The 55980-nt window shown below is 71.7% G+C and carries 52 protein-coding genes, 1 tRNA gene and 1 riboswitch (2 of these 54 cut by a window edge); of the genes, 27 read left to right on the forward strand and 26 right to left on the reverse strand.

All coding sequences use genetic code 11. From position 1 onward, the window contains the following. From ACIPSC_RS10885 to ACIPSC_RS10900, 4 genes are all read right to left on the reverse strand, one after another. On the reverse strand, window positions 1-1479 hold the 5' portion of the coding sequence (locus tag ACIPSC_RS10885; protein WP_400824723.1) for a glycoside hydrolase family 3 protein. 75 nt of this gene lie to the left of the window's left edge; 1479 of the gene's 1554 nt are visible here — the first part of the coding sequence; the start codon lies at window positions 1477-1479; the stop codon falls past the left edge of the window. Between the two features lie 6 nt (window positions 1480-1485). Further along, the gene (locus ACIPSC_RS10890; protein ID WP_400824724.1) at window positions 1486-2316 is read right to left on the reverse strand and encodes a carbohydrate ABC transporter permease; all 831 of its coding nucleotides are present in this window, start codon (window positions 2314-2316) and stop codon (window positions 1486-1488) included. Continuing rightward, the gene (locus ACIPSC_RS10895; RefSeq protein WP_400824725.1) at window positions 2313-3335 is read right to left on the reverse strand and encodes a carbohydrate ABC transporter permease; all 1023 of its coding nucleotides are present in this window, start codon (window positions 3333-3335) and stop codon (window positions 2313-2315) included. Before ACIPSC_RS10895 ends, ACIPSC_RS10890 begins: the two co-directional genes overlap by 4 nt. An 89-nt stretch (window positions 3336-3424) precedes the next feature. Next, window positions 3425-4717 carry an extracellular solute-binding protein gene (locus ACIPSC_RS10900; RefSeq protein ID WP_400824726.1) on the reverse strand — a complete coding sequence of 431 codons (1293 nt, stop codon included), beginning with the start codon at window positions 4715-4717 and terminating at the stop codon, window positions 3425-3427. 336 nt (window positions 4718-5053) lie between these two features. Here ACIPSC_RS10900 and ACIPSC_RS10905 point away from each other — a divergent pair, with 336 nt between their 5' ends. The 4 genes from ACIPSC_RS10905 to ACIPSC_RS10920 all read left to right on the forward strand — a co-directional run bounded on the left by ACIPSC_RS10905 (window position 5054) and on the right by ACIPSC_RS10920 (window position 9007). Beyond that, complete coding sequence (locus ACIPSC_RS10905; RefSeq protein WP_400824727.1) at window positions 5054-5845, forward strand: GntR family transcriptional regulator; 792 nt, start codon at window positions 5054-5056, stop codon at window positions 5843-5845. A 318-nt stretch (window positions 5846-6163) separates the two neighbouring features. Next, on the forward strand, window positions 6164-6433 hold the full coding sequence (locus ACIPSC_RS10910) for a DUF3311 domain-containing protein (RefSeq protein WP_400824728.1): 270 nt from the start codon (window positions 6164-6166) through the stop codon (window positions 6431-6433). Next, window positions 6430-8043 (forward strand): monocarboxylate uptake permease MctP, encoded by a 1614-nt coding sequence (gene mctP / locus ACIPSC_RS10915; protein WP_400824729.1) that lies wholly within the window; start codon window positions 6430-6432, stop codon window positions 8041-8043. Before ACIPSC_RS10910 ends, mctP begins: the two co-directional genes overlap by 4 nt. Window positions 8044-8197: 154 nt before the next feature. After that, window positions 8198-9007 (forward strand): histidine phosphatase family protein, encoded by an 810-nt coding sequence (locus ACIPSC_RS10920; protein WP_400824730.1) that lies wholly within the window; start codon window positions 8198-8200, stop codon window positions 9005-9007. A gap of 50 nt (window positions 9008-9057) precedes the next feature. On the opposite strand, the gene ACIPSC_RS10925 is transcribed toward ACIPSC_RS10920, so the two are convergent. Beyond that, window positions 9058-10014: a helix-turn-helix domain-containing protein gene (locus ACIPSC_RS10925; protein WP_400824731.1), complete on the reverse strand. Its 957-nt coding sequence runs from the start codon at window positions 10012-10014 to the stop codon at window positions 9058-9060. A gap of 418 nt (window positions 10015-10432) precedes the next feature. On the opposite strand from ACIPSC_RS10925, the gene ACIPSC_RS10930 reads away from it, so the two are divergent. Then, window positions 10433-10927: a GNAT family N-acetyltransferase gene (locus ACIPSC_RS10930; protein ID WP_400824732.1), complete on the forward strand. Its 495-nt coding sequence runs from the start codon at window positions 10433-10435 to the stop codon at window positions 10925-10927. A gap of 55 nt (window positions 10928-10982) precedes the next feature. Here the strand turns inward: ACIPSC_RS10930 and ACIPSC_RS10935 are convergent, their stop codons facing one another. The 3 genes from ACIPSC_RS10935 to ACIPSC_RS10945 form a co-directional block, all read right to left on the reverse strand. Continuing rightward, the gene (locus ACIPSC_RS10935) at window positions 10983-12683 is read right to left on the reverse strand and encodes a hypothetical protein (RefSeq protein ID WP_400824733.1); all 1701 of its coding nucleotides are present in this window, start codon (window positions 12681-12683) and stop codon (window positions 10983-10985) included. Between the two features lie 138 nt (window positions 12684-12821). Next, a complete protein-coding gene (locus ACIPSC_RS10940; RefSeq protein WP_400824735.1) occupies window positions 12822-14300 on the reverse strand; it encodes a LamG domain-containing protein in 1479 nt (492 codons plus the stop codon). 66 nt (window positions 14301-14366) lie between these two features. Then, window positions 14367-15593, reverse strand: a complete 1227-nt coding sequence (locus tag ACIPSC_RS10945; RefSeq protein WP_400824736.1) for a ricin-type beta-trefoil lectin domain protein — start codon at window positions 15591-15593, stop codon at window positions 14367-14369. 439 nt (window positions 15594-16032) lie between these two features. Here ACIPSC_RS10945 and ACIPSC_RS10950 point away from each other — a divergent pair, with 439 nt between their 5' ends. From ACIPSC_RS10950 to ACIPSC_RS10970, 5 genes are all read left to right on the forward strand, one after another. Next, window positions 16033-17451, forward strand: coding sequence for a glycosyltransferase family 2 protein (locus ACIPSC_RS10950; RefSeq protein ID WP_400824973.1), 1419 nt, complete (start codon window positions 16033-16035; stop codon window positions 17449-17451). After that, complete coding sequence (locus ACIPSC_RS10955) at window positions 17448-18512, forward strand: glycoside hydrolase family 26 protein (RefSeq protein ID WP_400824737.1); 1065 nt, start codon at window positions 17448-17450, stop codon at window positions 18510-18512. Before ACIPSC_RS10950 ends, ACIPSC_RS10955 begins: the two co-directional genes overlap by 4 nt. Next, window positions 18509-20494 carry a glycosyltransferase family 39 protein gene (locus ACIPSC_RS10960; protein ID WP_400824738.1) on the forward strand — a complete coding sequence of 662 codons (1986 nt, stop codon included), beginning with the start codon at window positions 18509-18511 and terminating at the stop codon, window positions 20492-20494. Before ACIPSC_RS10955 ends, ACIPSC_RS10960 begins: the two co-directional genes overlap by 4 nt. 63 nt (window positions 20495-20557) lie before the next feature. After that, window positions 20558-20698: riboswitch (cobalamin riboswitch) on the forward strand. A 200-nt stretch (window positions 20699-20898) separates the two neighbouring features. Then, window positions 20899-23307 carry a ribonucleoside-diphosphate reductase subunit alpha gene (locus tag ACIPSC_RS10965; RefSeq protein WP_400824975.1) on the forward strand — a complete coding sequence of 803 codons (2409 nt, stop codon included), beginning with the start codon at window positions 20899-20901 and terminating at the stop codon, window positions 23305-23307. A gap of 20 nt (window positions 23308-23327) precedes the next feature. After that, window positions 23328-24323, forward strand: a complete 996-nt coding sequence (locus tag ACIPSC_RS10970) for a ribonucleotide-diphosphate reductase subunit beta (RefSeq protein ID WP_400824976.1) — start codon at window positions 23328-23330, stop codon at window positions 24321-24323. A gap of 60 nt (window positions 24324-24383) precedes the next feature. Here the strand turns inward: ACIPSC_RS10970 and ACIPSC_RS10975 are convergent, their stop codons facing one another. Together ACIPSC_RS10975 and ACIPSC_RS10980 are read right to left on the reverse strand one after the other, a co-directional pair. Then, entirely contained in the window at window positions 24384-24593 is a 210-nt protein-coding gene (locus tag ACIPSC_RS10975) for a DUF397 domain-containing protein (RefSeq protein WP_400824739.1), read from the reverse strand. Between the two features lie 17 nt (window positions 24594-24610). After that, window positions 24611-25468 (reverse strand): helix-turn-helix domain-containing protein, encoded by an 858-nt coding sequence (locus tag ACIPSC_RS10980; RefSeq protein WP_400824740.1) that lies wholly within the window; start codon window positions 25466-25468, stop codon window positions 24611-24613. A gap of 217 nt (window positions 25469-25685) precedes the next feature. Between ACIPSC_RS10980 and ACIPSC_RS10985 the strand changes: the two genes are divergently transcribed. From ACIPSC_RS10985 to ACIPSC_RS11025, 9 genes are all read left to right on the forward strand, one after another. Continuing rightward, window positions 25686-26129, forward strand: coding sequence for an ATP-binding protein (locus ACIPSC_RS10985; protein ID WP_400824741.1), 444 nt, complete (start codon window positions 25686-25688; stop codon window positions 26127-26129). Next, window positions 26126-26392, forward strand: coding sequence for a hypothetical protein (locus ACIPSC_RS10990; protein ID WP_400824743.1), 267 nt, complete (start codon window positions 26126-26128; stop codon window positions 26390-26392). The genes ACIPSC_RS10985 and ACIPSC_RS10990 overlap by 4 nt, the downstream gene beginning before the upstream one ends. 157 nt (window positions 26393-26549) lie before the next feature. Beyond that, window positions 26550-27071, forward strand: coding sequence for a DUF6879 family protein (locus tag ACIPSC_RS10995; RefSeq protein WP_400824744.1), 522 nt, complete (start codon window positions 26550-26552; stop codon window positions 27069-27071). Window positions 27072-27231: 160 nt separating this feature from the next. Further along, the gene (locus tag ACIPSC_RS11000) at window positions 27232-27441 is read left to right on the forward strand and encodes a hypothetical protein (RefSeq protein ID WP_400824745.1); all 210 of its coding nucleotides are present in this window, start codon (window positions 27232-27234) and stop codon (window positions 27439-27441) included. Beyond that, complete coding sequence (locus tag ACIPSC_RS11005; protein WP_400824746.1) at window positions 27425-27937, forward strand: DUF6879 family protein; 513 nt, start codon at window positions 27425-27427, stop codon at window positions 27935-27937. Before ACIPSC_RS11000 ends, ACIPSC_RS11005 begins: the two co-directional genes overlap by 17 nt. Beyond that, window positions 27934-28773 (forward strand): helix-turn-helix domain-containing protein, encoded by an 840-nt coding sequence (locus ACIPSC_RS11010; protein ID WP_400824747.1) that lies wholly within the window; start codon window positions 27934-27936, stop codon window positions 28771-28773. The genes ACIPSC_RS11005 and ACIPSC_RS11010 overlap by 4 nt, the downstream gene beginning before the upstream one ends. A 97-nt stretch (window positions 28774-28870) precedes the next feature. Further along, complete coding sequence (locus tag ACIPSC_RS11015) at window positions 28871-29107, forward strand: hypothetical protein (protein ID WP_400824748.1); 237 nt, start codon at window positions 28871-28873, stop codon at window positions 29105-29107. 94 nt (window positions 29108-29201) lie between these two features. Next, window positions 29202-29444, forward strand: a complete 243-nt coding sequence (locus ACIPSC_RS11020; protein ID WP_400824749.1) for a DUF397 domain-containing protein — start codon at window positions 29202-29204, stop codon at window positions 29442-29444. A 593-nt stretch (window positions 29445-30037) separates the two neighbouring features. Then, complete coding sequence (locus ACIPSC_RS11025; protein ID WP_400824750.1) at window positions 30038-31093, forward strand: ferritin-like protein; 1056 nt, start codon at window positions 30038-30040, stop codon at window positions 31091-31093. A gap of 77 nt (window positions 31094-31170) precedes the next feature. Here the strand turns inward: ACIPSC_RS11025 and def are convergent, their stop codons facing one another. The 8 genes from def to ACIPSC_RS11065 form a co-directional block, all read right to left on the reverse strand. Continuing rightward, window positions 31171-31812 carry a peptide deformylase gene (gene def, locus ACIPSC_RS11030; protein WP_400824751.1) on the reverse strand — a complete coding sequence of 214 codons (642 nt, stop codon included), beginning with the start codon at window positions 31810-31812 and terminating at the stop codon, window positions 31171-31173. A gap of 62 nt (window positions 31813-31874) precedes the next feature. Continuing rightward, entirely contained in the window at window positions 31875-32867 is a 993-nt protein-coding gene (locus tag ACIPSC_RS11035; RefSeq protein WP_400824752.1) for a tetratricopeptide repeat protein, read from the reverse strand. A 243-nt stretch (window positions 32868-33110) separates the two neighbouring features. After that, window positions 33111-34346, reverse strand: coding sequence for an HD-GYP domain-containing protein (locus ACIPSC_RS11040; RefSeq protein ID WP_400824977.1), 1236 nt, complete (start codon window positions 34344-34346; stop codon window positions 33111-33113). A gap of 116 nt (window positions 34347-34462) precedes the next feature. Then, on the reverse strand, window positions 34463-35893 hold the full coding sequence (locus ACIPSC_RS11045; protein WP_400824753.1) for an HD-GYP domain-containing protein: 1431 nt from the start codon (window positions 35891-35893) through the stop codon (window positions 34463-34465). 305 nt (window positions 35894-36198) lie between these two features. Further along, window positions 36199-36630 (reverse strand): mycothiol system anti-sigma-R factor, encoded by a 432-nt coding sequence (gene rsrA / locus ACIPSC_RS11050; RefSeq protein ID WP_400824755.1) that lies wholly within the window; start codon window positions 36628-36630, stop codon window positions 36199-36201. Then, window positions 36627-37370 carry a sigma-70 family RNA polymerase sigma factor gene (locus ACIPSC_RS11055; protein WP_400824979.1) on the reverse strand — a complete coding sequence of 248 codons (744 nt, stop codon included), beginning with the start codon at window positions 37368-37370 and terminating at the stop codon, window positions 36627-36629. The genes rsrA and ACIPSC_RS11055 overlap by 4 nt, the downstream gene beginning before the upstream one ends. Before the next feature lie 390 nt (window positions 37371-37760). Continuing rightward, window positions 37761-38396, reverse strand: coding sequence for an alpha/beta family hydrolase (locus ACIPSC_RS11060; RefSeq protein WP_400824756.1), 636 nt, complete (start codon window positions 38394-38396; stop codon window positions 37761-37763). Window positions 38397-38437: 41 nt separating this feature from the next. Then, window positions 38438-39190 carry an SOS response-associated peptidase gene (locus tag ACIPSC_RS11065; RefSeq protein WP_400824758.1) on the reverse strand — a complete coding sequence of 251 codons (753 nt, stop codon included), beginning with the start codon at window positions 39188-39190 and terminating at the stop codon, window positions 38438-38440. 145 nt (window positions 39191-39335) lie between these two features. Between ACIPSC_RS11065 and ACIPSC_RS11070 the strand changes: the two genes are divergently transcribed. From ACIPSC_RS11070 to hisN, 5 genes are all read left to right on the forward strand, one after another. After that, window positions 39336-40064 (forward strand): M50 family metallopeptidase, encoded by a 729-nt coding sequence (locus tag ACIPSC_RS11070; protein WP_400824760.1) that lies wholly within the window; start codon window positions 39336-39338, stop codon window positions 40062-40064. A 70-nt stretch (window positions 40065-40134) separates the two neighbouring features. Continuing rightward, window positions 40135-41466 carry a 3-phosphoshikimate 1-carboxyvinyltransferase gene (gene aroA / locus ACIPSC_RS11075; protein ID WP_400824761.1) on the forward strand — a complete coding sequence of 444 codons (1332 nt, stop codon included), beginning with the start codon at window positions 40135-40137 and terminating at the stop codon, window positions 41464-41466. 16 nt (window positions 41467-41482) lie between these two features. Then, window positions 41483-42538: a ribosome small subunit-dependent GTPase A gene (gene rsgA / locus ACIPSC_RS11080; protein WP_400824762.1), complete on the forward strand. Its 1056-nt coding sequence runs from the start codon at window positions 41483-41485 to the stop codon at window positions 42536-42538. A 118-nt stretch (window positions 42539-42656) separates the two neighbouring features. Beyond that, window positions 42657-42977, forward strand: coding sequence for a DMT family transporter (locus tag ACIPSC_RS11085; protein WP_400824763.1), 321 nt, complete (start codon window positions 42657-42659; stop codon window positions 42975-42977). An 82-nt stretch (window positions 42978-43059) separates the two neighbouring features. After that, the gene (hisN, locus tag ACIPSC_RS11090) at window positions 43060-43857 is read left to right on the forward strand and encodes a histidinol-phosphatase (RefSeq protein WP_400824764.1); all 798 of its coding nucleotides are present in this window, start codon (window positions 43060-43062) and stop codon (window positions 43855-43857) included. Between the two features lie 232 nt (window positions 43858-44089). On the opposite strand, the gene ACIPSC_RS11095 is transcribed toward hisN, so the two are convergent. Further along, window positions 44090-45568 (reverse strand): catalase, encoded by a 1479-nt coding sequence (locus ACIPSC_RS11095; RefSeq protein WP_400824765.1) that lies wholly within the window; start codon window positions 45566-45568, stop codon window positions 44090-44092. A 114-nt stretch (window positions 45569-45682) separates the two neighbouring features. On the opposite strand from ACIPSC_RS11095, the gene ACIPSC_RS11100 reads away from it, so the two are divergent. After that, window positions 45683-46102: a Fur family transcriptional regulator gene (locus tag ACIPSC_RS11100; RefSeq protein WP_313765449.1), complete on the forward strand. Its 420-nt coding sequence runs from the start codon at window positions 45683-45685 to the stop codon at window positions 46100-46102. A 45-nt stretch (window positions 46103-46147) separates the two neighbouring features. Here ACIPSC_RS11100 and ACIPSC_RS11105 read toward each other — a convergent pair whose 3' ends face one another. From ACIPSC_RS11105 to ACIPSC_RS11115, 3 genes are all read right to left on the reverse strand, one after another. Continuing rightward, window positions 46148-47896, reverse strand: a complete 1749-nt coding sequence (locus ACIPSC_RS11105) for a tetratricopeptide repeat protein (RefSeq protein ID WP_400824981.1) — start codon at window positions 47894-47896, stop codon at window positions 46148-46150. 584 nt (window positions 47897-48480) lie between these two features. Then, a tRNA-Met gene (locus ACIPSC_RS11110) sits at window positions 48481-48554 on the reverse strand. Between the two features lie 56 nt (window positions 48555-48610). Then, on the reverse strand, window positions 48611-51628 hold the full coding sequence (locus ACIPSC_RS11115; protein ID WP_400824983.1) for a UPF0182 family protein: 3018 nt from the start codon (window positions 51626-51628) through the stop codon (window positions 48611-48613). Window positions 51629-51791: 163 nt separating this feature from the next. Here ACIPSC_RS11115 and ACIPSC_RS11120 point away from each other — a divergent pair, with 163 nt between their 5' ends. Next, window positions 51792-52355 carry a PPA1309 family protein gene (locus ACIPSC_RS11120; RefSeq protein ID WP_400824766.1) on the forward strand — a complete coding sequence of 188 codons (564 nt, stop codon included), beginning with the start codon at window positions 51792-51794 and terminating at the stop codon, window positions 52353-52355. 45 nt (window positions 52356-52400) lie between these two features. Here the strand turns inward: ACIPSC_RS11120 and ACIPSC_RS11125 are convergent, their stop codons facing one another. The 4 genes from ACIPSC_RS11125 to ACIPSC_RS11140 all read right to left on the reverse strand — a co-directional run bounded on the left by ACIPSC_RS11125 (window position 52401) and on the right by ACIPSC_RS11140 (window position 55734). Then, a complete protein-coding gene (locus ACIPSC_RS11125) occupies window positions 52401-53483 on the reverse strand; it encodes a PDZ domain-containing protein (RefSeq protein ID WP_400824768.1) in 1083 nt (360 codons plus the stop codon). Window positions 53484-53525: 42 nt separating this feature from the next. Next, window positions 53526-53714 (reverse strand): hypothetical protein, encoded by a 189-nt coding sequence (locus ACIPSC_RS11130; protein ID WP_400824769.1) that lies wholly within the window; start codon window positions 53712-53714, stop codon window positions 53526-53528. Window positions 53715-53896: 182 nt separating this feature from the next. After that, window positions 53897-54346: a molybdenum cofactor biosynthesis protein MoaE gene (locus tag ACIPSC_RS11135; protein WP_400824770.1), complete on the reverse strand. Its 450-nt coding sequence runs from the start codon at window positions 54344-54346 to the stop codon at window positions 53897-53899. A 239-nt stretch (window positions 54347-54585) separates the two neighbouring features. Further along, on the reverse strand, window positions 54586-55734 hold the full coding sequence (locus ACIPSC_RS11140; protein WP_400824771.1) for an NAD-dependent epimerase/dehydratase family protein: 1149 nt from the start codon (window positions 55732-55734) through the stop codon (window positions 54586-54588). A gap of 209 nt (window positions 55735-55943) precedes the next feature. Between ACIPSC_RS11140 and ACIPSC_RS11145 the strand changes: the two genes are divergently transcribed. Further along, window positions 55944-55980: the 5' portion of a zinc-dependent metalloprotease gene (locus tag ACIPSC_RS11145; RefSeq protein WP_400824772.1), read on the forward strand. The gene runs 1520 nt beyond the window's last position; 37 of the gene's 1557 nt are visible here — the first part of the coding sequence; it begins with the start codon at window positions 55944-55946; its stop codon lies beyond the right edge, outside the window.

The following is a 55980-nucleotide window of genomic DNA, read 5'->3' on the forward strand; positions in this document are numbered from 1 at the left end:
GGCGATGTGGAGGGCGCCGACCGGCTCGGACTGCGGCAGCCCCATCTCGACCACCGCGGCGTCCGGCCGGGCCGCCACCAGGCGGGCCAGCGCGGCGGCCATCCACTCGTGCCGGTGGGCGTCCCGGACCACCAGCACCAGGCTGCGGTCCTCGGCACCGGCCAGCACCTCGGCCATCAGCGCGTCCAGCTGCTCCGGTGCGGCGTCCTGCGGCCGGACCGAGCGGGTGCGGGTGCCGGGGAAGCGGTCGGCCAGCATGTCGGCCACGCCCCAGGGGGTGACGTCGCCGACGGCGATGTTCGGCTCGTCGGCGAACGAGGCCACGTACGGGCGCTCGGTCACCGGCCGGACCACCCGGCCCGGCGCCCGGACCACCCGCAGCGCGCGGCGGGCGGCCCGCAGGCCGACCGCCAGGTCCGGCTCCGGCCGCTCGGCCTGGGCCGCGATCCGGCCCCAGCTGCCGAGCGAGCGCACCCGGGCGGCGGCGTCGGCGAGGCGCTCCTCGGCGAGCCGGCCGGACTGCACGCCCGCCACGATGGCGTCGCGCAGCATCAGCACGGTCTCCTCGTCGGCCAGGCCGCCGCCGACGCAGATCGCGTCCGCACCGGCCGCCAGGGCCAGCACGGTGCCCTCGCCCATGCCGAACGTGTCGGCGATGGCGCCCATCTCGATCGCGTCGCTGACGATCAGCCCCTGGTAGCCGAGGCCGCCGTCCTCCGGGGCCGCCCGCAGCAGGTCGCGCAGCACCAGCGGGCTGAGCGTGGCCGGCAGCTTCGGGTCGAGCGCCGGGATCATGATGTGGGCCGTCATCACGGCCTTGGTCCCGGCGGCGATCGCGGCCTGGAACGGGATCAGGTCACGGGCGCGCAGCACGTCCAGGTCGACGTCGATCACCGGCAGGCCGTGGTGCGAGTCGACGGCGGTGTCGCCGTGGCCCGGGAAGTGCTTGGAGCAGGCCGCCACGCCGGCCGACTGCAGGCCCTCCACCCAGGCGGCGGTGTGCCGGGCGCACAGCTCCGGGTCGGCGCCGAAGGAGCGGACGCCGATCACCGGGTTGCGCGGGTTGGAGTTGACGTCCGCGGTGGGCGCCCAGTTGTAGTTCACGCCGGCGGCGGCCAGCGCCCGGCCCAGCTCGCGGGCGACGTCCCGGGTCAGCGCCGGGTCGTCGATCGCACCGAGGGCGAAGTTGCCCGGCCAGGACGAGCCCGAGCCGGCCTCCAGGCGGGTGACGTCGCCGCTCTCCTCGTCGATCGCGATCAGGAGGTCGGGGTTCTCCTCGCGCAGCGCCCTGGTGAGCGCGGAGAGCTGCTCCAGGTCGGTCACGTTGCGGTCGAACAGGGCGACCGAGCCGAGGCCGGCGGCGAGGTGGCGGCGGACCCACTCCGGGGGCTCGGTGCCGACGAAGCCGGGCTGCAGCACGGTCAGCGCGTCCCGGTGCAGCTGGTCGCTGGCCGGCAGGGTGGGGATGAGGATGCTCACGTGGGATCAGCCCTTCACGGCGCCGTCGGTCAGTCCGCCCACGGCCTTGCGCTGCAGGAAGATGAAGAGGATCAGGATCGGGATCGCGAACATGGTGGACGCGGCCATGGTGGCGCCCCAGTCGGTGCCGAAGTTGGTCTGGAACGAGGAGAGCCAGAGCGGGAGGGTCTGGAACTCCTCCTTCTTGTTCAGGATGTTGACCAGCGGGAACTCGTTCCACGCGGTGATGAAGCCGAACAGCGAGGTCGACATCAGACCGGGGGCCAGCAGCGGGAAGATCACCTTCAGGAAGGCCTGGGTGCGGGTGCAGCCGTCCACCATGGCCGACTCCTCCAGCTCCTTGGGCACGGCGGCGATGAAGCCGCGCAGCGTCCAGATCGTGAAGGGCAGCACCATCATCAGGTAGAACGCGGTCAGCGGCACGAGGCTGTTGAGCATGTCGTTGTCGCGGACCAGCAGCCAGGCCGCGATGATCATGACCTCCCAGGGCGCCATCTGGGCCGCCATGACGACCAGGACGAAGCTCTTGCGGCCGCGGAAGCGCATCCGGGCGATGGCGAAGGAGGCCAGGGTCGCGATCACCAGCGAGCCGAGCACGGCGCCGACCGTGACGACGAGGCTGTTGGTGACGTACGTCCAGAACTTGGGGGCGTGGACGGCCTTGTCGAAGTGCTCGAAGGTCACGTCCAGCGGGACGAAGACCGGCGTCCGGCTGATGATGTCGTTGTCCTGCTTGAAGGCCGTCGAGATCATCCAGTAGACGGGGAAGATGAAGAAGACGAAGAGGACGACCGCGATCGCGTTCGGCCAGGTGCGTCCGATGAGCGAGCGCCTCACAGCTCGTCCTCCTGCTTCAGAATGATCCGGAAGTAGTACGCCATCAGCGCGCCCAGCATCAGGATGGTGAGTACCGCGATCGCCGAGCCGACGCCGAAGCGCTGCGATCCGAAGCCCTCCAGGAAGGCGTGGACCGGGAGGGTCCGGGTGAGCCCGTCCGGGCCGCCCTTGTTGATCAGGTAGACCTGCGTGAAGGCCTTGAAGACCCAGATGACTTCGAGGAAGGTCGTCGCCAGGAAGAACGGCTTCATGATCGGGTAGATCACCGCGCCGAAGATCTTGAAGGAGCCGGCGCCGTCCATCCGAGCCGCCTCGTAGAGCTCCTTCGGGATGGTGGTCAGGCCCGCGTACATGTTGAACGCCACGAACGGGATCGAGCCCCAGACGATCAGCAGGACGATCACGAAGAACGTCGAGTACTGGCCGCTGGTCCAGTTGAAGTGGGCCATCCCGTGCCAGCCCAGCTTGTCCAGGAGCCAGTTGACCACGCCGAACTGCGAGTCGAAGAGCCACTGGTAGACGGTGGTCGCGGCGACCACGGGCATCGCCCAGGCCAGGATCAGCGCGAGCGAGAGCGCCAGCCGCATCCGCTTGCCGAGCCGGTCCAGCAGCAGGCCGACCAGGGTGCCGAACACCATGATCAGGACGACGTTCACCACCGTGAAAGCCACCGTCCGGCCGGTGACCGACCAGAACTCCGAGCTGGTCAGCTGGTCCGTGTAGTTCTCGAAGCCGTTCCACTCGGTCAGGTGCTGGATCACCTGCCGCTTGTTGAGGTTCTGGAACGACACCACCACGGTCTTGAGCAGCGGCCACCCCAGCAGGAGCAGCGTCACCGCGATGGCCGGCAGCAGCAGCAGGTACGGGGTGACGGCCTGCCCGACCCGCCGGTCGACCGGTCTGCCGCTCTTCTTCGGGGTACCACCGCCGACGATGACGTCGGTCTGGTCAGTACTGGCCACAGCAGCCTTCCCTGATTCCGGGGACTGCGTCTGCACCCGCTCCGAATGCACAGCCATCGTTCTCTCTTCCTAGCTACCGACCACGACGGACAGGCGCCGCCCACCGGCCCCCCGCCGGGAGCCGGTGAGCGACGCCGCTCACCTGCTTACTGCTTCTGGTTGAGACGCTTCGCGATCTCGTCGTCGGCCTTCTTGGCAGCGGCCGCGTAGTCGCCGGTCAGGGCGCCGGTCAGGAACTCCTTGATCGGGTTCGGCTCGTTCTCCACGTTCGCCCAGGTGGGGGTGTTCGGGGTGATCGCACCGTTGGCGGACGCCGGGAGGGCGGCCTTGGCGAACTCGCCGGCGACCTGGCTGTTCAGCGAGGTCTTGTTCGGGATGGAGCCGGCGGCGGCGACCAGGCCCTCGTTCTTGTCGTTGAGGGCGACCTTCAGGAAGTCCTTGGCCATGTCGGAGTTCTTGCTGGCCTGGGCGATGGCCAGGTTCGAGCCGCCGAGGAAGACGCCCGAGGACTTGTCGGCGGTCTTGCCCGGGAGCGGGAAGAAGCCGATCTTGTCCTTCGGCATGACCTTCTCCTCCGGCAGCTCCCAGCCGAGGCTGATCATCGTGCCGATGTCACCCTTGCCGAAGACCTCCTTCTGCTGCGGAGTGGCCTCGTCCTTGTCCTTCGGACCGGTGGCCGAGTAGCTCTGCAGCTTCTTGTAGGTCTCGAAGGCCTTCTGCGCCTCGGGGGTGGACAGGCCGCCGACCCACTTGTCGCCGTCCTTCTTGGCCAGCTTGCCGCCCTCGCTGGAGAGGAGGCCGAAGTAGACGTACCACTCCTGGCCCGGCATGTAGATCGGGTCGGTGACGCCCGCGGTGGCCTTCAGCTTGTCGAGGTCGGCGTAGAACTCGTCCAGGGTCTTCGGGGCGGCGCTCAGGCCGGCCTTGGCCCAGAGGTCCTTGTTGTAGGTGACCACGCGGTTGGAGACCCACCACGGGGCGGCGTACTGCTTGCCCTCCAGGGTCGCGGCCTCGTTCTGGTTGGCGGCCCAGTCGGCGCCGCCCAGGGCGGCCTTGTCCTTGGTGATGTCGAGCAGGCCGCCGCTGGCCGCGTAGCCCGCGGTCTGGGTGTTGCCGAGCTCCAGGACGTCGACGGAGCCCTCGGAGAGCGCGGTGGTGATCTTCGCGCCGATGCCGTTCCACTTCTGGATCTGGAAGTCGACCTTGGCGCCCGGGTAGGTGGACTCGAACTCGGACTTGACCGACTCCGTCCAGCCCTTCGGGGCGGAGCCGTCCATCAGCCACACGGTCAGGGTCTTGCCGCTGTAGCTCTTGCCGCCCGCAGAGGCCGAGGACGAGCCGCCCTTGCCCTCGTCGCTGGACTTGGCGTCCGAACCACAAGCCGCCACGCCGACGACCATTGCTGCGACGCCGACCGCCGCGATGAGCTGACGCTTCACGCCATCCTCCTGAGGGATGCCTGGATTGCCCCCGTCGGGTGGCTGCGGCAGACCCACGCAAGGCGGGAGAAATGGTGCCGCGGACCCCAGCGAACGGGTGGGGGGATTCATAGTGACCGGCCTAGTGGTGTAGACCAGATGCCTGGAGCTTGGCCTAGACCAATGGGCCTGTCAACGGCTGTTCATGCGATCAGGACCACCCGTTATCAAGCCGACACCGCACATCGTTCATCGCGTGATGAGGTATTCGTTCCGTTGCCATACATGCAACGATGTGAGCTGTTAACGATGTGGCGCGGCCACCAAGAGCCGCGCGAGAAGCGGGAGACAGGTCCGATGAGCAGCGACGGGGGCAGCACGGCCCAGGTGAACGACCCCCAGGCGAAGAGCCTCCCGACGCAGACCGGCGCGGACCAGACCGCCCGGGTCCCGAAGTACTACGGGCTCAAGCGCCACCTGCTCCAGCTCACCGAGACCCAGCCCGCCGGCACCCCGGTACCGCCCGAGCGGGCGCTGGCCGCACAGTTCGACACCTCGCGCACCACCGTCCGGCAGGCCCTCCAGGAGCTGGTGGTCGAGGGCCGGCTGGAGCGCATCCAGGGCAAGGGCACCTTCGTCGCCAAGCCCAAGGTCGCCCAGGCCCTCCAGCTGACCTCCTACACCGAGGACATGCGCGCCCAGGGCCTGGAGCCCACCTCCCGCCTGATCGAGATCGGCTACATCACCGCCGACGACCGGCTGGCGCCGCTGCTGGACATCAAGCCCGGCGGCCGGGTGCTGCGGATCGAGCGCCTGCGGCTGGCCAACGGCGACCCGATGGCCATCGAGGTCGCCCACCTCTCGGCCAAGCGCTTCCCCGCACTGCGCCGCAACCTGGCCAAGCACAACTCGCTGTACGCCGCCCTGCGCGAGGTGTACGGGGTCACCGTGGCCGAGGCCGAGGAGACCATCGAGACCACGCTGGCCACCCCGCGCGAGGCCGGGCTGCTCGGCTCCGACCTCGGCCTGCCGATGCTCCAGCTCGCCCGGCACTCCTTCGACGCGGAGGGCGCCCCGGTCGAGTGGGTGCGCTCGATCTACCGCGGCGACCGCTACAAGTTCATCACCCGGCTCAAGCGCCCCGAGTAGCCGCCGCTCCCCCCTCCGCTCCCGGGCACCGGCCTGCGCGCCCGCGCACGCCGGTGCCTTCGCGCATCCGGGCGGCGCCCGGGGCCGCGCCGCGGCGCGCGGTGCGTCCGGATGGCGGGAAGTTCCGTCGAATCCGGTGACAGAGATCACGCCATGCTCTAGATTTCGCAGCCGTATTGACTGCCGATCACCAGTGGTGCTGCTCGGCGGGTTCCGGGGGGTTGTGCGGCCTCTCGGGGCTGCGGCGCCGACCGGGTGAGCCCTCCTCCGGAGCGGAGCCGAACCATGCCGACAGACCGCGCTGCCACCGAACCTGTCATGCCCGAGCCACCCGGCCCCGACTCCGTGCCGGCGGTGACGCCGGAGCGGGTGCTGGCCGCGCTCGCCCTGCTCGTGCCGATCGTCGCCATGCTCTGGGTGACCTCGTACGACAAGACCGACCCCGAGGTGGGCGGGGTGCCGTTCTTCTACTGGTACCAGCTGCTCTGGGTGCCGGTCTCGGCCGTCTTCACGGTCGCCGCCTACCTGCTGATCAACCGGGACGAGAAGGCCCGCAAGGCCGTCCGGAAGGCGGGTGGCGCGCGATGAAGGACGTCAACGTGCCGGCACTGACGGTGTTCGTGCTCTTCTTCCTGCTGGTCACCGTGATGGGCTTCCTCGCCTCGCGCTGGCGCAAGGCCGACGACGCCCTGCACCTGGACGAGTGGGGCCTCGGCGGCCGCAGCTTCGGGACCTGGGTCACCTGGTTCCTGCTCGGCGGCGACCTCTACACCGCGTACACCTTCGTGGCCGTCCCGGCGGCCGTCTACGCGACCGGCGCGGCGGGCTTCTTCGCCGTCCCGTACACGATCATCGCGTACCCGCTGGTCTTCCTCTTCCTGCCGCGGCTCTGGTCGGTCTCCCGGGTGCACGGGTACGTCACCCCGGCCGACTTCGTGCGCGGGCGGTACGGCTCCAAGCCGCTCTCGCTGGTGGTCGCGCTGACCGGCATCCTGGCCACCATGCCGTACATCGCGCTGCAGCTGGTCGGCATCCAGGCGGTGCTGGACGTGCTGGGCGTCGGCGGCGGCGAGAACGCCAACTGGTTCGTCAAGGACCTGCCGCTGTTCATCGCCTTCGGCGTACTGGCCGCGTACACCTACTCCTCGGGGCTGCGGGCGCCGGCGCTGATCGCCTTCGTCAAGGACACCCTGATCTACATCGTGATCATCGTCGCGGTGATCTACATCCCGATGCGGCTCGGCGGCTACGGCCACATCTTCGACGCGGTCGGCGAGAAGTTCAGCGCCCCCAAGGCGGCCGGCTCGCTCACCGTGCCGGAGAACAAGCAGTGGACGTACGCCACGCTGGCGCTGGGCTCGGCGATGGCGCTGTTCATGTACCCGCACTCGGTGACCGGCGTCCTGGCCTCGAAGTCCCGCAACACCGTGCGCCGCAACATGGCGATCATGCCGGCGTACTCGCTGATGCTCGGCCTGCTGGCGCTGCTCGGCTTCATGGCGGTCGCGGCCGGGATCGGCAAGGGCGACAAGAAGTTCAACGCCCAGCTCTCCGTGCCGCAGCTGTTCGAGAACATGTTCCCGGACTGGTTCACCGGCGTGGCGTTCGCGGCGATCGGGATCGGCGCGCTGGTGCCGGCGGCCATCATGTCGATCGCGGCGGCCAACCTGTTCACCCGCAACGTCTACAAGGAGTTCCTGAAGCCGGCCGCCACCCCGGCCGACGAGACCAGGGTCGCCAAGATCGCCTCGCTGCTGGTCAAGGTCGGCGCGCTGGTCTTCGTGCTCACCATGGACAAGCAGGCGGCGATCAACCTGCAGCTGCTCGGCGGCCTGTGGATCCTGCAGACCTTCGTCTCGATCGTCGGCGGTCTCTTCACCCGCTGGTTCCACCACTGGGCGCTGTTCGCCGGCTGGGCCGTCGGCATGATCTACGGCACCTGGGAGGCGTACGACATCGCCAGCCCCGCCACCAAGCACTTCGGCGGCAACTCGGCCGAGATCCCCGGCATCGGCGAGCTCGGCTACATCGGGCTGACCGCGTTCGTGATCAACCTGCTGGTCGCCGTGGTGCTCACGCTGGTGCTGAAGGCGGTCAAGGCGCCCGAGGGCCCGGACGAGACCCGCCCCGGCGACTACAGCGCCGAAACCGGCGACGACGAGCTGAAGAACGCGCCGGAGCCCGTATCGGCGCACTGACAACCCCTGCGCGCGCCCTGTGATCGTGCCGTCTCCTCCGTGAACACTGGAGGAGACGGCGCGATCATATGTATGAACGGCCGCACACACAGGGCACCACCAGACCGGACCGACAGCCGGCCGGCAACTGATCGACCCACGGGGAGCAGCGGCGATGGCAGACCTCCGCACCACACTCAACGGCCAGCACCACTCCGCCCACGCGGCCGGCGGGCCGCCCGTCCCGGCCGTCACCGGCCCCACCGCCAACGGGAGCGCGGCGGCCACCCCGCTGCCGTCGGTCCTGATCGCCACCCGGCACGGCGAGTCCACCGCCAACGTGGAGTTCCAGCTGGCCGAGGCGGCCGGCGCACTGAGCGTGCCGATCAACTGCCGGGACGCCGACATCCCGCTCTCGTTGCAGGGACAGCAGCAGGCCCAGGCGCTCGGGCGCTGGTGGGCCGGCCTGCCCAGCGCCGACCGGCCGCGCAGCGTCTGGTGTTCGCCGTACGTGCGCACCGCGGAGACGGCCCGGTTCGCGCTGGCGCAGGCCGCCGGGCTGGGCGCGGTACCGGTCTCGCTGGGCATCCGCTACGACGAGCGGCTGCGCGACCGCGAGCTCGGCATCCTGGAGATGCTGCCGAAGGCCGCCATCGAGGCCAAGTACCCGGAGGAGGCGGCCAGACGCCGCAAGATGGGCGAGCTGTACTACCGCCCGCCGGGCGGGGAGTCCTGGGCCGACGTCGCCCTGCGGGTGCGCAGCCTGCTGCGCGACGTCTGCGCCGAGGAGGCCGGCCGGCCGGTGCTGCTGGTGGCACACGACTGCACGGTGCTGATGCTCCGCTACGCGCTGGACCGGCTGACCGAGGAGCAGCTGACCGCGCTGGGGCCGGTCAACAACTGCTCGACCAGCCTCTGGCGGGCGGAGGGCGGGCGGCTTCGGCCGGACCACTGGAACCAGACCGGGCACCTGGCGGCCGGCTGACGGGCGGTCGGGCGGCTCCTCGGCCGGGCGGCCGGCGGCCCGCCCGGGCGTCAGCCGACCGCCGGCTCGGCGAAGCAGCGGCGGTACGCCAGCGGGGTCGTGCCCAGCCTGCGGCCGAAGTGGTGGCGCAGCGTCGCCGCGTTGCCGAAGCCGCAGCGGGCGGCGATCGCGTCCACCGGCTCGGCGGTCGACTCCAGCAGCCGCTGGGCCAGCAGCAGGCGCTGCCCGACCAGCCAGCGGTGCGGGGTGGTCCCGGTCTCCTGCTGGAAGCGGCGGGCGAAGGTGCGCGGCGACATGTGCGCCCGGGCCGCCAGCTGCTCGACGGTGGACTCCTGGTCCAGGTGGTGGCGCATCCAGTCCAGCACCGGGGAGAGGGACTCGCCGTCCCCCTCCGGCAGCGGGCGGTCGACGAACTGCGCCTGCCCGCCCTCCCGGTGCGGGGCCACCACCATCCGACGGGCGATCCCCCGGGCCACCTCGGCGCCCTGGAGCCGGCGCACCAGGTGCAGGCAGGCGTCGATGCCGGCCGCGGTACCGGCCGAGGTGATCACCGGGTCGGCGTCCACGTAGAGCACGTCCGGCTCCACGGTGGTCAGCGGGTGGCGGGCGGCCAGCTCGTCGGCGTGCCGCCAGTGCGTGGTGGAGCGGCGGCCGTCGAGCAGCCCGGCGGCGCCGAGCAGGAAGGCGCCGCTGCAGATGGAGAGCACCCGGGCGCCGCGGTCCACCGCCGCCCGGAGTGCGTCCAGCAGCGGCTCGGGGTAGCCCTCGCGGAGGCTGGTGGCGGTGACCACCACCAGGTCGGCCTCGGCCAGCCGCTCCGGACCGTGCGGGACGTCGACGGTGAAGCCGGCGTGGGTCCGGTGCGGGCCGGTGCGGGCTCCGGCGATGGCGAAGTCGTACCGGGGCAGGCCGTCGTCGCTCCGGTCCAGGCCGAACACCTCGGCAGCCACCCCGAGTTCGAAGGGGTGGACCTCCTCCAGCACCACCGCGACCACGTTCTTCAGCATGCCGTCAGGATGCCCCGGGCCCACGGCCGCGGGGAAGGGGTCGGCTGGCAGTTTTTCGATGTGATCAGGCATTCCTGCCACTCGTCGGCGGGCCGCCGTGCCGGAAGAGTGGAGCCATGGACTCCGACACGATCGCCGGCGCACTCGCCGTCGCCGGGGCCGTCGGCGGCTTCGGACTGCTCGGCAGCCTGATCGGGCGCGAGGTCGCCCGGGGCGCCGCCGCCGGCCGCGACAACTGGCACCGCCCCGGCGGCTACCCCGTCGACCCCGCCCTGCCCGACCGGCTGTACGGCACCATGCCGGCCGCCTCGCTCCGGCCCTCCGCCGACCCGGCCGCCGCCTTGCCCGCCGTCCCGTCCGCCGACCCGTCCGCTGCCCCGGCCCCGGGCGGCCACGACGGCTCCGGCACACTGACCGCATGGACATCGTCATCCGCCACGCCCGTGAAGAGGACCTCGAAGCAGCCGGCCGGGTCTCCGTCGAAGCCTTCGTCGGCGACGGCTTCACCTCGCCCGGGAGCGGCTACGTCGACCTCCTGCGCGACACCGCCCGCCGGTCCCGGGAGGCCGAGCTCCTCGTCGCGGTCGACGCGGTCGAGGGGAGCGTCCTCGGCTGCGTGACCTTCGCCGTGGGCGGCACCGAGTGGGCCGACATCGCCGACCCGCACGAGGGCGAGATCCGGATGCTGGCCACCGCCGCGGCCGCCCGCGGCCGGGGCGTCGGCGAGGCGCTGGTGCGCGCCGCCATCGGCCGCAGCCGCGAACTCGGCCTGGCCGGGATGGCATTCTCCACCCGCCCCGACATGACGAACGCTCACCGCATCTACGAGCGGCTCGGGTTCCGGCGCACACCCGAGCGGGACTGGGCGCCGTACCCGGGGATGGACCTGATGGTCTACACGATGGCCTTCTGACGGCTCGGCCACGGCGGCCGCGCCGGCTCCGGGGCCCGCGCGGCCCCGGAGCGGGTCACTTCCTCTTCTCGTGCCCCGGCGCGACGTAGATGGTGTACCGGCCGTGCGCACCGCTCTGGACCACCGTGACCACCTTGTACCCGGCGGCCTTGAGGGTGGGCTGGATCGCCTTGTCCGTGGCGGCGGTCTGGGTGAAGTCCAGCACCACCACCTTCCACTCGTGCGCCTCGATGCCGGCCTGGATCGCGGGCACCCCGACCTGCTGCTTGCCGGTGGCCGGGTCCTTGCGGTAGACCGCCACCAGGTCGTGCCACTGCTGCCAGTCGGTCGACTCGCGCAGGTAGTAGGCGGGCACGTTGTAGTTCTCGACCAGGTACCGGTCCGTGCCCTTGGAGACGTACGGCTCAAGCGCCGCCACGAAGGACTCGGTGTTCGACCACTCGCCGAACATCTCCCGGCCCTGGGCCGAGCCCGCCCAGCCGAGCGGGCCGATCACCAGGGCGGCGACCACGATCCCGGCCGTGACGTGGATCCGGTCCTTCAGCAGGACGACCACCCGGGCGAGCAGCGCGCCCACCACGATGCAGGAGAACCAGGCACCGAAGTCGACGTGCTTCTGCAGCGAGAGCCAGGTGTGGATGCGGATCTGGTTCACCGGCGCGAGCACGCCGGCGGTCAGCAGCACGGCGGCCAGGCAGGCCTCGGACCACGCGGCGCCGCCGCGCCGGCGCGCGGCCAGCAGCTGCACCACCGCTCCGACCAGCGCCAGCACCACCAGGGCGCCCACCCACTTGGCGGCCTCGGAGGCCACGTACGAGTAGGCGTCGTGCCCCGGGGCGCGCTTGAGCGTGGTGTGGTTGAAGCCGTTGATGTAGCGCTCGCCGGCCACCAGTGCCGCGACGCCGACCCCGGCCACGAAGACCAGCAGGAGCTGCAGCCCGCGCTTCCACCGCGCCCACGCGCCGGGCGCCCCGCCCGCACCGGCGAAGACCGCGACCCCGCACACCACCGGCACCCAGAGCAGCGCCGCGTACTTGGTGCAGCCGGCCAGCGCCAGCAACAGGCCGGACAGGACCAGGCTGGGGTAGCCGCCGCCGGTGGTCAGCCGCACCGCGAGGTAGCCGGCCCAGGCCAGCAGGGCGAGGGCCATCGAGTCGTAGGTCGCCAGGCCGCCCAGGAACTGGGTGGGCCCGAGCGCGGCGAAGGCCGCCGCCGCGCAGAAGGCGGCGAGGGAGCCGTGCAGCCGGCGGGTCGTCAGGTGGACCGCCACGGTGGCGGAGAGCATGAACGCCATGCTCAGCAGCCGCGCGGTGGTCAGGCCGCCGAGCATGTCGGCCAGCGCCACGACCACCGGGTAGATCAGCGGCGAGCCGGAGAAGAACGTCTCGTACGTCGCGACCGGGGTGCCGTGCGCGAGGTTGGCGATCTCCTGGTAGCCCGCGTAGATGTAGGTGCCCTCGTCCACGAAGGCGGTGTTGCTGCCGAGCAGGTGGAACGAGAGCCCGCCCTGGACGAGCAGCACGGCCAGCAGCGGCAGCAGGTCCGGCTTGAGGCCGGGCCGGGGTATCCGGACCGCCGGCTGCGCCGTGCGCCGCCGGCGTCCGCGGGACGCCTGCTCGCCGCCGGACCGCCCGGACGGTCCGCCGCTTCCCGGGCCCGCCCCCGGGCCCGCCGCACCGGGCGGGCGGACGCCCGCGGAGGTGAGCACGGGCCGCCGGGTGGACGCGGGCCGGATCCAACGGCCGTCGGCGCTCATCAGGTACTGCTCCTCAACTCAGGACCGCGCGCCCGGTGCGGCACGCCTCGGGCTCGGGACGACGAGTGGCGCCGGGGCAGCCCGCAGCCCCGGCGCCGTGGATGTCCGCAGCGGGCGTCGGCCCGCGGCGGGACCGGCTCAGCCGGTGAGCCAGCCCGCGGTGGGCGGGATCGCCGGCGGCGAGCTGGGGCCCGCGACGATCTTCACGATGTCGGCCTCCGGCAGCACCTGGTCCCAGGTCTGGACGTCGGCGACGGCCCCGTGCCAGGGGTCGCTCCACTGCCCGTTCGAGCTGAGCCGGCCGAGCTGGAGCGCGTTGGTACCGCTGCTCTGCACGCCGGCCGCCGGGGCCGAGGACTGCGCGGCGCCGTTGACGTAGAGGGTGATCTGCTTGGCCGCGGAGTCGTAGACGCCGGTCAGCAGGGCCCACTGGTTGACCGTCGCGTCGCCCTTGGCCCAGGCGATCGCCGAGCCGCCGCCCTGGAGCTGCACCTTGAAGTACCAGAGCTCGTGGCCGTTGTTCGTGCCACGGCCGAGCGAGAAGGAGTAGTACGGGCCGTCGCCCTGGCTGACCGCGGAGCGGACCCCGGTCGGCACGTCGACGAACACCCGGGCGGACACGGTGAAGCTCTTGTTGGTGTCGACGACCGGCTGGGCGCTCTGGGCGAAGGAGTTCTGTCCGCTGGGCAGCTTGAGGACCTGTGAGGGGAACCCGGCCACCGAGCCCGTCTTGGCGTCGGCGCCCAGGCCCAGGGCGGGCCCGCCCTTGCTCGCCGGCAGCGAGCCGACGGTGGGCGGGCCGGCGATGGGCTTCGGGGCGGCGCTCGGCGTCGCGCTCGGGCCCTTGGTCGTCGCCTCGGCGGTCGGGGCGGCGGACGGCTGGGCCGCCGGGTCGTCCTTCTTGTCGTCCTTGAGCAGCACCACGCCGCCGGCGGCAGCGGCACCGACCACCAGCACGACCACCGCGGCCATGATGATCCGGAACCGGCGCTTGCGCTTGGCCTGCTCCTCGTTCCTGGCGGCCAGCGCCTCCCAGTCCGGGGTGGCGGCGGTCTGCTGCGGCGGGAAGCCGTTCTGCTGCGGCTGCGGCTGCGGCCACTGCGGTGCGGGAGAGCCGGGGGCACCGGGCGCGGCAGGCTGCCCGGGCGCAGGCGCGGGCGGCATCAGGCCGGCCGGCGGCACGGGCGCGCCGGGCTGCACGGGCGCGGCAGGCTGAACGGGCGCGGCAGGCTGAACGGGTACGCCGGGCGGCACGGGCGCGCCGGGCTGGAAGGGCGCCCCGGGCTGCACCGGCGCGCCGGGCGGCGGGCCGAACGCACCGACCGGTGGCTGCTGCGGCACACCGGCGGGCGGCTGCACCGCGGCCGGGGGCATCGGACCTGCCGGGGGCATCGGACCGGCCGGCGGCTGCACCGAGACCGGCGGCACCGGAGCAGGAACCGGCACCGGACCGGGCGCCGGAACGGCCGGCGGCTGCACGGCGGCCGGGGGCACCGGACCGGCCGCGGGCTGCGCGGCGTCCGGCGCCGGCGGGCCGAACGCTCCGGCCGGCGGCTGCTGCGGGGACCACCCCGGGGTCTGCTCCGGCTCGCCAGTCGGTACCGGTCGATCGCTCATGTGTCGGAATGGTAGGGCATCGGTGCCCCAACGCCCATGGAGGGTGCTGCGGCTGACGGGGCGGCCCTACGCCAGTCCGTTGTACGGAAGCTTCCACTTCTGCCCGACCGCGCCCGCGCACGGCTTGAGGGTCACCGCCGTCCCGTCCGCGAGGACGCCGCCGACCGTGCTGAGGCACTGGCCCGACTCCATGTGCAACAGGCTCTGGCCGGGCCCGGCTGCCCAGCGCTGCGGAGCCCCGCCGGTGCAGCGGGCCAGCGCCACGGTCCGGCCGTCCTCGGCCGGCGCCAGACAGGCTGCGCCGCCGCGCAGCGAGCCGTCGTTTCCGACGGTCCAGCCCGTCGACACCGCCTGGTCGCCGCAGGAGCCGACCGTCACCGGCGTCCCGGCCAGGCCCCCGCCGCCGTGCCGCAGGCAGATCCCGGGCGCGCCGGCCGGCACCTCGCCGGCCGGCAGGCCCACTCTGTTGTGGAAGGCGAACGCCCAGCTCTTCAGGCCGGTGCCGCCGCTCCAGATCTCGAAGCCCGCCTGCACCCGGCACAGGTACGACCCCGGCGGGACGTAGCCGCGGATCAGGGCGTCGGCGGTGAAGAGCCGCAGGTTCAGCCCGTGGGCGCTGTGCGTGTTCGCCGTCCGCACGTAGCTGATGACGCTGTGCGGGCCGGTGATCGGCGCCTGGAAGACGTCGTAGGTGGCGTCACCCAGGGTCTGGGCGTCCGTCACCTTGCTACCGGCCGGCTTGACGCTGTCGGTGGAGTCCAGCCAGATCATCACCTCGGCGCTCTCGCCCGGGGCGCAGTTGTCGGGGTTGGGCCCGTACCAGAGGTCGTAGGAGACGTTGTAGGAGCCGGTCGTCTGGGCCGTGGCGTCCCAGTCGCTGGTCGCGTCGCCCAGCGCGCTGACCGGGACGGGCAGTCCGCTCGCGCCGGGGGCGGTGGAGATGTTGGGGTAGGCGCCCGGGGCGAGCGGCGTCTTGGGCGCGAGGTCGCGCACCTCCGTCACCGTGAAGCCGGTCCCCTGGGTGTCCAGGCACAACGTGCCGGAGGAGTTCCACGGGTTGGTCTCGATCACCCTGGTGCCGCCGTCGACCAGCCGCTTCGGGAACCGGACCTCCGGGGTCGAACAGAGCTTGCCGGAGCCGCTGTCCACCGGGTCGTCGGCGCCGGCCACCCCGCTGGTCCGCGCGGGCGCCGGGGTCGCCTCGGCCGTGCAGCCGAGGAGCAGCACGGCCACCGTGCCGTGGGCGAGCAGCGCCCGCACTCCCCGCGCCAACCGTGCGGCAGTGCCCTCCACGATGCCCTCCCTCTCCTGGTGAATGGCCCAGCTGTCCTGGTGAACGGCCCAGCGGCCGCCAACCGTATACGTCTGCCCCCACATCACGATCGGAGATCGATCCCGGTTCCGGGCTCCCGGCCGGAGAGGAGGGTGGGAAGCCGCCGGAGCCGGTCCCGTACGATCCTGACGTCCCAGTGGCCGCACACTGAACGGCCTTGGGTGGATTTGGACCACTTCAATACGGTTTCCGGGGGAGAGCGACGTGACTGTCACCGAGAGTGCACAGCTCGCGGGCAGTAGGAGGGCGGCCGCCTCACGCCGCAGGAGTCGGCCGGACGCGAGCGCCCGGGTCCAGCGCGGACTGCTGCCGCAGCCGCCGGACGGCGTGGAGAAGTACTCCTACACCCGCAGCCACCTCTGGGTGCTCACCTGCTTCTCCCTCGTCAGCTTCGGCTGCATGGTGGCCAGCGAGATCGGCCTGGTCGGCGCCACCCCGTGGTTCTGGGTGTTCGTCCCGTTCCTGGCCTTCACGATCGTCTACTACCTGATATCCCGTTGGGTGCACGGCTTCAACGAGAACTTCGACCTCAAGGCGCACCGCGCGCTGGTGAAGGCCTGGCGCCCGGAGCGGTACCCCACGGTCGACGTCTTCCTCCCGGTCGCGGGCGAACCGATCGAGGTGCTGCACAACACCTGGACCCACGTCGCCAGACTGCGCGACCAGTACCCGGGCGAGGTCACCCCGTACGTCCTGGACGACAGCGACAGCCCCGAACTCGCCCAGATGGCCGTCGACTTCGAATTCGTCTACGGCACCCGGAACAACCGCGGGTGGTTCAAGAAGGCCGGCAACCTCCAGTTCGGCTTCCGCAACTCCGACAGCGACTACATCCTCATCCTCGACGCCGACTTCGCGCCCCGGGCCGATCTGCTCGACGAGCTGCTCCCCTACATGGAGAACGATCCCGAGCTGGGGATCGTTCAATCCCCGCAGTACTTCCGCATCCTCGACTCCCAGAACTGGATCGAGCGCGGCGCCGGGGCCGTCCAGGAGCTCTTCTACCGGACGGTCCAGGTCTCCCGGCAGCGCAACGACGGCGCGATCTGCGTCGGGAGCTGCGCCGTCTACCGGCGGGCCGCCCTGGAGCAGAACGGCGGCACCACGCTGATCGAGCACTCCGAGGACGTCCACACCGGCTTCGACCTGCGCCGGCTGGGCTGGAACCTGCACTACGTGCCGATCGCGCTGGCGGCCGGCGTCTGCCCTGACAACGTGGGCGGCTTCTTCAACCAGCAGTACCGCTGGTGCACCGGCTCGATGAGCCTGCTGGGCAGCCGGAAGTTCTGGAGCACCAAGCTCCGCCCGATCACCCGGATGTGCTACATGTCCGGCTTCTTCTACTACATCCACACGGCGCTGTTCACCATCGTCTCCCCGCTGGTGCCGATCGTGCTGCTGATCACGCGGCCCGACCTGATCCGGTGGGAGAACACCATGCTGGTGATCCCGGGCCTGGTGTACGCGACGCTCATCTTCCCGCTCTGGCACCGCAACCCCTACCGGCTGGAGGCCTGGGCCGCCCGGATGATGTACGGCTGGGCCCACGTCTTCGCCATCTGGGACATCCTGCGCCGCAACCGGATGGCCTGGCAGCCGACCGGCTCCAGCGGCGCCCGGAAGAACAAGACCCGCCGGTTCTGGATCGGCGTGATCGCCTGGGGCGGCGGGACCGCCCTGGCCTGGGTCGGCTTCGGGATCTGGCGCATGCTCACCATGGGCGCGCTCAACTTCGCCCTGGTGCTCGCGTCCGGCCTCTTCTACGCCGTCATCGTGGGCCGCGTCCTGGTCCAGCCGCGTCCCACGGAAGCTGTGTGATCACCGTGTCCGCCCACCGCCGCCGGGCCGGCCGCCGCCCGCTCGCCCTGATCGCCGTGCTGACCGCCGGCCTGCTGCTGACCACCGCCTGCGGCCCCGAGGACCCCGGGTTCGCCGTCCCCGAGTCCGTCGCCGCCGGGGCGACCGGCACCGGGACCGCCGCCGCGGCCGCCCCGGGCCACAAGAAGCCGGCCACCGGCGACGTCCCGTACGACGTCACGCCGCTGCTCAAGCCGAGCCGCAAGTACCTGGGGACGGCGCTGGACGACGTCCCCGCGAAGCTGGACCCGCTGAGCAGCTTCACCGCCATGATCGGCAAGCAGCCGAACGTCGTGGAGTACTACGCGAGCTGGGGCGACGGCTTCGACACCGCCGGCGTCCGACGGATCTACGAGGCCGGGGCGCTGCCGTTCATGGCCTGGGAGCCGCACTCCCCCTCGATGGCGGCGATCGCGGCCGGCGAGACCGACGACTACGTCAGGGGCGTGGCCAAGGCGGCCGCCAAGCTCAACCTGCCCATCGCCATCAGCATCGCGCACGAGATGAACGGCGACTGGTACCCGTGGGGCCGGCAGGCCGCAAGCGCCGCCGACTTCGTCGGCGCCTGGCGCCGGATCCACGACATCTTCGACCGGGCCGGCGCGACCAACGTGATCTGGGTCTGGAGCCCGAACATCACCGTCCCGGCGCCCAACACCCGGCTCGCGCCGTACTACCCCGGAGACACCTACGTGGACTGGGCCGGCATGACCGGCTACTTCACCCTCACCGGCCCGAAGACCTTCGACACGCTCTACGGCGCGACCATGGCGGAGATCCGCGCCTTCTGCAAGAAGCCGTTCTTCATCAGCGAGACGGCCTCCCAGCAGGGGAAGCGCCAGCGCGCCGACATCGACCAGCTCTTCACCGGGATCGAGACGCACGACGACATCGTCGGGTTCGTCTGGTTCAACATGGTGAAACGGGCGGACTGGCGCATCGAGACCTCCCCGCCGTCGCTCGCGGACTACAAGCAGCGCGTGTCCGACCCTCGCTACGGCTTCGACATCCGGAACCCATGATGCCCTCAGAGACCGACTCCCCCTGGTTCACCCCGCACACCCCGGCCCGGACGGCGAAGACCGAGGACACCGCGCAGGCCGGGAGCGGAGCGCACGGCCCCGGGCACCCGGACGAGCCGGCCGGCTTCCTCGACCCTGCGTACCCGGTGGATCCGGCGTACCCGGCGTACCCGGACGAGCCCGCGTACCCGGACGACAACGCGTACCCGGACGACAGCGCCCACCGGCAGGACGTCGCGTACCCGGAGGAGCAGGCCCACCACGACGGGCCCGCGGACCAGGACGCCACCGCGCACCAGGACGCCACCGCGCTCCACGACGGCACCGCCCACCACGACGGGCCCGCGCACCACGACGGCACCGCCCACCACGACGGGCCCGCGCACGCCGAGGAGGGCCCGGCGCCCACCGACCCGCGGTTCCACCCGTCCGACGGCCCGCCCGTGGAGCTGGCCCCGTACACCATCCCGGCCGTCCCCGCGACCGGCTGGGACCCGGCGCCCAGCCCCCGGCGGCGCTGGATCGGCCGCGCCCTGCTCTTCGCCGTGCTGGCCGTCCAGGCGGCGCTCTCGCTGCGCCTGCTCGGCGCCGCACACCCCGACGAGGCCATCGCCATGATCGTCGGCCGCCAGGAGCTGGACCACCTGTTCGACGGCACCCCGGTGACGACCGACCTGGTCCACCGCATCCCCGGCGCGCCCTGGCTCTACCCGCCGCTGGCCGGCGCCGCCGCCAACGCGAGCGGGATCTTCGGGGCCCGGCTGGTCAGCCTGGTCCTGGCCCTGGCCACCACCGTCCTGGCCTACTCGCTGACCCGCCGGCTCTTCAACGAGCGCGTGGCCATCTGCGGCGCCGCCGCGTACGCCGTCGTGCAGTCCACCGTGGTGGTCGGCTTCTACGCGGCCCCGGACGCCCTCGCGATCGCCCTGGTCGCGGTCACCGCCTGGATCGTCGTCCGGACCGCCCGCGCCCCGGTGGCCCTGGTGCTGCTGGCCGCGCCGGTGGCGGCCCTGGCGGTCGCCGCGGAGTACGCCGCCGTGGTCGCCCTGCCCACCCTGCTCGCCCTCACCGTGATCTCCGCCTCGGCCCGGAAGGGCCGCGGCCCGGCCGCCCTGCGGGCGCTGCTCCTGGCCGTCGGCACCGTCGGGCTGCTGCTGCCCTTCGGCCTGCTGGACGACATTGCGGCCTGGTCGCCCACGCAGGGCCACGAGGCCCGGTCGGCCGGCTCGGTCCTGCTCTCCGCGGCCCAGTGGAGCGGCCTGTTCACGCTGCTGGCCTGCGCCGGGGCGGCCGCCTACGTGCGGCGCGAGCGGATGTACGAGTCGCCCGAGGACGACGAGATCACGGCCACCCGGCTGCGCCGCGCGGCGCTGAGCACCACCCTGTGCGGAACGGCGCTGCTGATCCCGGTCCTGTACGCCTGTCTGGGCACCCCGGGCGTGATGTTCCGGCACCTCGGGTTCGGCATGCTCTTCGCCGCACCGCTGGCCGGCGTGGGCATCACCCGGCTGGTCGGCGCGCACTTCCGCAACCCCCAGCTGGGCATCCTGGTGTGGGTGGTGCTGCTCGCCCTCGGGCTGGAGCAGGCGTCCCTGCGCTACCAGGACGGTCCCGACTCCGGCCGGCTGCTCAGCGTGCTGCGCCTGCACGCCCAGCCGCACGGCGGCCGCTACCTCACCGAGGTCGAGGGACTGCCCGAGTACTACCTGGGCAGCGTCAGCAAGCCGGACCAGTGGTTCTCGGCCCGCCGGGGCACCGAGTACCAGGACCGGGCCGGCGTGGTGCACCGCGGCGACGACGGCACGGTCACCGCCGTCCGGGACGGCTGGTTCAACCTCGTCGTCCTCGACAGCACCGCGCCGAGCGCCATCAACCGGGCCGTCGCGGACGCTGTCGGGGCCGGCGGGCACTACCGCCTGATCGCTCAGTTCAGCTCCCCGACCGGCGATTCCGGCACGTACAAAGTGTTCCTCCGGTACTGAGAGCCCGGGCGCGCGGCCCGGGCTCGGCGACACGCCCGCCACTACATATGGGGCCGTCATACTCAGCCGCCACTAGATGTATGCTCGTCCCTGCTGTCGACGCAGGGGAACCCGGTGGGAATCCGGGACTGCCCCGCAGCGGTGTGCGGGCGGCTCAAGCCGAGCCCGCGAGTCCGAGTACCTGCCGACGGTGTGCCGGTCGCCCTCCCCGCAGAGGCCTTCAGCACCAGTAGTACTTCCGGGCCTCGCGGGCGGGCCGGGGATGACACCGTCGCGCGACGCCGTTCGGCTGCCGCGCCGTGCTCCCCTGCCCCGAACGGCCCGGTGATTCGATCCACCGCCGCCGATCGCCGCCAGGAGAGAGCGCCTTGACCACCGCTGCCTCAGCCACCCTGCCCGCCCAGGTGTCCAGCTCCGCCACCGCCGACCCGACGGTCTCCGACCCGGGCGGCGCTCTGCTCCGGGTGCTGACCGACCGCAGCGTCGACCTTCCGCAGGTGGACCCCGGCCATGTCGCCGCCGCCGCGCTGCGCGGCCGCCACGCCGGCTCGGACTTCGCCGAGCTGCGCGGGCTGGCCGTGGACGCCGCAGCGTCGATGATCGCCGAGGACCCGCAGTACTCGAAGCTCGCCGCCCGGCTGCTCGCGCTGGAGATCGTCGACGAGGCCGCGACCCAGGGCGTGGTCTCCTTCTCCACCTCGATCGCGGTCGGCCACGCCGAGGGCCTGATCGGCGACACCACCGCCGCCCTCGTCGCCAAGCACGCCGACGTCCTCGACGCGATGATCGACCCGCAGGGTGACGACCGCTTCGAGTACTTCGGCCTGCGCACCGTGCAGTCCCGCTACCTGCTGCGCCACCCGATCACCCGCAAGGTCGTCGAGACCCCGCAGCACTTCCTGCTCCGCGTCGCCTGTGGCCTGGCGGTCGGCGACAACGAGCAGTCGGTGCGCGAGGTGGCCGAGCTGTACCGCCTGATGAGCCGGCTGGAGTACCTGACCTCCTCGCCGACCCTCTTCAACTCGGGCACCCGGCACCCGCAGATGTCGAGCTGCTACCTGCTGGACTCGCCGCTCGACAACCTGGACTCGATCTACTCCCGGTACGCCCAGATCGCCCGTCTCTCCAAGCACGCCGGCGGCATCGGCCTCTCCTACTCGCGGATCCGCTCGCGCGGCAGCCTGATCCGGGGCACCAACGGCAAGTCCAACGGCATCGTCCCGTTCCTGCGCACCCTCGACTCCTCGGTCGCCGCCGTCAACCAGGGCGGCCGCCGCAAGGGCGCGGCCTGCGTCTACCTGGAGACCTGGCACGCGGACATCGAGGAGTTCCTGGAGCTGCGCGACAACACCGGTGAGGAGGCGCGCCGCACCCACAACCTCAACCTGGCGCACTGGATCCCGGACGAGTTCATGCGCCGGGTCAACGCGAACGAGGACTGGTCGCTGTTCTCCCCGGCCGACGTGCCGGAGCTGGTCGACCTCTGGGGCGAGGACTTCGACGAGGCCTACCGCAAGGCCGAGCTGGCCGGCAAGGCCGTCCGCACCATCCCCGCGCAGACCCTCTACGCCCGGATGATGCGCACCCTGGCGCAGACCGGCAACGGCTGGATGACCTTCAAGGACGCCTCCAACCGCGCCGCCAACCAGACCGCGCTGCCCGGCCGCACCGTGCACTCCTCCAACCTCTGCACGGAGATCCTGGAGGTCACGGACGACTCCGAGACCGCCGTCTGCAACCTCGGCTCGGTCAACCTCGGCGCCCACGTGGCCGACGGCGCCACCGCCGCCGACCTGATCGGCGCGATGGACTGGGAGCGGCTGGACGCCACCGTGCGCACCGCCGTGACCTTCCTCGACCGCGTGGTGGACATCAACTTCTACCCGACCGTCGAGGCCGGGACGTCGAACTCCCGCTGGCGGCCGGTCGGCCTGGGCGTGATGGGCCTTCAGGACGTCTTCTTCAAGCTGCGGATCGACTTCGACTCCGCCGAGGCGAAGACCCTCTCCACCCTGATCGCCGAGCGGATCATGCTCACCGCGTACGAGCGCTCCGCCGACCTGGCCGAGCAGCTGGGCCGCCACGAGGCGTACGGCGAGACCCGCGCCGCCCGCGGCGAGCTGCACATCGACCACTTCCCGTCGGCCGCCCCGCAGTGGGCCGACCGCTGGGCCGCGCTGCGCACCCGGATCGCCGGGACCGGGCTGCGCAACTCGCTGCTGCTGGCCATCGCGCCGACCGCCACGATCGCCTCGATCGCCGGTGTGTACGAGTGCATCGAGCCGCAGGTCTCCAACCTGTTCAAGCGCGAGACGCTGTCGGGCGAGTTCCTCCAGGTCAACCCGTACCTGGTGCGCGAGCTCAAGGAGCTGGGCGTCTGGGACCAGCAGACCCGGGACGCGCTGCGTGACGCCAACGGTTCGGTCCAGGAGCTCAACTGGCTGCCGGCCGAGGTCCGTTCGCTGTACCGGACGGCCTGGGAGCTGCCGCAGCGCGCGCTGATCGACCTGGCCGCGGCGCGCATGCCGTACCTCGACCAGAGCCAGTCGCTGAACCTCTTCATGGCCGCGCCGACCATCGGCAAGCTCAGCTCGATGTACGCGTACGCGTGGAAGGTCGGTCTGAAGACCACCTACTACCTGCGCTCGCGCCCGGCGACCCGGATCGCCCAGGCCGCGTCCGGGACCGCCCGCACGGCCGCGCCGCAGCCGGCCAACCCGGTCAGCGTGGGCACCCCGACCATGACCCAGGAGGAGCAGGACGCCATCGCCTGCTCCCTGGAGAACCCCGAGTCCTGCGAGGCCTGCCAGTGAGCACCGACGACGACCGCAAGATGCTGCTCGACCCCGGCTTCGAGCTGACCCTGCGCCCGATGCGCTACCCGTCGTTCTACGACCGGTACCGGGACGCGATCAAGAACACCTGGACGGTGGAGGAGGTGGACCTGCACTCCGACGTCGCCGACCTCGCCAAGCTGAGCGAGGGCGAGCGGCACATGATCGGGCGGCTGGTCGCCTTCTTCGCGACCGGTGACTCGATCGTCGCGAACAACGTGGTGCTGAGCCTCTACAAGCACATCAACTCCCCGGAGGCGCGGCTCTACCTGAGCCGGCAGCTGTTCGAGGAGGCCGTGCACGTCCAGTTCTACCTGACGCTGCTCGACACCTACCTGCCCGACCCGGAGGACCGCAACGCGGCCTTCGCCGCGGTGGAGAACATCCCCTCCATCCACCAGAAGGCCCAGTTCTGCTTCAAGTACATGAACGCGGTCGACCACATCGACTCGCTGCAGACGAAGGAGGACAGGCGGGCGTTCCTGCTCAACCTGATCTGCTTCGCCGCGTGTGTGGAGGGGCTGTTCTTCTACGGGGCGTTCGCGTACGTGTACTGGTTCCGGAGCCGGGGCCTGCTGCACGGTCTGGCGACCGGGACGAACTGGGTGTTCCGCGACGAGTCCATGCACATGGACTTCGCGTTCTCCGTGGTGGACACGGTTCGCGAGGAGGAGCCCGACCTCTTCGACGAGGAGATGGCCAAGCAGGTGACGGAGATGCTGGAGGAGGCCGTCGAGGCCGAGCTCCAGTTCGCCCAGGACCTGTGCGGTGAGGGTCTGCCCGGCATGAACACCGCGTCGATGCGCGAGTACCTCCAGGCCGTGGCCGACCAGCGTCTGGCGCGCCTCGGCATGCCGATCCGGTACGGGTCGAGCAACCCGTTCGGCTTCATGGAGCTGCAGAACGTCCAGGAGCTGACGAACTTCTTCGAGCGCCGGGTGTCCGCGTACCAGGTCGCGGTCGAGGGCTCGGTCGCCTTCGACGACGACTTCTAAGTCGTCGGACATGACAGCGCTGCCCCGCACGGCCAAGCCGTGCGGGGCAGCGCTGTTGAATCAGGGGGTGGGGAACTCGCCGTCCTTGACCCCGGTGAGGAACGAGTCCCAGGCGTCGGTGCCGAAGAGCAGAGCCGGCCCATCAGGATCCTTGGAGTCCCGAACGGGCACCAGCCTGGCCGCACCGACAGCGATCTCGACGCAATCACCACCCTGCCCGCTGTAACTGCTCTTGCGCCATGCGACGTTTCCAAGTTCCGCTGCGAGCATGCTCACCTCTCTACTGCCTAGTGGTACAGCTCCTGCCGCACCCGAGCGATCATGTCGAGACTGTCAGCCGGGCTCAAGGCGATCGAGCGGAGCGAATCGAAGATCAGCGTGTAGTCCTCAGTCTCCGCCGGCGTCTCCATGTAGAGCGTCCCCGTCCGGTGTTCGACACACACGACGTCCGAGTATGTCGGCGTGGGGAAGCTGAACAGCACGAATGACCCCATGAGCCCGGGATGAGCCCCAGCTCGATCCGGCAGTATCTGGAGCTCAACGTTGGGCCGCTCCGCCATCTCCAGGAGCCGGTCGAGTTGTTGGCTCATGACCTTCGCCCCGCCCACCTGGACCCGCAGAGCCGCTTCCCCTTCGATTACGCAGATGCGCGGCGGGCTGGCGCGGTTCAACACCTCCTGCCGTGCAATCCGCGCAGTCACAAGAGCCTCCACCTCATCCTTGCTCAAGGTGGACGGTCGCGCTTGAAGCACGGCTCGGGCATAGTCCGGTGTTTGCAGCAGGCCTGCCACCAGCACGTTCTGGAACGACCGGATGTAGTCAGCCGTCTCCTCATAGCCGATGAAGTCCGAGTAAGACGGCCTCGCCAAGCTCGCGCGCTGCACCCAGCCCGGCTCACGACCACGACGCGCCATGCCCACCAGGTCGTCGACGTGCGCCTGATCACCGACGCCGTAGAAGGTCAGCAGGTCACGCAACTCTCCGAGGGAGATGCCCAACCTGGCGTTCTCGATTCGACTGATCTTGGTCCGGTGGCAGCCGATCCGTCGAGCCGCTTCCTCAGGCGTCTTGCCCGCATCTTCCCTCAGCTTGACCAGCGCGGCAGCCAGTCTGCGGCGGCGCACCGTCGGCCGTACATCGCTCATTTGACGCCCCTTCACGCCTGGACCGCACCAGCGTACCGCCACACAAAGATCTTGGAACATGTTCCAAAGAGTCGGTTGCGAAATGCACGAGAGCGAGAGCATGCTACTCAACGTAGCCCTCGACGCGACACAAAGTGATCAAGATGGGCTCATCACCCGGGCATTCCCATGCCCTCTTCAGCTGCTCTCACCTGCACCCCCGCGAGGTGGCCCCGCCATGCCTGAAACCGTCTCCCCCGCCCCGACCGAGCAGGCCTGCTGGTTGCCCCGGCACCAGCGGTCCCCCCGAACCGCCCGGCAGCAGCTCCGCGACTTCCTCCGGCCCCACCCCAGCGGCGAACCGCTCCTCGACACCGGCGAGTTGCTCGTCTCCGAGCTCGTCACCAACGCCGTCCAGCACACCCGTACGCCCCGGGGCCGCCTGATCCAGGTCCGTTTCAGCCTCTCCGACGACCTCCTCCGCATCGAGGTGCACGACGCGGACAGCGAGAAGCCCGTCCCCCGCCCGACCGCCGCCACCGACGAGTGCGGCCGCGGCCTGCTCCTGGTCCGGGAGTTGGCGACCCAGTGGGGCTGCTGCCCGCGCGTGGGAGGCATCGGGAAGTTCGTCTGGTGCCACATCGCCGCTCAGCCGGCCCCGGCCGGGGAGACCGTCGCGTGAACCCGGTCCACGCCGAGATCACCGGCATCATGCTCCCGGCCGACTTCCCGACCCTGGACCACGCGCTCCCCGTCCTCTGGGAGCGGATCCGCGGACTCCCCGTCCGCGCGGCCCACCGCGACTTCATCCGGGTCTGCATCGGTCCCGGCTCGGGCGACGGCGTCGCCCGCTGCCTCGCCCGGAGCGGCCGCTGGAGCGTCACCCTCTACGTCGGCGAACTCACCCGCTGGACCGCCCACCCCATCACGATCAGCACGCTCTGACTCCCGCGTCCCCGCCCGGCGCCCACGCCGGGCGGGGACGCCCGAACCACTTTCCCGCCCCGGAAAGCTCGCACCCTTGACCCGGCGCCCGGAGGCCGGGAGGCTTTCGCGCACCGAGACTTCTACGCACGTGATCACCTCGCAGTGAGGATTCCCCGTGACAATCTCTCGTACCGCCTTCGGCGCACTCTTCGACGACTTCCAGCGAGAAGCGTTCCGGCTGGAGACGCTGGACGACTACAGCAAGTCCGGCAACGTCGACGCCTTTCAGGCGTTCCTGGCCGGAGAGTCCCAACCCGTCGACTACAACGCCCGGTGGCTGGCGCAGGTCCGACGGAACACCAACGCCGGGCGCCGGATGTACCGCGTCCACGTCCTGGCCCGCCCTCTCACCCCATACCTCCAGTTCGAACTGGGATGGGGCTATCGAACGAATATCACTGCCGGCGAAGAGTTCTTCATCCTCGACGTCACGGAGAAGCCGAACCCTCTCGAAGGTGTCCCGGACTTCTGGATGTTCGACGAGTCCAGGACCGTTTCGATGGTCTACGACGACGAGGGCGGATTCCTCGGAGCAGAGGAAGAGCCCAACGTGCAGAAGTGGGTTCACTGGCGCGACACGGCCCTGAGCCACGCCGAGCCGTTCATCGACTGGTGGGAGCGGCACGGAACCAGGTGAACCCACCATCCTGGACCACCCCCGCCCAGCCCCTGCGACGCCTGACCAAGATCCTTAGTCAAGGACGTGAATAAGCACGTCCGCGCGTGGACGGCAAGCCTTCCACGCCAGTACGTTGTCCGCTGGTCAGTCAAACCAGCTTGATACAAGGAGGCTTGACATGTCTGGACGCTCAGCGCTCACTCGTCTTACGGGCAGTGGGAACGGCGAGTGCGGAGAGAAGGACTGCCCCAACGTCTACCGAACGGAGACGGGATCGTTCGTGGTTCAGGGCAGCCTGTCGCAAGCTTTCGTCCCGCCCAGCGGAGAGGGCATCGTCGAAATCCCCGAGAGTGTCCTCAAGGAGGCGTTCCGTGCTCTTGGCTGGTGACGCCTGGAACCAGTGCTTCGATTCCATGCAGTCGGAGGCATGGCGACTTGAGACGCTTTCCACCTACACCATGCCTCAGGAAGCAGAGAAGTTCACCCGATTCCTGGCCGGCGAACAGTCCCCCGACGACTATCGCTCCGGCTGGATGGATGAGGTGGCACAGTGGACGGCCGTGGGGAAGCGCGTGGGCCGCGTCCATGTCCTGACCCGCCCGCTCTCGGACTACCTCCGCTTCGAGTTCGAGTACTACTACCGCCACCACGTGAGAGCCGGCGAGGATATCCGAATCCTTGACGTCACGGACAGGGGAAACCCGCTCGCGTCGGTGCAGGACTTCTGGATGTTCGATAAATCCACCATTGTCCTCATGAACTACAGGGCAGACGGAACCCAGATCAGTCGCCAGCTCATCGATGGCGACCCCGCGCCCTACATCGAGTATCAGCGGATCGCCATTGCGGAATCGATTCCGTTCCTGGAGTACGTCAGCTCGTGACGCTCCTTCCCGAGCAGCTGGGCCATTCCAAACAGGAACTAGCTGCAGCACTGAAAGATCTGCGAAAGCGAGCCGGGCTCTCTGGAGCCCGGCTCGCTGCGCGCTGCAACATGTCTCAGTCCAAGATTTCAAGGATTGAGAACGGGAAAACCCCAGCCAGCCTCGTGGATGTGAAGCAGATCCTCCGAGCCTTGGCGGCGCCGCCGGACACACTGGCCCGGATCACAGAGCTTGCCCGCCTCGCGAACACCGAGTGGCAAGGCCTCCGAGCACTTCGACGAAAAGGGCTTCACCACAAGCAGCAGGAACTTGCCGGCCTGGAATCCACGTCCGCCGAGTTCAGATTCTTCATGCTGTCGATGATCACTGGGCTGCTCTCGACACCCGAATACATCAGGGCCAGCCTCGCCCACCTCCACGGGGACCAGAGCCAGCTCATCGCGCGAAAGCTGGGCCGCCAAGAAGTCCTCTACGACACCGGCAAGAAGTTTACGTTCCTCGTGTCGGAAATGGCAGCCAAATGGCCATTGATCCCTGCACCCGCGATGGCCCTTCAGCTCGATCGACTCATCTCCGTCTCAAGGCTCCCCAACGTCCGAATCGGCGTGATCCCCTTGCGGGGCCTCATGCCCGCGGCGCCGATGGACACTTTCACCGTCTATGACTCATCGCTCGTCACGATCGAGACAACGAGCGGAGTGCTGGCACTCAGGGACCCGAAAGACATCGCAGCACACCTTGAGGCGTTCTCCACGATGGAAGGTTACGCAGTCTTCGGCGCAGACATGAGACGCCTTCTCGAACGATGGGCGGACGATTTTCGGGAAGCACCCTAAGAGTTTATGCAATCACGCGCATAGGTGGGGAAATAGCCGACTCCTGCACCTATCTTGGTGACTCAGCCAAGAAGGCCGAAAGTCACGGGAGTGCCCCATGTCCGATGCGGATTTCGCGCAGCCAGCCGGCACGAAGCGTCGCCGGACGCATGCAGAACTCCTTGCGCTGATCGATGCCAACCCGGTCCGGAAGGACCTGACGACCGGGGGTCTGGTGGAACTGGTGGGGGCACAGGACGGCCGGGCCCTGGTGCGGCCGCTGTTCGAGCCGGACGCGCCGCCGCGGCAGGTGCCCGTCGACCAACTCACCAAGCGCATCAGCCTGTGGGGCTGAGCTTCCTCGAATTGCCTCTCGAAACCTCCGCCCGGCTCCCGGGCGGGACGGGGCCCTTAAAACGCCCCGAACCAAACACCGGAAGGTGCACGTGATGACCGATCACGACCTCTACGAACTCGACCTCTCCCGAGTCGAGTTCAACCGCGCGTGCGGTGGCAACCAGGGCGGGGGCGACGACGGCGAGTCGTGCGTGACCCTCGGCGCCGTGCCGCAGGCCCCGGGCGTCTTCGCCCTCGGCGACAGCAAGCGTCCCGACCGCGAGCCGCTGCTGTTCACCGCCGAGGAGCTCACCGCGGCCGGGGTCGACCCGGCGCGGTTCGGCCTCTCGGTCTGACGCCCCACCTCCCCCGACAGCCCCGGCCGCCCGCAGTCCCGTGCGGGCGGCCGGGGCCTCGACGTCCCCCAGGAGAAGCGCAGGTGCACTTCCACGGCTACGAGTGGGCCGGTGACGGCCGGCTGCTGGCGAAGGAGTCCGAGCGCCGCCCGGTCGAGGGCGGAGGGTTCAGGCTTTCCGATCTTCCCCCGATGATGACCCGCTGGTGGCTGCTACGGCCGGCATCCCAGATCAGAGGTACCTGGGAATCGCCGGCCGACGCGGCCGACTGGCTCGCGAAGCGGTACGAGGAGCACACCCCCGGCGGTGATCCCTGGCTACCGCTCCCGGCACGGCGTCGCCGCGCGGTCGAACAGCTGGCCCGGGCGTCTGACGTGGTGTGGGCCCGGTGGGTGTCCGACAGCAGATGGTCCGGCCACTACCTGATCGTCTGCTCCGGCACCGTCCGGCCGAAGCTTCCCTGCCCGGCCCCCGACCGACACGGCTTTCGCCTATCCGACTGAACTCCCGGGCCGCATCGGCATCACACGCATGCGGAGCATCCGCTCCCGAGTACGGTCCCGCCGACGACAGCCGAACGGAAGGGGCCCATCGTGCGGACCGGAATCCTGGACTACGAGAGCGACGCGATCGTCCAGCTCATGAACATCGCCGAGGAGGACTGGACCGAGCAGGAGCTCAAGGACGCGCTCCAGCGGGCGATCATGTTGGAGCTCTCCACCATCCCGCCCTACGCCACCGCCCTCTGGTCGATCACCGACCCGGACAACACCAAGCCGGTCCGCCACACCATCCGCGAGATCATCTTCGACGAGATGTCGCACTTCGGACTGGTCTGCAACATGCTCACCACCATCGGCGGCAAGGTCGTCCTCACCGACCCCGCCACCGTGCCGAAGTACCCGGGTCAGCTGCCCGGCGGCGTCAACCCCGGCCTGGAGGTGTACCTCAGCGGGCTGACCCGCGAGTCGGCCGCCCTGTTCGCGTCCATCGAGAAGCCCGAGCACCCGCTCGGCTTCGCGGCCGACGGCAACACCATCGGCGCGTTCTACCAGCGCATCGCCGATGTCTTCCCCAAGTTCGCAGGCCTCATCAGCGGGCAGCGCCAGGTGAAGGCCTCGCTCACGAGCCACGGCGCCGGCAACGACATCGTCCCGATGAACAACATCGACGATGTCCTCGCGGCCATCCACATCATCCAGACCCAGGGCGAGGGCACCGACGCCTCCCCGGAGAACCCCTTCCACGGCGACCCGGGTGAACTCGCCCACTACTACGCCTTCAAGGAGATCGCGGTCGGCAAGAAGTTCGTCCCCGTCGGCCAGAAGGGATGTTACGACTTCGTCGGTCCTGACATCCCGCTGCCGGCTGCCTCCCAGATCCCCCGGATCCCCGGTGGCGGCTGGATCAACTCCCCCGGCAACGAGCCCGACGCGAACACCGCCGCTCTGCTGGCCGACTTCAACCAGCTCTACAGCCAGATGCTGCGCGCCCTCGAAGCCGCCTGGGGCGAGGGCGGGGACGGCACTGTCGGCTCTGCCCCCTCGCTGATGGGGAAGATGCGCAAGGCCGCTCAGAAGATCAACGGGGTCAAGCTCCCCGTCGACTCCCTCCTCGTCTACGGCCCGGAGTGGCTCTTCCTCCCGTAGCCCGTGGCCCCGTGGCCCCGGACAGCCCGAAGGCCGGTGCGGAGCCTCCGCACCGGCCTTCAACACGCCTTCGGCCGTTACTCGTTCGGCACGGTCGCGTACCGCGGCGTCCCCTCGGCCATCTGCCGCAGGGCGTCCTTGCGGTCCCGCTTCGACAGCTTGTCGATGTAGAGGAACCCGTACAGGTGGTCCGTCTCGTGCTGGAGGCAGCGGGCGAAGAAGCCGGTGCCCTCGACGCGGATCGGGTTGCCGTCCTTGTCGACGCCGGTCACCGCGGCGAAGTCCGGGCGGGGCAGCTCGGCGTAGGCGGTGGGCACCGACAGGCAGCCCTCGTTGCCGTCGTCCAGCACCCGGCGGCGGTCGGCCGGGTAGTCCTCCAGCGTCGGGTTGATCACGTGGCCGATGTGGCGCACGCCCTCGTCGTCCGGGCAGTCGTAGACGAAGACCTTGAGGTCCACGCCGATCTGGTTGGCCGCGAGGCCCACGCCCTCGGCCGCGTACATCGACTGGAACATGTCGTCGATCAGGGCGGACAGCTCGCCGTCGAACGCGGTGACGTCCTTGACCTCGCGGTGCAGGACGGGGTTGCCGAACACGGTGATCGGCCGTGCGGTGCCCTTCGAGAGGTCCGGCTCCTCGCCGACCACCTTCACCGGCTTGGCCGCTTCGGTCCCGTGGTCGTGATCGTGCTCGTGGTCGTGGTCGTGCTGCTCGGCCATCGCTGCTTATCTTCCGCTTCCGTGGACTGCCTGGGTGTACCGATCAAGAGTAAGCGGACCGCTCAGCAGACCTCTTCGAGATCGCGATATGCCCGGCTGCCCGGGGAGGCCGCCGCCCAGCGGTCCAGCAGGGTCCGCACCAGGTGGGCCGGCGCCGCGATCCCGCACTCCCGCTCCACCAGCCAGGACATCCCGGCCGCGCCGCCCTGGCTCAGGTGGCTCAGGTGGCCCGGGTGGGCGGCGTCGCCGTCGTCGTGCGGATCGTGGTGGGCGGTGTGCCCGTCGTCGGCGGCCATCCGGCTCTCCGAGCAGGCCCGGCAGAGCAGCCGCACCGACGACGTCCAGTCCTCCGCCGCGTAGCCGGCGTCCGCGACCAGCCGCTCCAGCGCGTCCCGGTCCGCCGCCGTCGCGGCCTGCAGCAGCACCACGTACGTCGGCACCGGGGACGGCGCCCACAGCTCGATCTCGTCGAACACCGGGTAGGCCACCCCGTCGGTGACCCGCTCGCCGTGCGGGGCACCGTCGTGCAGCACGACCTCCCCCCAGCGTCTGCCGGAGGACGGCAGCGGGATCGACAGCACCTCGATCCGGGCCGGGTCCAGCCGCCGGCCCCAGACCACCTCGGACTCGCCGTCCGGAGAGAGCCGCACCGGGGTCGTCCCGAGGTCCAGGCTCACCGGCCCGTCCGGCTGCGCGCCGGGGCCGCCGGGCAGCCGCAGGCCGTACGCCTGCCAGGCCCGCCGGGCCAGCGCCCAGTCCTGCAGCGCCGTCGCCGTGATGCCCAGGTTCCACCAGTCCGGGGCGCCCTGCTCGCGGTCCAGCAGCGCCACCGCCCGCAGCCCGGCCGCCCGCGCCTGCTCCCAGTCCCGGCGGAACTTGTGCAGCAGCGCGAGGTTGAACCAGGAGTCCGACAGCCACGGCTCCAGGTCGGCCGCCATCACCAGCAGCGCACCCGCGTCCTCGTACCGGCCGTCGCCGATCAGCGTGAAAGCCCGGTCGGTCGTCTGCCGCCAGGTGGCGGACGGCCGGTGCCGTGCCCGGTGGAAGATCCTCACGTTCGTCCCTGCCGTCGTCGTCCGCTCAAGTCCCGTATCCGCTCCCGCGTCACGGGCCCGGTACCCCGGGTCGGTGTTCCACGCTACGACCGCATCCAACCACGCCCGCCGCCGCCCGCGCTCCCCACCGCCGTGGTTGCCCCCGCCGCCGGCGCCCGCCCCTACCCAGCCTGCCCGCCCCGCCGCCGTGCCTCAACCCCAGCAGGCCGGCACTCCGGCCGACCTGATCCGCAAGACCGGCCGCTAGCCGCGGACCCGGACGAGGGCGTCCACCACCCGGGCGTCGTAGACCCGTCCCCGGCCCAGCCGCAGCGCCTCCAGCACCTCCAGCCGCGCCACCGCCTCGCCCACCCCGCGCCCGCGCGCCGCCGTCAGCAGGTCGTCGTGCGCGTTGGCCACCCGGATGATCCGGGCCGCCAGCGGCACCTCGCCGCGCGCTCCGGCCGGGCCGCCCTGCCAGGGGTCGGCCAGCCGGGCCACCTGCTCGGCCACCTTCCGCGGCACCCCGGTCCGCATGATCACCTCGCTGCCGAGCCGGGCGATCCGGCGCTGTTCCTCGTCCGGGAGCAGCGCCGTCGCCCCGTCCGGCACCGGCTCGACCAGCGACAGCTGCCCGACGTCGTGCATCAGCGCCGCGTACTCCAACAGGGCGAGCTCACGGGTGCCCAGACCCAGCTCGCGCCCGATCGCGCACGCGGTGTCGGCCACCCGGCGGGCGTGCCCGGGCGGGGTGTAGCCGGCCACCTCGGTGGCCCGGGCCAGGCTGGCGATGGTCTGCCCGGTGGTGGCCCGGACGGCGGCGGCCCGGCGGAACGACACCTGGGCCAGCAGCAGCGGTGCGCAGAACAGCGGCAGCGCCCAGAGCCCCACCTCGCCGGCGGCGAGGCTGACCAGCAGCCCGGTCGCGGCGATCGCCGAGCCGATCCCGAACAGCGAGCGCAGCTCGTCCTCCAGCGCCGCCGGGAACCGCAGCCCGCTCCGGGCCCGCCTCAGCACCGCAGCCAGGCTGGCGTCGCAGAGCGCGGCGAGCGCGGCCACCAGGGTCAGGAACACCCCGTACACCGGCCCGTCCGCGGAGAACCGGTCCACCGCACCGCTGAGGTAGAGCGGCTGGAAGATCGCCGCCGCGAAGCCCGCCCCGAGCAGCCGCCGGGCCGCGCCGTCCAGGCGGACCTGGTCGCGCCAGGGCGGCTGCCGGTGCCGGCGGGCGCCGTGCGGCAGCAGCAGGGCCGGCAGCAGCGCGAGCAGCAGGCCCGCCCCGGTCACCGCGACCGCCTGGAACACCCCGTGCCCGGTCGGCAGCCCCCGCAGCGGCCCCAGCAGCGCGTACGCCAGCGCGCCGGCCGCGCCGATCGGCGCCTGCTCCCGGTCGCCCGGCAGGGTGATCCGGACGCACTCGCCGAGCGCGATCAGCACCGTGAAGGCCAGCGCCACCCCAGGCTCGGCCACCCCGCGCACCGCGACCACTCCGAAGGCCATGGCCGGCAGCGCGAGCGCCGCGCCGTGCACCGCCGCCACCCCGCCGTACACCGCCCCGGTGAACGGCCCGCCCGCAGCCCGCCGGGACGGCCTCCGGGCGCCCCCGGTCGCCGCGATCACGACGGCCCGGCCGTCGGGACGCTGCCGCCCTGCGCGGGCACCCGCCGCGGGGCCGCCCGGGCCGGCTCGGGGACGCCGAGCGGGATGTCCGGCACCGCCTTGATGCAGTCGCCGGACGGCGGCAGCACCGGCTGCCAGTCGTGCTCCGCGAGCGCCTCGACCAGCGCCCGGACCATCACCGGGTCGAACTGGCTGCCCGCGCAGCGCTCCAGCTCGGCCACCGCCTCCGCGACCGGCCGGCCCCGGCGGTAGGAGCGGGTGGAGGTCATCGAGTCGAAGGCGTCGGCGACCGAGATGATCCGCGCGAACTCCGGGATCTGCTCCCCCACCAGCCCGCTCGGGTAGCCCCGGCCGTCCACCCGCTCGTGGTGGTGCAGGATTCCGGCGTGCGCCTCGCCGAGGAAGGCGATCCCGCGGACCAGCTCGTACCCGTGCACCGGGTGCACCTCCACCGCCCTCCGCTCGGCGTCGGTCAGGGGACCGTTTCTTCGCAGCAGCTCGGTGGCGACGCCCAGCTTGCCGACGTCGTGCAGGATCCCCGCGTACCGCAGGGTGCGCAGCCGCTCGGCCTCCATGCCGAGCTGATCGGCGATCAGCACGGCCGCCTTGCCGACCCGCTCGCTGTGCCCGCGGGTGTAGGCGTCCTTGATCTCGACGGCCTGCACCAGCGCCTGGACGGTGGCCTGGTGGGCGTCGCGCTCGCGGTGGCCCTGGGCGAACACCCAGGCCGAGATGGAGAGCGGCAGCAGCGCCAGCAGCGCCGCGAACGCGCCGTACGGGCCCTGCCAGAGCACCGCGACCATCAGCCCGCCGGCCGCGTGCACCAGCACCGGCAGGCCGATCGCGGTGGCCGGCCCGCTCAGCAGCACGGTCGGCCGCCGGCCCTCGGCGAGCACCAGCATGCCGCTCACCAGGGCGCTGTTGACCAGGCAGAACGCGCCGAGCGCGGCGCACCCGGGCAGCAGCGCGGCCGGGAACCGGGAGCCGAGCAGCAGCTGCGGGCCGGAGAGCAGGTGGAAGACGGCCGAGGAGGCGAAGGCGGAGACCCCGAGCTGTGCCCCGTTCCAGACCCGCCGCCCGCGGTCGGCATCGGCGTAGCCGAGCAGGGCGGGCGGCACCGCGACCAGCGCGGCGGCAGCCGGCGGCAGCATCAGCACCCCGGCGAACAGCACCGGGAAGAAGGCGTTGGCGCAGGGCCGGGCCGGCGGCCGGTCGGCCAGCGGCGCCCGGCGCAGCAGCACCCGGACCAGTCGCAGGCACGGCGTGGTCAGCCCCTGGGCGAGCGACTCCCAGCAGCCGTGCAGGAAGGAGAGCAGCCCGACCTTGGGCCAGTCGACGGGGTTGCCGAGCCAGCGCGGCACGCCGAGCGGTCCCGGCACGGGCAGCAGCGGCAGCAGGCAGCAGAGCGCCGCGACCGGAACGGCCACGAGGTAGCCCACCGCGCCCCGCGGCAGGTCCGCCTCTCCCCTGTCGGTAGCGATCTCGACCTCCCCGCGTCCTGGCCCGCTCGGCACTCGGCACACCGGGGACCCGGCGGTGAGTGTCCGTCAGGAGGATAGGCCGCCGTTTCGGCGTGGGGACGCATGATCGCGGAATGCCGCAGTTGGCGCACCGCCAACTCACCCGAACGAGTGACGGCGCACGCAAGCAGCAAGGGGGCGGCCCCGGAGCACACGCTCCGGGGCCGCCCGATCAGTTCTCTCGGCCGCCCGCGCACACGGGCGGCGCGGTCTCACTCCGCCGGGGCGCCCGCCTCGACCGGGGTGCCCGGCCGGGTCTGGTCGCCGGCCGGCTCGGCCGCGGTGTCCCGGGCCTCGCGGCCCGGACCGGCCGCACGCCCCGGACCGGCCTCGCCGTGGAGCTCTGCCGTCGACTCGACGGAGACCACCACCGCCTCGGCGGAGCGCTGCCCGGCCCGGATCGAGTCGATCCTGGCCAGCACCTTGCCGCGCAGGTCGGACGGGGTGTCGTCGCACCCGCAGCAGCGCTTGATCAGCGCCTTGATCGCCTGCTCCAGGCCGTACTTCTCCAGGCATGGCGAGCACTCCTCGAAGTGCACGCGCAACTTGGCGTAGTCGCCCTCGGCCATCTCGTTGTCGAGGAATTCATAGAGGTGGTCGAGGACCTCGCCACACTCGGTGTCGTGCGGATCGCCGCAGCTCATGAGCCCGAGCCCTTCGCTTCCTGCCCTGCCCCGCTGCCGGCCGGGACCAGCCCGCGCTCGCGGGCGTAATCCTCCAGCATGCCGCGCAGCTGACGGCGGCCGCGGTGCAGTCGGGACATCACCGTGCCGATGGGAGTACCCATGATGTCCGCGATCTCCTTGTACGCAAAGCCCTCTACGTCCGCGAGATACACGGCGATGCGGAACTCCTCCGGGATGGCCTGGAGGGCGTCCTTCACATCGCTGTCCGGGAGGTGTTCGAGCGCCTGGGTCTCCGCCGAGCGCAGACCGGTCGACATGTGCGACTCGGCCCGGGCCAGCTGCCAGTCCTCGATCTCCTCGGCGGCGGTGCGCTGGGGCTCCCGCTGCTTCTTGCGGTACGAGTTGATGAACGTGTTGGTGAGGATGCGGTACAGCCAGGCCTTGAGGTTGGTGCCCTCGCGGAACTGGTGGAACGACGCGTACGCCTTCGCGAACGCCTCCTGGAGGAGGTCCTCCGCGTCGGCCGGGTTGCGCGTCATCCGCAGCGCCGCCGAGTACATCGGGTCCAGGTAGCCCAGGGCGTCGCGCTCGAAGCGCTCCCGCCGAGCCTCCTCGGTCTCCTCAGCCGACACCCGGAAGGTGTCCTCACCGATCGCCTCGGCCAGCTCCTCACCGGTGAGCGCCTCGCCCGTGGGCAGGCCCTCCTCCGGGCCCCGGCCCGGCTCGGTCTCGTGCTCGGTCCCGACGACCGGACCCACCTCCTCGGCATGGCGCAGACCGCCCACTGCGGGCTGCCCCGAGAGGGAGGATATCGGGCTCACGGGCTTCTCGCCCGCGACAAGCCACTCCGACCACGAGGGGGCGAAGGCCGTGGCGGCCTCGCGCTCCTCCGGCCGCTCGGGGCACGCGATCGAACCCATCTGTGCTGCCTTCCACCGGGACTCAAGCTGACGAGCTTGTCAACCATGCGAACCGCGCCCGCATTCCCGCCCCCGGCCGGGTATTCACTCGGGCGGGCGAGCGGGCGGCGAGCGCCCGTTCCCAACGGCCGGCGCGGGTCCGGTCGGCGCGCTCCGGCGCTCGGAGCACGACGGCGCTCGGAGCAGGCCGACGCCCGGCAAAGTGCACTGCCCGGACCGGACCGGCGCTCAGAGCAGGCCGAGCACCCAGTCGCCGACCGCCGTGGTGATCAGCTCCAGCACCTCGTCCTGCCCCATCGGCGCCCGCTTCGGCACCTCGAAGCCGTGGCTGCCGTACGGCACCGCCACCAGCTCGTGCCCGGCCGGCAGCACCGGGAACTCCTCCGGGCCGCCGAACGGGTCCGCCGCGCTCTGCACCACCAGCGTCGGCAGCCCCGACTCCAGCAGCTCCTCCGCCCGGCTCCTCTCGGGCTTGCCCGGCGGGTGCAGCGGGAACGCCAGCGCCACCACGCCGACCGCACCGGTGGCCGCACCGGTCCGGCAGGCCACCCGGGCGCCGGCGCTGCGCCCGCCGACCACCAGCGGCAGGCCCGGCCCGGCCAGCCGCTCGGCGACCGGGGTCCAGCCGGTGTCCAGCGTCTTCGGCGCCGGCCCGAGCCGCTTCCCGGCCACCCGCCAGGGCTGCTCGACCAGCGCCACCGAGATCCCCCGCGGCGGCAGCGCCCCGGCCAGCGCGACCAGGTCGCGCGCCCCGATCCCGCCGCCGGCGCCGTGCCCGAGCGCCAGCAGCGCCTTCGGGGCGGCCGCCGGGTGGTGGGTGATCCGGGCGTCCCCGGCCGGGGTCGGAACGAGTTCGGTGGTCATCGCGCGCGGGCTCCAGGAGAAGGGGAGAGGGTGAGCGGGGGTCAGAAGAGCGTCGTCTCGAACTCGGCCTCGTCCCAAGGCCGGGTCAGCTCGGGGCCGTTGTTGCGGATGCTGCCGACCGCCGGCGAGACCGGGGTGGCCAGCAGGGCGCCGGGCCCCGGGGGTATCAGCAGCCGGCGCAGCTCGTCCGGGTCGCTCAGCCCCGGGTCCAGCCAGTCGTCGAACGACTCGCGGTCCAGGAAGAGCGGCATCCGCTCGTGGATCGGGGCGAGCAGCTCCTCCGCCTCGGTGGTGACCACGGTGAACGTCACCAGCCAGGCCTCCGGGTGTCCGGCCGGCACCTCCCGGTTGCGCCAGAACTCGTACAGCCCGGCCAGCGCCAGCGGGCTGCCGTCGGCCCGGGAGACGAAGAACGGCTTCTTCTTCGGCTTGCCGCGCTCGCCCGGCACCGTCTGCCACTCGTAGTAGCCGTCGACCGGGACGATGCACCGCCGGGAGGCGAAGGCCTGCCGGTAGGAGGGCTTCTCGTGCACCGTGTCCGCACGGGCGTTGATCATCTTCACCGCGGTCTCGGGCGACTTCGCCCAGGCCGGCACCAGGCCCCAGCGCAGCACCCGCAGCTGCCGCACCGGCGCCGCCTCCCCCTTGGGCACCCGGTCCAGCACCACGAAGGCGCTCTCGGTGGGGGCGACGTTCCAACTGGGGGCCAGCGTCTCGGCCGGGTCCCACTGCCGGACGCCGAAGAGCTCGACGATGTCCTCGGGCTTGCTGCTGGAGGCGAAGCGACCGCACATGGCGTCAGCTTGCCATGCCCGCCGCTCTCACCGATTCCTCATTCCACAGGGCGAACCGACGCCTCCCGCCCGGCCGTCCCCGCATGGGAGGCTGCCACCCCGGCCGCCGACCCCCGGCCCGGGTGAACGGAGGCGGAGAGCGGACATGGACGCACAGAGCATCGGCGCGTTGTGGGACCGGGTCACCGGTGCCCAGCCCGCCCCGCCCGGCTGGCTCGTCCTCGCCACCGGCGCCGCCGCCCTGCTCGCGGTGGCCGCCCGGCCGATCTGGCGGGTGACCCGCAACGCGGTCACCATCGCCCACGAGGGCGGCCACGGCCTCGCCGCCCTCCTCACCGGCCGCACGCTGGCCGGCATCCGGCTGCACTCCGACACCTCCGGCCTCACCCTCTCCTACGGCCAGCCCACCGGCCCCGGCATGGTGGTGACCGCCGCCGCCGGCTACATCACCCCGGCCCTGCTCGGGCTCGGCTGCGCCGGCCTGCTCGCCGCCGACCGGATCACCCTGCTGCTCTGGCTGACCATCGCCCTGCTGCTGGCCCTGCTGGTCCGGATCCGCAACGCCTTCGGCTTCCTCTCCGTCGTCCTGGCCGGGGCCGCCTTCTTCCTGGTCTCCTGGTACGGCACCCCCGAGGTCCAGGCCGGCTTCGCCTACCTCGGCAGCTGGTTCCTGCTGTTCGGCGCCGTCCGGCCGGTGCTGGAGCTGCAGCACCAGCGCCGCCACGGCCAGGGCGGCGACTCCGACGCCGACCAGCTGGCCCGGCTCACCGGCGTCCCGGGGCTCGCCTGGGTCACGCTCTTCCTGGTCACCGCACTCGTCTGCCTGGCCGTCGGCGCGCACTGGCTCCTCCCGGACGGCCCGGCGTCGTTCTGAGCACCGTCCCCACCATCCCGCCATCCGGCCGCCGAGGGGACAGTTCCGGTACGGCCCCTAAACTTGCCCCATGACCGAGACCCTGTGGCCCGCCCCCGTCGCGACCACCCCCGTTGACGCCACCGTCACCATCCCCGGCTCCAAGTCGGTCACCAACCGGGCCCTGGTGCTGGCGGCACTCGCCGACGAGCCCGGCTGGGTGCGGCGCCCGCTGCGCAGCCGCGACTCCCAGCTGATGGCCGACGGCCTGCGCGCCCTCGGCGTCGGCATCGAGGAGCAGGTCAACAACGACACCGGCGGCACCGGCGGCGGCGAGGCCTGGCGGGTCATCCCCGCCCCCGCGCTGCGCGGCCCGGCCTCGATCGACGTCGGCAACGCCGGCACCGTCATGCGCTTCCTCCCGCCGCTCGCCGTCCTCGCCGACGGCCCGGTGCACTTCGACGGCGACCCGCGCAGCTACGAGCGCCCCCAGCACGGCGTGATCAACGCCCTGCGCGCGCTCGGCGCCCGGATCGACGACGGCGGCCGCGGCGCGTTCCCGCTCACCGTGCACGGCACCGGCGCGCTGGACGGCGGCCCGGTCGAGCTGGACGCCTCGTCCTCCTCGCAGTTCGTCTCGGCGCTGCTGCTCTCCGGCGCCCGCTACAACAACGGCGTCGAGGTCCGCCACGTCGGCGGCCCGGTCCCCTCGCTTCCGCACATCCGGATGACCGTCGAGATGCTGCGCCTGGCCGGCGTCCAGGTCGACGCGCCCGAGGACGGCGGCGAGAAGGACGTCTGGCGGGTCACCCCCGGCGCGCTGATCGGCCGCGACATGGTGGTCGAGCCCGACCTCTCCAACGCCGCGCCGTTCTTCGCCGCCGCCCTGGTCACCGGCGGCCGGGTCACCGTCCGCGACTGGCCGAAGCACACCACCCAGCCCGGCGACCAGCTGCGCGAGATCTACACCCGGATGGGCGGCGTCTGCGAGTTCACCGACGAGGGCCTGCAGTTCACCGGCACCGGCCGGATCCACGGCATCGAGGCGGACCTGCACGACGTCGGCGAGCTGACCCCGGTGATCGCCGCGGTCGCGGCGCTGGCCGACTCCGAGTCCCACCTCTACGGCATCGCGCACCTGCGGCTGCACGAGACGGACCGGCTCGCCGCGCTCGCCAAGGAGATCAACGACCTGGGCGGCGACGTCACCGAGACCGAGGACGGTCTGCGGATCCGCCCGCGCACGCTGCACGGCGGCGTCTTCCACACCTACGAGGACCACCGGCTGGCCACCGCGGCCGCCGTGATCGGCCTGGCCGTCGAGGGCGTCCGGGTCGAGAACGTCGCGACCACCGCCAAGACCCTGCCGGACTTCCCCAAGATGTGGGACGAGCTGCTCACCGGGGCAGTGGCGGGCGGCTGAGCGGGAGACTGGGTACATGCGCCGCTACGGCAAGGACGCCGACGAGGACGACATCCGCAACCGCCCCGCGCGCCGGGGCTCCCGGCCGCGGACCCGGATCCGCCCCAAGCACGAGGACGCGGCCGAGGCGATGGTGCTCACCGTCGACCGCGGCCGACTGACCTGCCTGGTGGACGCCGGGACGAAGCAGGAACGCGAGATCGTCGCCATGAAGGCCCGCGAGCTGGGCCGCAAGGGCGTCGTGGTGGGTGACGTCGTCAACATCGTCGGAGACCTCTCCGGGGACGCCGACACGCTGGCCCGGATCGTCCGGGTCGAGGAGCGCAGCTCCGTCCTGCGGCGCACCGCGGACGACGACGACCCGTACGAGCGGATCGTCGTCGCCAACGCCGAGCAGCTGGCCATCGTCACCGCCCTGGCGGACCCGGAGCCCCGGCCCCGGCTGATCGACCGCTGCCTGGTGGCCGCGTACGACGCCGGGATGGAGCCGCTGCTGGTCCTCACCAAGTCGGACCTCGCACCGGCGGCCCCGCTGCTGGAGGCGTACGCGCCGCTGGGCATCACCTACGTGGTGACCAGGCGGGACGAGCTGGCCACCACCGGGGCGGAGGCGGTGCGCGCGTACCTGCGCGGCCGCTCCACGGTGTTCATCGGGCACTCCGGCGTCGGAAAGACCACGCTGGTCAACGCGCTGGTGCCGGAGCGGCAGCGGAGCACCGGACACGTCAACGCGGTGACCGGCCGCGGCCGGCACACCACCGTCTCGGCGCTGGCGCTGCGGCTGCCGCCACCCCCGGGCGCCAAGCCGGGCTCGAAGAAGGCGCTCGACCCGGGCTGGGTGATCGACACGCCGGGCTTCCGCTCCTTCGGCCTCTCGCACATCGACCCGTCCCGGGTCATCCACGCCTTCCCCGACCTGGAGCCCGGCACCGTCGACTGCCCGCGCGCGTGCAGCCACGACGAGCCGGACTGTGCGCTGGACGCCTGGGTCGCGGACGGGCACGCCGAGCAGGCCCGGCTCTACTCGCTGCGCCGGCTGCTGGCCAGCAAGGAGACCCGCGAGGGCGACTGACCGCCCGTCGGCACCCGCGTTTTCGCGTGTTCGAGGTGTCGGACCGCCCCGGCCTGGCGATCATAGGAAAGTCGGGCCGGGTCGCGGTCCGGCCCGTCGATCGACAGGGAGAGACGCGATGGCATGGGCCCTGGTGATCCTGGCCGGCCTGCTGGAGACCGGCTTCGCGATCAACCTCAAGCTCAGCGAGGGCTTCACCAAGCTCTGGCCCACCGTCAGCTTCTGCGTCTTCGCCCTCAGCAGCTTCGGCCTGCTGACCCTCTCCCTGAAGAGCCTGCCGGTCGGCCCGGCCTACGCGGTGTGGACCGGGATCGGTGCGGCCGGCACCGCGATCTACGGCATGGTGTTCCTGGACGAATCCACCTCCGTGCTCAAGCTGGTGTCGATCTCCCTGGTGATCGCCGGCGTGATCGGCCTCCAACTCAGCGGCTCGCACTGACCGCCGCCCCGTCCGAGACCGGGGCCGTCCGCTCCGCGAGCCCGACTGTCCCGATCCGGGTGGGCTCGCTAGGGTCTTGGACATGGCCGACTACCACGACGACCTCCGCCTCGCCCACGTCCTCGCCGACTCGGCGGACTCGGTCACCCTGGAGCGATTCCGCGCACTCGACCTGAAGGTCGAGACCAAGCCCGACCTCACCCCCGTCAGCGACGCGGACAAGGCCGCCGAGGAGCTGGTCCGCGGGGTGCTGCAGCGCGCCCGGCCGCGCGACGCGGTGCTCGGCGAGGAGTTCGGCCTGCAGGGCTCGGGCCCGCGCCGCTGGGTGATCGACCCGATCGACGGCACCAAGAACTACATCCGCGGCGTGCCGGTCTGGGCCACCCTGATCGCCCTGCTGGAGGACGGCCCGGACGGCGTGGAGCGCCCGGTGGTCGGCATCGTCTCCGCCCCGGCGCTGAACCGCCGCTGGTGGGCCGCCAAGGACCTCGGCGCCTTCGCCGGCCGCAGCCTGGCCAAGGCCGGCCGGATCCAGGTCTCCGGCGTCTCCCGGGTCGAGGACGCCTCGTTCTCCTACTCCTCGCTCTCCGGTTGGGAGGAGCGGGGCCGGCTCGACCCCTTCCTGGACCTCACCCGGGCCTGCTGGCGCACCCGGGCCTACGGCGACTTCTGGTCCTACATGATGGTCGCCGAGGGCGCGGTGGACATCGCCGCCGAGCCCGAGCTCTCGCTCTGGGACATGGCCGCCAACTGCATCATCGTCGAGGAGGCCGGCGGCCGCTTCACCGGCCTGGACGGCGTCCCGGGCCCGGGCGGCGCCGACGCGGTCGCCACCAACGGCCTGCTCCACGACGAGGCCCTGCGCCGCCTCAGCGTCTGAGCCGCCCCGCCCCGAGCCCTGCCTTGAGGCGAGCGGGCGAGTAGCCGCCCCGAGCCGAAGGGGCGCGCCGGTGCCGAAAGGGAGAAGCGAGGACGACCCGAGGGACGAGGGGCGTTGGAGCGCCGACCGTCGGCACCGGGCCGGAGCGCCCCGGAGGCGAGCGGGCGAGTAGTGGTGCGGGCCCGTTCCGGCCAGCTTTCTGGTCGGAACGGGCCCGCTGCTCATCGGGGTGCTACTGCTGCTTGCGCAGCTCCCGCACCGCCGCCTCCAGCCGCTGCCCGTAGTCGGCGTCGGCCTTGCGGAAGTTCTCGATCGCACGCTCGACGATGTCGTCGCGGTCGGCCGAGACCTTGGCGATGAAGCCGGCCAGGTTGGCGATCAGCCGCTGCTTCTCGTCCTCGGAGAACAGCCGGTAGAGGTTGCCGGCCTGCACGAAGTCGTTGTCCTCGGCGTGCGAGGGGGCTTCGTGGTTGCCGGTGGCGCCGGTGACCGGGACGGCTGCCCAGAGCGGACGGCCGGTCTGCACCGGGCCGCCGAAGCTGTTCGGCTCGTAGTTCTTCTGGCGGCCGTGGCGGCCGTCGTACAGGTGGCCGTCACGGCTGTTGTTGCGCGCCTCGGTGGCGTGCGGGCGGTTCACCGGCAGGTGGTCGGCGTTGATGCCGACGCGGTAGCGGTGGGCGTCCGCGTACGCGAAGAGCCGGCCCTGCAGCATCTTGTCCGGGGACGGGCCGATGCCGGGCACGAAGTGCGCCGGGGAGAAGATCGACTGCTCGACCTCGGCGAAGACGTTGTCGGGGTTGCGGTTCAGCTCCAGCTTGCCGACCTCGATCGGCGGGTAGTCCTCGTGCGGCCAGACCTTGGTCAGGTCGAACGGGTTGAAGCGGTAGTTCGCCGCGTCCGCCGCCGGCATGATCTGGACCTGCACCGTCCAGGTCGGGAACTCGCCGCGCTCGATCGCCTCGCGCAGGTCCCGCTGGTGGCTGTCCGGGTCCTCGCCGGCGAGCTTGTTGGCCTCGTCCTGGGTCAGGTTCTTGATGCCCTGGTCGGTCTTGAAGTGGTACTTCACCCAGAAGTACTCGCCGGCCTCGTTCTGCCACTGGTAGGTGTGCGAGCCGTAGCCGTTGAGGTGGCGGTAGCTTGCCGGGATGCCGCGGTCGCCGAACAGCCAGGTCACCTGGTGGGTGGACTCCGGCGACAGGCCCCAGAAGTCCCAGACGTTGTCCGCCTCCTGCGAGCCGGTGTACGGGTCCCGCTTCTGGGTGTGGATGAAGTCCGGGAACTTGGTGGCGTCCTTGATGAAGAACACCGGGGTGTTGTTGCCGACGAGGTCGTAGTTGCCCTCCTCGGTGTAGAACTTCAGCGCGAAGCCGCGCGGGTCGCGGACGGCGTCGGCCGAGCCGAGGTTGCCGGCCACGGTGGAGAACCGCAGGAAGGTCTCGGTCTCCTTGCCGACCTCGGAGAGGAAGGCGGCCCGGGTGTAGGCGGTGACGTCGGCGGTCACCGTGAACGTGCCGTACGCGGCGGCGCCGCGGGCGTGCACGACGCGCTCCGGGATGCGCTCGCGGTTGAAGTGCGCCAGCTTCTCGAACAGCTGCTGGTCCTGGATGAGCGCCGGACCGCCGAATCCCGCGGTCTCGGTGTTCTGGTTGTCGGCGACGGGGGCACCCGCCTCCGTGGTGAGGATGGGGCGCAGCTCGTCCTGGGTGGTCATAAGGGGTGCCTCCGCGTGATCCGCGTGATCCGATCGTGACAGACTCGATCCTAACTTGGACTTTGTCTAAGTCAACACTGGAACCAATCTCGGAGCGTCACTTACCCTGTAGCCATGACTGACCTGCTGGAACGACTTCGCGGACGTGGGTGGCGGCTGACCTCGCAGCGCCGGGTCGTGGCCGAGGTCCTGAACGGTGAACACGTGCACCTCACCGCGGACGAGGTGCACGCCCGCGCCGTGGAGCGGCTGCCCGAGATCAGCCGCGCGACGGTCTACAACACGCTCGGCGAGCTGGTCTGCCTCGGCGAGGTCCTGGAGGTCGCCACCGACGGCCGGGCCAAGCGGTACGACCCCAACGCGCACCACGCCCACCAGCACCTGGTCTGCTCCGGCTGCGGCGCGATCCGCGACGTCCATCCGCAGGGCGACCCGCTGGCCGCGCTGCCCGACTCCGAGCGGTTCGGCTTCGCCCTCTCCGGAGCCGAGATCACTTACCGCGGGCTCTGCCCGGACTGTACGAACAGACCCTGACAGCCGGGCCCCCGACGGCCCGCACCCCGCTCTCGCGACCGCCCGTCAGGCGCTCAGCTCGGCGTGCAGCGCGCCCAGCAGCCGGCCGGCGCGCTCGGCGACCTCCGCCGGACCGTAGTCCGCCGCCCGGCGGCACCAGTTCTCCGCCTGCACCGGCTCGCCCCGGCGCAGCGCCAGCAGGGCGAGCCGCAGCGCCGCCCGGCCGTGGCCGGCGTCGGCAGCCCGGGTGTACCAGAGCATCGCCTCGGCCTCGCTGTCCTGCCGGGCCAGCAGCAGGCCCAGGTTGAAGGCCGCACTGCGGCTGCCCGCCTCGGCGGCCCGCCGGTACCAGCTCTCCGCGATCTCCAGCGCCCCGCGCTCCGCCGCCCGGACGCCCATCCGCACCTGCGCCCGGCGGTGCCCGGCGTCGGCCGCCACCGCGTACCAGTGCTCGGCCTCCTCGTCCGCGTCGCCGCGCCGGTCCAGCACCGAGGCCAGCCGGAACGCGCCCTCGGCCGAACCGCCGGCCGCGGCCTGCCGGTAGCGCTCCAGCGCGCCCGCGAGGTTGCCGCGCTGCTCCTGGACGACCGCGAGCTGCAGCGCCGCCTCACCGTGGCCCTCGGCCGCGGCCCGCGCGTACCACTCCTGCGCCTGCCGGTGCTCGCCGCGCCCGGCGTGCAGGACGCCGAGGTTGAAGGCGCCGTCCACGCTGCCGGCCTCGGCGGCCTTGGAGAACCACGGCTCGGCGCCGGACTCGTCCCCGCGCTGGAGCAGCACCACGGCCAGCGCGTTGCAGGCCTCCCGGTGCCCGGCGTACGCGGCGCGGCGGTACCACTGTTCGGCCTGCTGGTCGCGCCCGGCGCCGGCGCAGAGCAGGCCCAGGTTGAAGGCGCCGTTCTGGTCGCCGGCGTCCAGCGCGCTGCGGTACCAGCGCTCGGCCTCGGCGGCCTCGCCGCGGGAGGCGTGCAGCGCGCCCAGGGCGTTGGCGGCGTTGCCGTCGCCGGCCTCGGCGGCCTCCTGCCACCACTCGGCAGCGGTGGCGAGGTCGCCGGCGTCGCGCAGCAGGAAGCCGAGCGCGCAGGCCGCGCGCGGCTCGCCGTTCTGCGCCGACTGCCGGTACCAGCGGGCGGCCTCGTCCAGCAGCGACTCGTCGGTCCGGGCCCGCTCCTCCAGCAGCACGCCGAGCCGCAGCGCGGCGCGGGCGTGGCTGCGCGCGGCGGCGGTGCGGTACCAGGTCTCGGCGGTCTCCTTGTCCCCCGCGGCCTCGCGCATCCGGGCCAGCCGGTAGGCGGCCTCGCGGTGCCCGGCGTCCGCGGACACCTTGAACCATCGCTCGGCGCGCACGTCCCGCCGGTGCTCCATCAGGTCGCCCAGGGCGTAGGCGCCCAGCGGGTGGCCGTGGTCGGCGGCGAAGTGCAGCCAGTACTCGGCGGCCTCCTCCTCGCCCTGGTCCCGCAGTTGCAGGCCGAGCGCGTGCGCGGCGGGCGCGCTGCCGGCCACCGCGGCCTGCCGCCACCACTGCGCGGCCTCGGCCCGGTGGCCCTGCTGGTGCAGCAGCACCCCGAGGTTGTTGGCGGCGGCGCGCAGCCCGGCCGCGGCGGCGCTGCGCAGGTACGGCTCGGCGTCCTCGAGGTCGCCGCGGCGCAGCAGCAGGGTGCCCAGCCGGCTGGCGGCCTCCGGGTCGCCGTCGTCGGCGGCCTGACGGTGCCGGGCCTCCAGGGCGGCCTGCTCGCGCGCGGCCAGCGCGGTCTCGAAGCTGGTGGAGTCGATCCCGTCGGCGCCGGCCGCGTCCGCGCCGTCGGCCGGCTCGGTCATCGCGCCGTACGGGCCGATGGCGGCGGTGAAGTGACGGGCGGAGACGTGCACCAGGCTGTCGGGGCCGTAGCCGCTCGGCCGGCGCTCGGACAGTCCGCTGGTGCGCTGCGCGGGCAGGGCGCCGGGGTGGTTCTCGGGGCTCTCCGCCCAGGCGTCGGTGTCCGCCTCGGTGGCCGCAGCGGGCTTGGCTCCTGGTCCGTTCCTGCCGATCAGCCTCATGCCGACTCCCGCTCCCCCAGAGTGTCGCGGCAGCATCCCCCAGCCTGCGGCCGGCGGGATCCCGAGGCGACGTGCCCGAACCGACGGCCGGTCAGCGGCCGTGCAACGTCCCCCATGTGTCCCATCGTCGCATCACCCGCAACCCGCGTACACCTGCCCCGGCCGAATTCGGCGGGGCGGACCCGAAGCCGACGAAATTGCTTCGGCGCTTTGTCGATTTCCCGACAGTTCGGTCCCACAAACCCCGATGCCGGCGTCGTTGGCGACGGTCGATAGTACCGGAGCGGGCCCACACTCCCCCCGGTGACGACACGGGGGAACGCCGAAGGCCCGGAGGAGATCCTCCGGGCCTTCGTGCTACTGAGTAGCGGGGACAGGATTTGAACCTGCGACCTCTGGGTTATGAGCCCAGCGAGCTACCGAGCTGCTCCACCCCGCGTCGGTGGTTAAACCATAGCACGGGTGCGAGGTGGAACAGGAATCGGTTGTCGCTGCTCAGGGGCTCGCGGTCGGCGTGCCCGTCGGGGCCGGAGCCGGCGTGCCCGTCGGCGCGGTGCTGGGTGCGGCGCTCGGCGCGCCGGTCGGCGTACCGCTCGGCGCGGGGGTGGCACCGCCCTTCTGCTGTGCCGCCTCCATCGCCTTGATCGCCTCGCCCAGCGCCTTCTGGGCCTGCCCGTAGGCCACCCAGTCACCGCTCTTCGCGGCGGCGTCGCTGTCGTTGTGCGCCTTCACCACGTCCGCGATCGCCTTCTGGAGGTCCGGCGAGACCGGAGTGCCGGGCGCGGTCGGGGTGGTGGGCGTGGTCGGGGTGACCGGGGTGGTCGGCGTATTGGTGCCGGGCGCGGTGGGCGTGGCCGGAGCCCCGGTCACCGCACCGCCGAGCACCTTGGCCAGCGCCTTCTCCAGGTTGTCCTCGACCGCGACCACCGCGTTCTCGTTGCCGTAGGTCGCCAGCACCTTCTTCAGCACCGGCACCTTGGCACTGCGGCCGATCAGGTAGACCGGCTCGACGTTGAGCAGGCCTCCGCCGACCGGCAGGGTCAGCAGGTTGCCGTACTCGATGTCGGAGTCGGTACCGGTCTTCAGCAGGGTGAGCTGGTTGGCCACCAGCGGGTCCGAGTTGAACTTCGCCTGGACCTGCTTCGCCCCGAGCGCCCGGGAGTCGGTCTCCATCTTGGCGATCCGGATCTTCCCGTAGTCCGGGCCCGGGTCGGCGCTGACCGACATGAAGGCGGCCAGGTTGTCGCGCCCGCTCGGCGTGAACGACGTGGTGAGCGAGAAGCTCGCGGCCTTGGCGTCGGGCATCCGGACCGTCAGGTAGTACGGCGGCTGGACCTCGTTGGTGTTGGTGGTCGGGTCCGCCGGCACCTGCCAGATGTCGGTGCCGTTGAAGAAGCCGCCGGCGTCGGTCATGTGGTACTCGGCGAGCAGGTCGCGCTGCACCTTGAACATGTCCTGCGGGTACCGCAGGTGCGGCATCAGCGTGTCCGGGATCTCGGCCTTCGCCTTGACGGTGTCCGGGAACGCCTTCATCCAGGTCTTCAGCACCGGGTCGTTCTCGTCCCACTGGTAGAGCGTCACCTCGCCGGTGTACGCGTCCACGGTGGCCTTGACCGAGTTGCGGATGTAGTTGACCTGGTTGGCGGCGGTCAGCAGCTCACCGCGCTGGTTGGTCAGCGAGTCCTTGGTGACGTCGCCCAGCGTCGTCTTGGACGAGAACGGGTAGCCGTCCGAGGTGGTGTAGCCGTCCAGCACCCAGACCACCTTGCCCGGCTGGCCGTTGGGGCCCGCCTGCACCACGGGGTACGGGTCGGCGTCGATCGACAGCCAGGGAGCGACCTTCTCGACCCGCTCCTTGGGGGTGCGGTCGTAGATGACCTTCGCGCCGTCCTTGATCGCGCTGGAGTAGAGGATCTGCGGCTCGGCGAACTTCACCGCGTACGCGGCCCGGGTGAGCGGGTTGGACAGCGAGACACCGCTGCCGCCGTCGTAGGTGGAGTGCACCGGGGTGCCGTCCTCGGCGGTGTAGTCGATGTCCTGGTAGCCGCCGCCGACGATCGAGTACGTCGTGGTCTTCTCGCCGTAGTAGACCCGCTGCTGGTACGGGCCGAACGCACCCTTGGTGGGCAGCGCGGACTCGGTGTAGACCGGGTTGCCGTTGGAGTCCACCTGGTTGCCCTTGGCCGCGATCACGCCGTAGCCGTGGGTGTAGTTGAAGTGGTCGTTGATCCAGTTCCGCTGGATGCCGTTGAGGTCCAGCTCGCGCACGCCCAGCACGGTGTCCTGGGCGCCGTACCGGTCGACGTCCAGCGACTTGGGGAAGGCGTAGTACTTGCGCAGCGCCTCGTTCTGCTGGAACGTCGGGCCGACCACGTTCGGATCGAGCAGCCGGATGTCCGTGATGGTCTGGGCGTCCGGCTTCAGCGCGTCCGCGTTGGTCGCGTTCGCCGGGTTGTACGTGGTGACCTGGCTGTCCGCGATCCCGTACGCCTGCCGCGTCGCGTCGATGTTCTTCTGGATGTACGGCGTCTCCTTGGCCTGCTCGTTCGGCTTGACCTGGAACTGCTGCACGATCGCCGGGTACACCCCGCCGATCAGCACCGCCGACAGCACCATCAGCCCGAGGCCGATCAGGGCCGGGGCCCAGGTGCGGCGGATCGGGGTCAGGAAGAAGAGCACCGCGCAGATGATCGCGACGAAGAAGAGGATGGTCTTGGCCGGCAGGAACGCGTTGGCGTCCACGTAGCGCAGGCCGGTCCAGCCGCCGACGCCCTTGTACGAACCGGTCTTCACCGCCAGCGCGTACCGGTCCAGCCAGTACGCCGCCGCCTTCAGCAGCACGAAGACGCCGAGCAGCACCGCGAGGTGGCCCTGCGCACCGGCACTGGCCCGGCGGCCCGGGCCCTGCAGCCGCAGGCCCCCGTACAGGTAGTGCACCAGCACCGAGGCCAGCAGCGAGACGATCACCGCGCTGAACGCGAAGCCGAGCACGAACTCGTAGAACGGCAGCTCGAAGGCGTAGAAGGAGACGTCCATGCCGAACTGCGCGTCCTTCACGCCGAAGGACGTCCCGTTGGTCCAGAGCAGCCAGGTCCGCCACTGGCCGGAGGCCGCGGCGCCGGCCACCAGACCGATCACCAGCGAGATCCCGATCAGCGCCCAGCGCTTGAACGGCGCCAGCCCGGACCGGTAGCGGTCCAGGCTCTGCTGCTCCACCGACATCGCCGACAGCGGCGGCCGCAGCCGGTGCGCCAGCCAGAGGTTGAAGCCGACGATCACCGCCATGAACAGGCCGAACACGGCGAACAGGCCGATCTTCGTCCACAGCTGGGTGGTGAACACCGAGGAGTAGTGGACCGACTTGAACCAGAGCCAGTCGGTCCAGAACCCGGAGAACATGACGAACAGCAGGAACAGCACCGCGAGTACGCCCAGGGTCAGCAGGAGCACCCGCGCACGCCGGGAGGGCGGGCCTACCCTTCGCCGGAATCCCGGCCCTGAGCGTTCCGGCATCTGGAAGACCACGGTGGCACCTCGGCTGTGTCGTCTGGAGTCGGTCGGTCGTCAGTGAAACTAAACCAGGCTTTGGCCGAGTTCCCACCGTTAGCAGACGGTTACTCCGACCCCGCAGGAGCCGTGGCGCCGCCCGGGGGGCCGGGCGTGTGAGGATTGAGGCATGTCCGATGTCTCCAATTCCCCCGACGACGTCTCCAAGCTCCCGGCTGCCAGCCCGCTGACCCGGGCCGCCCTGGAGATCGACGAGTACGCCGCCACCCTCGGCTGGGACCTCCCGGCCCGCCTGTTCGCCCTGGTGGACAGCGCCGCGCTGCGCAAGGCCGACCCCCGGATCGCGAAGCAGCTCGGCCTCGCCGACAGCGACGAGGCCGGGCTCACCCCGATCGAGCAGGACGAGCTGCCGGCCGGCATGGAGCTCGACAAGTTCCTCGGCACCATCGCCTGGCCGGACGCCGTGGCCGGCTGCGCCCTGGTGGTCGAGCGGCTCATGCTGCCGCCGGGCGCCGAGCAGTCCCGCCCGCGCAACGCCAGCGACGCCCAGCTCGCCGAGTGGGTGGCCAACCACCCCAAGCGCGAGGAGGTGCGGATCACCGCCGCCGTGCTGCGCGACGGCAAGAAGGAGATCGCCCTGCGGCTGCGGTCGAAGGACGTCGCCCGCGAGGTGCTGACCGGCCCCGACCTGGTGCCGGGCCTGACCGAGGCCCTGCTGGCGACCTTCGCCTGATCCCGGACGGCCGGGGCCGCCCGGCCACCCGACGCAGGACGGCGGCTACTTGGCGCAGGACGGCAGCGCGGAGGTCCGGCCGGAGCGGATCTGCTCCAGCGACTTCAGCGCGCCGTCCAGCGTCTCGGCCTTGACCAGGGTCAGCCCGGACGGGGTGTTCTTGCCGGCCTCGGCACAGTTCGCGGCCGGGGTGAAGAAGTACTCGGCCCCGGCGTCCCGGGCGGCGATCAGCTTCATGGATATCCCGCCGATCGGGCCGACCTTGCCGGCGTCGTCGATGGTGCCGGTGCCCGCGACGAACCGGCCGCCGGTGAGGTCCTCGGGCGTCAGCTTGTCGATGATGCCGAGCGAGAACATCAGGCCGGCACTGGGCCCGCCCACGTCCTGCAGGCCGATGTCGATCTGGAACGGGTAGGTGTGCCGCACACCGGGGCGGATGCCGACCATCGCGCTGCCGGTGTCCGGGGACTTCACGGTCGGCACGGTGATGTCGGTGCGGGCCGCCGACGGATCGGTCTTGGCGGCGTCCTTGGCCATCGGCACCACGGTGAAGACCACCGACTCGCCGGGCTGGTGCTTGGTGACCGCCTTGGCCACGCCCTCCGCGTCGGTCACCGGCGCGCCGTCCACGGCGACGATCCGGTCCCCGGCGTGCAGCCGGCCCTCGGCCGGGGCGCCGGCGGTGACCGACTGGACGATCAGCTCGTTGCCGACCGGGATGCCGAGCTGGGTGAGCGCCGCCGTGCGCGCGTGGTCCTCGGAGAGCGCGAACTCCTCGGCGTTCTGCTTCTTGGCGTCCGCGTCCGTCTGCCCCTTGGGGTAGACGTTGTCGTGCGGCACCACCAGGACGTCGTCCCGCAGCCACCCGACCACCGCGTTGACCAGGCTGGGCTCGTATTTGGCGCCGGTGACCTGGACGGTGGTCATGTTGAGGTGCCCGCTCACCGGGTACGACTCGTGGCCGGTCACGGTGATCACCGGTGTGCCCGTCTTCTCCTGCACGCCGAGCGTGTTGTACGTCGGCCCCGGGCTCATCTCGGTGTACGGAACCTTCATCAGCACCGAGACGCAGAGCAGCGCTATGAGCAGCAGGGTGGCGGCGAGCATCGTCGCAGAGCGGCGTGGCATGCCTCGACAGTACGGGACGCGGGTGACGCGGCGCCCCCCGGGCTACCGGCCCGAGCCCTCGCTCCGGCCGGCATCGGCGGTGGTGCGTTCCATCGCGGCCATGAAGCGCCGGTGTTCGGCGAGGGAGGCGGGGTCCCCGGTGGCCCGCGGAGCCCGCTGGGCCCAGCCCGCCCAGACGGTGGCGAGCAGTGCGGCGACAACCGGAATGATCAGCCAGGCGAGCGCAGCCATGTCAGTACTCCCAGCTCGTCGTGTCTATGAGCAGATTAACCACCCCGGCGGACAACGCGGGCGGCGCCGTCCGGGTTACGGGACAGCCGATCGGCTCACTGCCAAGGAGTATTCGGCGCAGCGGCCCACACCCGTTCGAGTGAGGGCCCGGCGCGCCTGCGTGCCGACGGTGTTCGTGCAGGTCAGCAGCTTCCGGCGCCGACCCACTCCTCCTCGCCGTCGGAGAAGACCTGGTGCTTCCAGATCGGCACCTCGTGCTTGAGGTCGTCGATCAGCCGGCGGGCGGCGGCGAAGGCCTCACCGCGGTGGGCGCAGGAGACGGCGACGATCACGGCCTTGTCCGTGATCTCCAGCCGTCCGATGCGGTGCACCGCGGCGAGCGCCTTGACCGGGAAGTCGGCGACGACCTTCTCGGCGATCCGGCGCATCTCCTGCTCGGCCGTGGGGTGGCAGCTGTACTCCAGCGCGGCCACCGACTTGCCGCCGTCGTGGTCACGGACCGTCCCGACGAAGACGGTCGTGCCACCGGCCGCGTCGTCGCCCACCGCCTCGTACACCTCGTCGAGCGAGAGCGGGGTGTCGCGGACGGCGAGCAGGCGGATGGGGTCGTGGTTCTCGGACATGCCCCCCATGATTCCCCATCCGGAGCGGGTTCCGGCAAGGGGCTTCCGTATCACGATTGCGAAATTTCGCATCGTGAGAAGGGCGCGCGGTTTCCGGGCGCGCGCCCGGGGCGCCGGAGCAGCCGAAAAGGGCCGCCCGGCCCCCGGCGGCCCAGCGGTCCGCGTCAGCGGGCAGGCCCGGGCGGCCGGGTCCGGGCGGGCCCCCGGCGGCCGGGCTCAAGGGGGCGGGCAGGCCCGGGCCCGCGGCCTCAGAAGCGGCGCCGCTTGCGCGCCCGCCGGACCAGCGCCGCCGTACCGACCAGCGCCACCGTCGCCCCGGCCGCACCCAGGCTGGTCGCGGCCTCCTTGCCGCCCAGCCGGCGACCGGCCACCGCGTGCTTGCCGGAGACCTGGGCCAGCAGCTCGGCCAGCACCTGCTCGTTGGTGTAGCGCGGCCGCCAGCCCGCCTCGTGCAGCCGGCTGCCGGAGACCACCCACGGGTACATGGTGTAGGCGAGGTCGCCCGCCGGTGCGGGGGTCAGACCGAGCCGGTGCAGCCGGGCCGCGGTGCCGAGCGCCAGCGAGGCCGGCAGCTCCATCCGCCGGATGCCCGACAGCCGCTCCACGTCCTCCTGCTCCAGCCAGCCGTCGCAGCCGACCGTCACCTCGCCCTCGACCAGCCCGAGCGCCGCGTACTCCAGCGCCGCCGCCAGGTCGTCCACGTGGCAGAACTGCCAGCACGGCCGCGAACCGGCCACCACCAGCAGCCGCGGCGCCTCGAAGTGCCGGGTCAGCACGGTGTCGACGCCCGGCCCGACCACCACGGCCGGCCGCAGCACCGTCACCTGCAGGCCCGGGTGGGCGCGCGGGGCCCGCCGGGCCAGCCGCTCGATCTCCAGCAGGTCCCCGACCAGCGAGGCCTCCTCGGTGGCCCGCAGCTCGGAGTCCTCGGCCAGCGGCACCTCGTTGTCGGCCAGCGCGCCGTAGACCATCGCCGAGGTGCAGAGCACCACCCGGTGCACGCCGGCCGCCGCGGCGGCGGTCAGCACGGTCTGCGCACCGCGCACGTTGTAGGCGCTGCGGGCGCGCGGGTCGGACTCCATCCCGAGGTCCATCGCCAGGTGGACCACCACGTCCACGCCGGCCAGCCGCTCGGCCACCGCGGGGTCGCGAACGTCGAGAATGCGCCACTGCACGCCCGGCACCTCGCCCCGGCGGTCGTCGACCGCGAGGACCTTCCTGACCCCCGGCGAGGCCACCAGGCGGGCCGCGACGCGCTCGCCGAGCACTCCGGCGGCACCCGTGACGGCCACGGTCAGCGGTCTTCCGCCGTAGGCTGGAGGCGGCGACGCCGTGGTGTCCGGGGCGTCCTCTCCTCCGGTCAGCCCAGAGCGAACGTCCGAAGGCGGGGAACTCACCGGCCATCCTCCACGGTTAGCTTATGTGCGTACGTACGTGTGTCACGTACGTCCATCCTGCCCGAGGCGGAGGCCCGGCGGTGCACCCGGCGCGGGCCAGCCGCGCGGGAGCCGCCCACCGGCCGCGAGTTCCCCCGCTCCGCCGACCGCCCCGGGCCCGCAGACTTACCGCCACCACCCGCATGACGGCCGACCGGATCGAGGACCCCGTGAGCGACCTTCCCTTCGGATTCGGCGTTCCGCCAG

Origin of the sequence: Kitasatospora sp. NPDC090091 (assembly GCF_044747365.1) — a bacterium.
GTDB lineage: Bacteria > Actinomycetota > Actinomycetes > Streptomycetales > Streptomycetaceae > Kitasatospora.

What these genes read in the sequence shown, in the direction of transcription:
- ACIPSC_RS11095 (WP_400824765.1), bottom strand. Translation starts at nt 45,568, where the DNA reads ATGACCACCCAGGACGAGCTGCGCCCCATCCTCACCACGGAGGCGGGT.
- ACIPSC_RS10910 (WP_400824728.1), top strand. Translation starts at nt 6,164, where the DNA reads ATGCCCGAGCCACCCGGCCCCGACTCCGTGCCGGCGGTGACGCCGGAG.
- ACIPSC_RS11100 (WP_313765449.1), top strand. Translation starts at nt 45,683, where the DNA reads ATGACTGACCTGCTGGAACGACTTCGCGGACGTGGGTGGCGGCTGACC.
- def (WP_400824751.1), bottom strand. Translation starts at nt 31,812, where the DNA reads ATGGCCGAGCAGCACGACCACGACCACGAGCACGATCACGACCACGGG.
- ACIPSC_RS11070 (WP_400824760.1), top strand. Translation starts at nt 39,336, where the DNA reads ATGGACGCACAGAGCATCGGCGCGTTGTGGGACCGGGTCACCGGTGCC.
- ACIPSC_RS10960 (WP_400824738.1), top strand. Translation starts at nt 18,509, where the DNA reads ATGATGCCCTCAGAGACCGACTCCCCCTGGTTCACCCCGCACACCCCG.
- aroA (WP_400824761.1), top strand. Translation starts at nt 40,135, where the DNA reads ATGACCGAGACCCTGTGGCCCGCCCCCGTCGCGACCACCCCCGTTGAC.
- ACIPSC_RS11130 (WP_400824769.1), bottom strand. Translation starts at nt 53,714, where the DNA reads ATGGCTGCGCTCGCCTGGCTGATCATTCCGGTTGTCGCCGCACTGCTC.
- ACIPSC_RS10935 (WP_400824733.1), bottom strand. Translation starts at nt 12,683, where the DNA reads ATGAGCGCCGACGGCCGTTGGATCCGGCCCGCGTCCACCCGGCGGCCC.
- ACIPSC_RS10905 (WP_400824727.1), top strand. Translation starts at nt 5,054, where the DNA reads ATGAGCAGCGACGGGGGCAGCACGGCCCAGGTGAACGACCCCCAGGCG.
- ACIPSC_RS10975 (WP_400824739.1), bottom strand. Translation starts at nt 24,593, where the DNA reads ATGCTCGCAGCGGAACTTGGAAACGTCGCATGGCGCAAGAGCAGTTAC.
- ACIPSC_RS10950 (WP_400824973.1), top strand. Translation starts at nt 16,033, where the DNA reads ATGGTGGCCAGCGAGATCGGCCTGGTCGGCGCCACCCCGTGGTTCTGG.
- ACIPSC_RS10980 (WP_400824740.1), bottom strand. Translation starts at nt 25,468, where the DNA reads ATGAGCGATGTACGGCCGACGGTGCGCCGCCGCAGACTGGCTGCCGCG.
- ACIPSC_RS10925 (WP_400824731.1), bottom strand. Translation starts at nt 10,014, where the DNA reads ATGCTGAAGAACGTGGTCGCGGTGGTGCTGGAGGAGGTCCACCCCTTC.
- ACIPSC_RS11015 (WP_400824748.1), top strand. Translation starts at nt 28,871, where the DNA reads ATGTCCGATGCGGATTTCGCGCAGCCAGCCGGCACGAAGCGTCGCCGG.
- rsgA (WP_400824762.1), top strand. Translation starts at nt 41,483, where the DNA reads ATGCGCCGCTACGGCAAGGACGCCGACGAGGACGACATCCGCAACCGC.
- ACIPSC_RS10985 (WP_400824741.1), top strand. Translation starts at nt 25,686, where the DNA reads ATGCCTGAAACCGTCTCCCCCGCCCCGACCGAGCAGGCCTGCTGGTTG.
- ACIPSC_RS11060 (WP_400824756.1), bottom strand. Translation starts at nt 38,396, where the DNA reads ATGACCACCGAACTCGTTCCGACCCCGGCCGGGGACGCCCGGATCACC.
- ACIPSC_RS11135 (WP_400824770.1), bottom strand. Translation starts at nt 54,346, where the DNA reads ATGGGGGGCATGTCCGAGAACCACGACCCCATCCGCCTGCTCGCCGTC.
- ACIPSC_RS11115 (WP_400824983.1), bottom strand. Translation starts at nt 51,628, where the DNA reads ATGCCGGAACGCTCAGGGCCGGGATTCCGGCGAAGGGTAGGCCCGCCC.
- hisN (WP_400824764.1), top strand. Translation starts at nt 43,060, where the DNA reads ATGGCCGACTACCACGACGACCTCCGCCTCGCCCACGTCCTCGCCGAC.
- ACIPSC_RS11040 (WP_400824977.1), bottom strand. Translation starts at nt 34,346, where the DNA reads ATGGCCTTCGGAGTGGTCGCGGTGCGCGGGGTGGCCGAGCCTGGGGTG.
- ACIPSC_RS10895 (WP_400824725.1), bottom strand. Translation starts at nt 3,335, where the DNA reads ATGGCTGTGCATTCGGAGCGGGTGCAGACGCAGTCCCCGGAATCAGGG.
- ACIPSC_RS10970 (WP_400824976.1), top strand. Translation starts at nt 23,328, where the DNA reads ATGCTGCTCGACCCCGGCTTCGAGCTGACCCTGCGCCCGATGCGCTAC.
- ACIPSC_RS11125 (WP_400824768.1), bottom strand. Translation starts at nt 53,483, where the DNA reads ATGCCACGCCGCTCTGCGACGATGCTCGCCGCCACCCTGCTGCTCATA.
- ACIPSC_RS11120 (WP_400824766.1), top strand. Translation starts at nt 51,792, where the DNA reads ATGTCCGATGTCTCCAATTCCCCCGACGACGTCTCCAAGCTCCCGGCT.
- ACIPSC_RS11020 (WP_400824749.1), top strand. Translation starts at nt 29,202, where the DNA reads ATGACCGATCACGACCTCTACGAACTCGACCTCTCCCGAGTCGAGTTC.
- ACIPSC_RS11105 (WP_400824981.1), bottom strand. Translation starts at nt 47,896, where the DNA reads ATGACCGAGCCGGCCGACGGCGCGGACGCGGCCGGCGCCGACGGGATC.
- ACIPSC_RS11000 (WP_400824745.1), top strand. Translation starts at nt 27,232, where the DNA reads ATGTCTGGACGCTCAGCGCTCACTCGTCTTACGGGCAGTGGGAACGGC.
- ACIPSC_RS11085 (WP_400824763.1), top strand. Translation starts at nt 42,657, where the DNA reads ATGGCATGGGCCCTGGTGATCCTGGCCGGCCTGCTGGAGACCGGCTTC.
- rsrA (WP_400824755.1), bottom strand. Translation starts at nt 36,630, where the DNA reads ATGAGCTGCGGCGATCCGCACGACACCGAGTGTGGCGAGGTCCTCGAC.
- mctP (WP_400824729.1), top strand. Translation starts at nt 6,430, where the DNA reads ATGAAGGACGTCAACGTGCCGGCACTGACGGTGTTCGTGCTCTTCTTC.
- ACIPSC_RS10920 (WP_400824730.1), top strand. Translation starts at nt 8,198, where the DNA reads ATGGCAGACCTCCGCACCACACTCAACGGCCAGCACCACTCCGCCCAC.
- ACIPSC_RS10930 (WP_400824732.1), top strand. Translation starts at nt 10,433, where the DNA reads ATGGACATCGTCATCCGCCACGCCCGTGAAGAGGACCTCGAAGCAGCC.
- ACIPSC_RS11065 (WP_400824758.1), bottom strand. Translation starts at nt 39,190, where the DNA reads ATGTGCGGTCGCTTCGCCTCCAGCAGCAAGCCCGAGGACATCGTCGAG.
- ACIPSC_RS10940 (WP_400824735.1), bottom strand. Translation starts at nt 14,300, where the DNA reads ATGAGCGATCGACCGGTACCGACTGGCGAGCCGGAGCAGACCCCGGGG.